45 protein-coding genes are annotated in these 48,608 nt (G+C 41.5%); 6 read left to right on the top strand and 39 right to left on the bottom strand.

Translation table 11 applies throughout. The features are described from left to right. Positions 1-219 precede the first annotated feature (219 nt). The 12 genes from radA to DXB43_RS13865 all read right to left on the bottom strand — a co-directional run bounded on the left by radA (position 220) and on the right by DXB43_RS13865 (position 11,241). Positions 220-1,593, bottom strand: a complete 1,374-nt coding sequence (radA, locus tag DXB43_RS13920) for a DNA repair protein RadA (protein WP_117947852.1) — start codon at positions 1,591-1,593, stop codon at positions 220-222. 120 nt (positions 1,594-1,713) lie between these two features. Continuing rightward, entirely contained in the window at positions 1,714-2,127 is a 414-nt protein-coding gene (locus DXB43_RS13915) for a hypothetical protein (RefSeq protein ID WP_022243974.1), read from the bottom strand. 89 nt (positions 2,128-2,216) lie between these two features. After that, positions 2,217-4,676, bottom strand: coding sequence for an ATP-dependent Clp protease ATP-binding subunit (locus tag DXB43_RS13910; RefSeq protein WP_117947851.1), 2,460 nt, complete (start codon positions 4,674-4,676; stop codon positions 2,217-2,219). Positions 4,677-4,707: 31 nt separating this feature from the next. After that, entirely contained in the window at positions 4,708-6,240 is a 1,533-nt protein-coding gene (locus tag DXB43_RS13905; protein ID WP_117947850.1) for a cadherin-like beta sandwich domain-containing protein, read from the bottom strand. Between the two features lie 153 nt (positions 6,241-6,393). Beyond that, a complete protein-coding gene (locus DXB43_RS13900) occupies positions 6,394-6,621 on the bottom strand; it encodes a hypothetical protein (protein WP_022243971.1) in 228 nt (75 codons plus the stop codon). 306 nt (positions 6,622-6,927) lie between these two features. Then, positions 6,928-7,653, bottom strand: coding sequence for a prolipoprotein diacylglyceryl transferase family protein (locus tag DXB43_RS13895; RefSeq protein ID WP_117947849.1), 726 nt, complete (start codon positions 7,651-7,653; stop codon positions 6,928-6,930). Positions 7,654-7,669: 16 nt separating this feature from the next. Then, on the bottom strand, positions 7,670-8,260 hold the full coding sequence (locus DXB43_RS13890) for a hypothetical protein (RefSeq protein WP_117947848.1): 591 nt from the start codon (positions 8,258-8,260) through the stop codon (positions 7,670-7,672). Between the two features lie 52 nt (positions 8,261-8,312). After that, positions 8,313-8,924 carry a 1-acyl-sn-glycerol-3-phosphate acyltransferase gene (locus tag DXB43_RS13885; protein WP_158567227.1) on the bottom strand — a complete coding sequence of 204 codons (612 nt, stop codon included), beginning with the start codon at positions 8,922-8,924 and terminating at the stop codon, positions 8,313-8,315. Positions 8,925-9,138: 214 nt separating this feature from the next. Next, positions 9,139-9,423: an acylphosphatase gene (locus DXB43_RS13880; RefSeq protein ID WP_117841232.1), complete on the bottom strand. Its 285-nt coding sequence runs from the start codon at positions 9,421-9,423 to the stop codon at positions 9,139-9,141. A 50-nt stretch (positions 9,424-9,473) separates the two neighbouring features. Continuing rightward, positions 9,474-10,499 (bottom strand): acyltransferase family protein, encoded by a 1,026-nt coding sequence (locus DXB43_RS13875; RefSeq protein WP_158567226.1) that lies wholly within the window; start codon positions 10,497-10,499, stop codon positions 9,474-9,476. Between the two features lie 82 nt (positions 10,500-10,581). Next, on the bottom strand, positions 10,582-11,004 hold the full coding sequence (locus DXB43_RS13870; RefSeq protein WP_022243965.1) for a type II toxin-antitoxin system HicB family antitoxin: 423 nt from the start codon (positions 11,002-11,004) through the stop codon (positions 10,582-10,584). A 66-nt stretch (positions 11,005-11,070) separates the two neighbouring features. Next, positions 11,071-11,241 (bottom strand): type II toxin-antitoxin system HicA family toxin, encoded by a 171-nt coding sequence (locus tag DXB43_RS13865; protein ID WP_022243964.1) that lies wholly within the window; start codon positions 11,239-11,241, stop codon positions 11,071-11,073. Positions 11,242-11,471: 230 nt separating this feature from the next. Here DXB43_RS13865 and DXB43_RS13860 point away from each other — a divergent pair, with 230 nt between their 5' ends. Further along, complete coding sequence (locus DXB43_RS13860; protein WP_022243963.1) at positions 11,472-11,651, top strand: hypothetical protein; 180 nt, start codon at positions 11,472-11,474, stop codon at positions 11,649-11,651. A 157-nt stretch (positions 11,652-11,808) separates the two neighbouring features. Here the strand turns inward: DXB43_RS13860 and DXB43_RS13855 are convergent, their stop codons facing one another. After that, the gene (locus tag DXB43_RS13855; protein WP_117947856.1) at positions 11,809-12,846 is read right to left on the bottom strand and encodes a radical SAM protein; all 1,038 of its coding nucleotides are present in this window, start codon (positions 12,844-12,846) and stop codon (positions 11,809-11,811) included. Positions 12,847-13,019: 173 nt separating this feature from the next. Here DXB43_RS13855 and DXB43_RS13850 point away from each other — a divergent pair, with 173 nt between their 5' ends. Beyond that, positions 13,020-14,261: a 6-phosphofructokinase gene (locus DXB43_RS13850; RefSeq protein WP_117947845.1), complete on the top strand. Its 1,242-nt coding sequence runs from the start codon at positions 13,020-13,022 to the stop codon at positions 14,259-14,261. Between the two features lie 71 nt (positions 14,262-14,332). Here the strand turns inward: DXB43_RS13850 and DXB43_RS13845 are convergent, their stop codons facing one another. The 10 genes from DXB43_RS13845 to DXB43_RS13800 all read right to left on the bottom strand — a co-directional run bounded on the left by DXB43_RS13845 (position 14,333) and on the right by DXB43_RS13800 (position 24,676). Continuing rightward, positions 14,333-15,250: an alpha/beta hydrolase gene (locus DXB43_RS13845; protein ID WP_117947844.1), complete on the bottom strand. Its 918-nt coding sequence runs from the start codon at positions 15,248-15,250 to the stop codon at positions 14,333-14,335. Positions 15,251-15,252: 2 nt separating this feature from the next. Beyond that, complete coding sequence (locus DXB43_RS13840; protein WP_117947855.1) at positions 15,253-15,918, bottom strand: DUF6320 domain-containing protein; 666 nt, start codon at positions 15,916-15,918, stop codon at positions 15,253-15,255. Beyond that, on the bottom strand, positions 15,911-17,371 hold the full coding sequence (locus DXB43_RS13835) for a hypothetical protein (protein WP_243006687.1): 1,461 nt from the start codon (positions 17,369-17,371) through the stop codon (positions 15,911-15,913). Before DXB43_RS13835 ends, DXB43_RS13840 begins: the two co-directional genes overlap by 8 nt. Before the next feature lie 45 nt (positions 17,372-17,416). Continuing rightward, on the bottom strand, positions 17,417-18,565 hold the full coding sequence (locus DXB43_RS13830; protein WP_243006686.1) for a sensor histidine kinase: 1,149 nt from the start codon (positions 18,563-18,565) through the stop codon (positions 17,417-17,419). Next, positions 18,555-19,358 (bottom strand): response regulator transcription factor, encoded by an 804-nt coding sequence (locus DXB43_RS15535; RefSeq protein ID WP_117947843.1) that lies wholly within the window; start codon positions 19,356-19,358, stop codon positions 18,555-18,557. Before DXB43_RS15535 ends, DXB43_RS13830 begins: the two co-directional genes overlap by 11 nt. An 82-nt stretch (positions 19,359-19,440) precedes the next feature. After that, complete coding sequence (locus DXB43_RS13820; RefSeq protein ID WP_117947842.1) at positions 19,441-20,907, bottom strand: TrkH family potassium uptake protein; 1,467 nt, start codon at positions 20,905-20,907, stop codon at positions 19,441-19,443. Positions 20,908-20,917: 10 nt separating this feature from the next. After that, positions 20,918-22,273: a Trk system potassium transporter TrkA gene (gene trkA / locus DXB43_RS13815; RefSeq protein WP_117697604.1), complete on the bottom strand. Its 1,356-nt coding sequence runs from the start codon at positions 22,271-22,273 to the stop codon at positions 20,918-20,920. A gap of 108 nt (positions 22,274-22,381) precedes the next feature. Then, entirely contained in the window at positions 22,382-23,146 is a 765-nt protein-coding gene (locus DXB43_RS13810; protein WP_022243953.1) for an amino acid ABC transporter ATP-binding protein, read from the bottom strand. Positions 23,147-23,159: 13 nt separating this feature from the next. Next, the gene (locus tag DXB43_RS13805; protein ID WP_022243952.1) at positions 23,160-23,810 is read right to left on the bottom strand and encodes an amino acid ABC transporter permease; all 651 of its coding nucleotides are present in this window, start codon (positions 23,808-23,810) and stop codon (positions 23,160-23,162) included. Between the two features lie 2 nt (positions 23,811-23,812). Then, positions 23,813-24,676 carry an amino acid ABC transporter substrate-binding protein gene (locus DXB43_RS13800; RefSeq protein WP_117947841.1) on the bottom strand — a complete coding sequence of 288 codons (864 nt, stop codon included), beginning with the start codon at positions 24,674-24,676 and terminating at the stop codon, positions 23,813-23,815. Between the two features lie 723 nt (positions 24,677-25,399). Here DXB43_RS13800 and DXB43_RS13790 point away from each other — a divergent pair. Both DXB43_RS13790 and DXB43_RS13785 read left to right on the top strand, forming a co-directional pair. Further along, entirely contained in the window at positions 25,400-25,576 is a 177-nt protein-coding gene (locus DXB43_RS13790; RefSeq protein ID WP_117947839.1) for a DUF4250 domain-containing protein, read from the top strand. A 131-nt stretch (positions 25,577-25,707) separates the two neighbouring features. Further along, positions 25,708-26,529, top strand: coding sequence for a hypothetical protein (locus DXB43_RS13785; RefSeq protein ID WP_117947838.1), 822 nt, complete (start codon positions 25,708-25,710; stop codon positions 26,527-26,529). 7 nt (positions 26,530-26,536) lie between these two features. Here the strand turns inward: DXB43_RS13785 and DXB43_RS13780 are convergent, their stop codons facing one another. The 3 genes from DXB43_RS13780 to DXB43_RS13770 are packed head-to-tail and all read right to left on the bottom strand — an operon-like array spanning position 26,537 to position 31,490. Continuing rightward, positions 26,537-28,288: an ABC transporter ATP-binding protein gene (locus DXB43_RS13780; RefSeq protein ID WP_117947837.1), complete on the bottom strand. Its 1,752-nt coding sequence runs from the start codon at positions 28,286-28,288 to the stop codon at positions 26,537-26,539. A gap of 1 nt (position 28,289) precedes the next feature. Continuing rightward, positions 28,290-30,017 (bottom strand): ABC transporter ATP-binding protein, encoded by a 1,728-nt coding sequence (locus DXB43_RS13775; protein WP_022243946.1) that lies wholly within the window; start codon positions 30,015-30,017, stop codon positions 28,290-28,292. A gap of 51 nt (positions 30,018-30,068) precedes the next feature. Further along, positions 30,069-31,490, bottom strand: coding sequence for an alanine/glycine:cation symporter family protein (locus tag DXB43_RS13770; protein ID WP_117947836.1), 1,422 nt, complete (start codon positions 31,488-31,490; stop codon positions 30,069-30,071). 159 nt (positions 31,491-31,649) lie between these two features. Here DXB43_RS13770 and DXB43_RS13765 point away from each other — a divergent pair, with 159 nt between their 5' ends. Further along, entirely contained in the window at positions 31,650-32,102 is a 453-nt protein-coding gene (locus DXB43_RS13765) for a ferritin-like domain-containing protein (RefSeq protein ID WP_022243944.1), read from the top strand. An 87-nt stretch (positions 32,103-32,189) separates the two neighbouring features. Here the strand turns inward: DXB43_RS13765 and DXB43_RS13760 are convergent, their stop codons facing one another. From DXB43_RS13760 to DXB43_RS13700, 13 genes are all read right to left on the bottom strand, one after another. Beyond that, a complete protein-coding gene (locus tag DXB43_RS13760) occupies positions 32,190-34,088 on the bottom strand; it encodes a diguanylate cyclase (protein WP_117947835.1) in 1,899 nt (632 codons plus the stop codon). Between the two features lie 275 nt (positions 34,089-34,363). Further along, positions 34,364-35,683, bottom strand: a complete 1,320-nt coding sequence (locus tag DXB43_RS13755) for an aspartate kinase (protein WP_117947834.1) — start codon at positions 35,681-35,683, stop codon at positions 34,364-34,366. Positions 35,684-35,796: 113 nt separating this feature from the next. Then, the gene (locus DXB43_RS13750; RefSeq protein ID WP_117947833.1) at positions 35,797-37,494 is read right to left on the bottom strand and encodes a carbon starvation CstA family protein; all 1,698 of its coding nucleotides are present in this window, start codon (positions 37,492-37,494) and stop codon (positions 35,797-35,799) included. 432 nt (positions 37,495-37,926) lie between these two features. Beyond that, positions 37,927-38,283, bottom strand: a complete 357-nt coding sequence (locus tag DXB43_RS13745; protein WP_117947832.1) for a P-II family nitrogen regulator — start codon at positions 38,281-38,283, stop codon at positions 37,927-37,929. A gap of 23 nt (positions 38,284-38,306) precedes the next feature. Continuing rightward, complete coding sequence (locus DXB43_RS13740; protein WP_117947831.1) at positions 38,307-39,548, bottom strand: ammonium transporter; 1,242 nt, start codon at positions 39,546-39,548, stop codon at positions 38,307-38,309. Between the two features lie 354 nt (positions 39,549-39,902). Then, on the bottom strand, positions 39,903-40,565 hold the full coding sequence (hypB, locus tag DXB43_RS13735; protein ID WP_117947830.1) for a hydrogenase nickel incorporation protein HypB: 663 nt from the start codon (positions 40,563-40,565) through the stop codon (positions 39,903-39,905). 21 nt (positions 40,566-40,586) lie between these two features. Continuing rightward, a complete protein-coding gene (locus DXB43_RS13730; protein WP_117840600.1) occupies positions 40,587-41,636 on the bottom strand; it encodes a DUF5692 family protein in 1,050 nt (349 codons plus the stop codon). Positions 41,637-41,682: 46 nt separating this feature from the next. After that, positions 41,683-42,027: a hydrogenase maturation nickel metallochaperone HypA gene (locus tag DXB43_RS13725; protein WP_117697576.1), complete on the bottom strand. Its 345-nt coding sequence runs from the start codon at positions 42,025-42,027 to the stop codon at positions 41,683-41,685. Positions 42,028-42,045: 18 nt separating this feature from the next. After that, positions 42,046-44,745 carry an FAD-dependent oxidoreductase gene (locus DXB43_RS13720; RefSeq protein ID WP_117947829.1) on the bottom strand — a complete coding sequence of 900 codons (2,700 nt, stop codon included), beginning with the start codon at positions 44,743-44,745 and terminating at the stop codon, positions 42,046-42,048. 259 nt (positions 44,746-45,004) lie between these two features. Next, positions 45,005-46,294 (bottom strand): serine--tRNA ligase, encoded by a 1,290-nt coding sequence (gene serS, locus DXB43_RS13715; RefSeq protein WP_022243934.1) that lies wholly within the window; start codon positions 46,292-46,294, stop codon positions 45,005-45,007. 405 nt (positions 46,295-46,699) lie between these two features. Next, on the bottom strand, positions 46,700-47,017 hold the full coding sequence (locus DXB43_RS13710) for a type II toxin-antitoxin system RelE/ParE family toxin (protein WP_117947828.1): 318 nt from the start codon (positions 47,015-47,017) through the stop codon (positions 46,700-46,702). Between the two features lie 5 nt (positions 47,018-47,022). Continuing rightward, positions 47,023-47,301, bottom strand: a complete 279-nt coding sequence (locus DXB43_RS13705; RefSeq protein WP_022243932.1) for a type II toxin-antitoxin system Phd/YefM family antitoxin — start codon at positions 47,299-47,301, stop codon at positions 47,023-47,025. Between the two features lie 282 nt (positions 47,302-47,583). Further along, positions 47,584-48,051, bottom strand: a complete 468-nt coding sequence (locus DXB43_RS13700) for a hypothetical protein (protein WP_117947827.1) — start codon at positions 48,049-48,051, stop codon at positions 47,584-47,586. A gap of 220 nt (positions 48,052-48,271) precedes the next feature. Here DXB43_RS13700 and DXB43_RS13695 point away from each other — a divergent pair, with 220 nt between their 5' ends. Continuing rightward, positions 48,272-48,508 carry a helix-turn-helix domain-containing protein gene (locus DXB43_RS13695; protein ID WP_117697564.1) on the top strand — a complete coding sequence of 79 codons (237 nt, stop codon included), beginning with the start codon at positions 48,272-48,274 and terminating at the stop codon, positions 48,506-48,508. Positions 48,509-48,608: the final 100 nt, after the last annotated feature.

Genomic DNA, 48,608 nt, shown 5'->3' with positions numbered 1-48,608 from the left:
TGCTGACCTGCAACTTTTACAGAATATCATGTCTGTCAGCTTTTGTCAACAACTTTTTTCATTTTTTTAATTCTTATCTCCCGCCGCAGCAGGTGTTTTCTGCGCGGTGGAGTTTTATAATAGCACGTCATTTTCGGGATGTCAACACGATTTTGCCATATTTATTAAAGTAGGTCATTTGTCGTTTTTTATCTAAATTGTTTGAATTGTGTGTCTAATTCATTTTTCTTTGGATAAAATATAGCGGATGGCATCCTGTACGTTGCTGACACCCACTACATTTATATTTGGATTCTTCTTCAATCCTGCTTTACAAACTTCAGGTAGAATGCAGGTGGTAAAGCCAAGCTTCTCAGCTTCCTGCACACGCTGTGCTGTCATACTGACTGCGCGTACTTCACCACTTAGTCCTACTTCCCCAAAACAGATGGTCTTCTCATCAATTGGAACATCTTTATAGCTGGATACAATCGCAAGCACAATACCCAAATCAATTGCGGGTTCATTCATACGGATACCCCCGGCAATATTTACATATGCATCGCAGGAACTTAAAGACAGTCCCAGTCTCTTTTCTAATACAGCCATCAGAAGATTGACCCTGTTATAATCCGTTCCTGCAGCTGTTCTTCTTGGCATTCCAAAATTGCTGTGGCACACCAGTGCCTGTATTTCCAAAAGAATCGGACGGGTTCCCTCCATAGAGCATGCCACTACAGAACCGGATGCTCCTTCCGGCTTTCCACTTAACATATATTCTGAAGGATTTTCCACTTCCCTTAACCCTTCGTTACACATTTCAAATACACCTATCTCATTCGTGGAACCAAAACGGTTCTTCACGCCACGCAATATACGATATGCCGCATAACGGTCACCTTCAAAATACAATACCGTATCTACCATATGTTCTAACACACGGGGGCCTGCCACAACACCCTCTTTGGTCACATGGCCGACAATAAAAATAGAAATACCAAGCCCCTTTGCAATCTGCATCAGAACTCCGGTTGCTTCCCGGACCTGGGAAACACTGCCGGGCGCCGATGTAATATTTTCATTATACATGGTCTGAATTGAGTCAATGACCACGATTTCCGGTTTTGTTCTGTTAATCACTTCTTTGATAGTATCCAGATTGGTCTCACAAAGCAGTGATAAAGTATCGCCAAATTCTCCGATACGCTCTGCACGAATTTTTATCTGCTGCAGGGATTCCTCTCCGGAAATATATAATACATCGGTCTTCTGCAGGGAAAGATTCCGGCACACCTGTAAAAGCAGCGTGGATTTTCCAATTCCAGGATCTCCACCGACTAAAACAAGGGAACCTTTTACGATTCCACCTCCCAAAACCCGGTCTAACTCTTTTAGTCCTGTAGTCAGCCGCTCTTCCCGTCCTGTTTTAATATCTGCAATTTTTACAACTTCTGCTTTCGCTGCTTCCTTCCGCACTTTTGCAGGTGCTGATTTATCTATCACTTCTTCTACAAAAGTATTCCACCCGCCGCATCCCGGGCACTGTCCCATCCATTTGGATGATTCATAGCCACAGTCCTGGCAGAAAAATACGGTTGCTTTTCCCTTTGCCATCTATTTTCCCCCTTATTCTTGCAATAACTGTCTTTCTTGCTACTCGCGTAAATTAGTAAAAAGAGAACCCAATCCGCTGGAATTGGATTCTCTTTCTTATCATCTTATTGATATATCCATTTATACTCTGGATACTTTTACTGCAACCGGAGTTTCCGGATCTAATTCAACGCTAAGTGTTAATTTACCACCTAAATTGGTCTTCATCTGACCAATTGATTTTCCTGCTACAAATACATCATACTCTGTCTCTTCCATTAAGCCAAGTGTAATCTCTGCATCTTCCGGTCCTTCTACTTCAAATTCCACACCGTTTTCGGATGCTGCCATATTTGTAACTGCAGTTCCTGGAACAGATTCATATACAAACATTCCATTTCTCTCTAATTTGGTAATCTCACGAAATGTCTTAACTTTGTACAAATCTCCCGCATGTTCAAAATTGTCCAGTTTGGATTTTGCTCCCAGTGTATAATCTCCAAAACTGATTGTTCCGTTTGCTTCTGAACGAATTAATTCTGCAACTACAGCCATTTTTTATCCTCCTATAAGCCACTATCCCACGATGGCTTTTTCGTAAATTTTATGAAAATATTATAGCTTATCTCGACACATTTTTCCAGCTATTTTGATGAATTCACAACGGTTTTTATTTCCTTTTTTACCATGCGGATTTCCACATCATCTCCCGGCTTGATTTTACCGGATAAAATCTCTTCTGCCAGCATATCTTCTATCTGTGTCTGTATCATACGCCGCAATGGTCTTGCTCCATATTTCGGATTGTATGCCTTCTCAGCAATGTATCCTTTTACGCTGCCGGTTATGGTCAGATGGATACCCATCTGTTTTTCACACCGGTCAATTAAAGATTTGCTTAAAATGGTGACAATCTTCTTCATGTCCTCTTTATTGAGAGCCCGGAATACAATGGTCTCGTCAATTCGGTTTAAGAACTCCGGCTTAAAGATTCTCTGGACTTCTTCCATTACACCATTTTTCATGTATTCATAATTCTTCTTTTCATCTTCGCCTGCAGCAAATCCAAGCTTCTTCGGTGCAATGATAGACTGCGCCCCTGCATTGGAAGTCATAATGATAATCGTATTCTTAAAATCTACCCGTCTTCCCTGGGCATCTGTAATCTGTCCATCATCCAGTACCTGAAGCAATACATTAAATACATCCGGGTGTGCCTTTTCAATTTCATCAAAAAGAATAACAGAATATGGTTTTCTTCTGACCTTTTCGCTGAGCTGACCGCCTTCTTCATAACCTACATAACCTGGCGGTGAACCAATCATTTTAGAAACACTGTGCTTCTCCATGTACTCTGACATATCAACACGAATCATGGCCTGCTCATCGCCAAAGACAGCCTCTGCCAGTGCCTTTGTTATCTCTGTTTTACCAACTCCGGTCGGTCCTAAGAAAAGGAAGGAACCAATCGGACGATGCGGATCTTTTAATCCTACCCGTCCTCTTCTGACTGCTCTTGCCACTGCACTGACTGCTTCTTCCTGTCCTACTACACGCTTATGCAGTGTCTTTTCCAGACGGTTGAGACGTGCAGCCTCGCCCTCTGCCAGTCTCTTCACCGGTATCTTTGTCCAGTCAGATACAATTTCTGCAATTTCATTTTCTCCGACAACCAGTTTCTTCTTGTCTGCATCCCGATGGTATTTTTCCACCTGCTTTTCGTATTTCTTCCGGACAGCTTCCTTCTCCTTGCGGATTGCCCCGGCATCTTCAAACCGCTGTTCCATCAATGCTGTCTCCATATCGTCCTCTAACTGAGCAGCCTTACGTTCCAGTTCACTAATCTTCTCCGGCATTTTAAATCCGCCAAGGCGAACCTTCGAGGAAGCCTCATCCATCAAATCAATGGCCTTATCCGGCAGATAACGGTCTGCAATATAACGGGCAGACAGCTTCACTGCCGCTTCTATTCCCGCATCTGTAATCTGTACATGATGATGCTTTTCATAGCGTTCTCTTAATCCCTTTAATATCTCTATCGCCTGCTCTTCCGTCGGCTCTTCCACCGTTACCGGCTGGAAACGACGTTCCAGGGCTGCATCTTTTTCAATATATTTACGGTATTCTTCTAATGTGGTTGCTCCGATTAATTGTATTTCTCCACGGGCAAGGGATGGCTTTAAAATATTGGATGCATCAATAGCACCTTCCGCTCCACCTGCTCCGATAATGGTATGAAGTTCATCTATGAAAAGAAGTACATTTCCTGCTTCTGTCACTTCACGAATGACTTTCTTAATCCGCTCTTCAAATTCTCCACGGTATTTAGAGCCTGCTACCATTCCGGATAAATCCAGTGTTACCACTCGTTTTCCCCGGACTGTATCCGGAACCAGTCCGGATGCAATACGCTGGGCAAGTCCTTCTGCAATAGCTGTCTTTCCAACTCCCGGCTCTCCAATCAGGCATGGATTATTTTTCGTCCTGCGGCTTAAAATCTGAATCACGCGGGCAATCTCTGCCTCTCTGCCAATCACCGGGTCTATCTCACCATAGGCTGCCATAGCAGTTAAATCCCTGGAATACTGATCTAAGGTTGGCGTTACTTCTACTGCTTTCTTTTTTCCGGATTTGCTTGCCGCAATCTCCTCTTTATAGCGGTTTACGTCTTCTCCCATGGCTACCAGAGTCTCGATATAAATCTTCTGGATATTCACACCCAGTGTATTCAACAGACGTACACCGGCACAGTCTGCCTCTTTCAATAATGCAATTAAAAGGTGTTCTGTTCCGATATTCTCATTGTCAAAACGCTCTGCCTCCTGGTCAGCGGTCTCAATGATATGCTGAATCCTTGGAGAATAACCTTTCCGGTCTAATACTGCCACATCCGAAGATGGAGCGATTAAATCTTCTATCAGTTCTACCAGACGGGTTTCTTCTACTCCCGCATCCATCAGAACACAGGCAGCTACTCCACTGCCTTCTTTTAGCAATCCCAGTAAAAGGTGCTCTGTTCCAATATAATTATGATGCATGCTTCTGGCTGCCTTTGTCGTCAGTTCTATTACTTTTTGCGCTTGTTTTGTATATGGTTTATGCATAAAATCCTCCTGTCACTACGCGCCAATTCTCTTATAAATCATTTAAATCCATTACTTCAATATCATCATCTGATGACTCTTTTTCAATAAAGTCATCATGGCTTGCAAAGATTCCATTATCTTCATCATCGTCATCAAAAATATCTTTGCTCCGCCGTTTCTTCTCTTTTTTTTCTCTCTTTTCCTTTTCACGTTTCTTTCTGCCGGACATAAATTCCGGTTCTTCTTCAAATTCTTCCATAAAGTCAGTTTCGCCTAACCGTTCTGCCACTTCTTCCGGTAACTGAGCGGCGGAATCCGCTTCTTCTTTTTCTTCTGACTCTGCTTTCTCCGGTAAATCCTTCACTGCACTGGTCTCTTTTTCTTTGACCGGTTCTTCTTCGACTTTACCGGTATCTTCTACGAATTTCTGTTTCTTCTTTGCCTTTCTGCGTTTTTCTTCTTCAAAGATATCTACTGCTTCTTCGATTTCATCATCGTCCTCTTCTTCATAACCTCTTCTTCCACGAAGCAACAGATTAATAATGATAAAAATAAGAATTACGATTACTACAATTAATCCGGCAATAATTTTTAAATCCCGGTCTTTTCTAGCGGTATATTTGTCATTTAAGTCATTTAATGCATTCTGAAGATAGGTGGTATCGGTATCCTCCTCCGTGCTGTCACTGTACTGGTATTCGCTGAAGGTTCCATCACTGGTATTGTAATTATACCAGCCTTCCTGTCCATCATTTGTCATTCCATATACGGTATAAATATTTTCTGTATCTGTTGCGTATGCATCTTCAAATGTACTGTCCCCAACCTGAATAGGCGTGGTTGCTTCGCCCGGTACAAAGGAAGTCACTGCCGAAGGTGTCATTAAAATCAGATACTTATCCCCATTATCGATACGAATATATGGGCACACACTGCCATCGGTGCCATTTACCACATAAAAGCCTGCATTTCCTGCTGCATCTGTCATATATAAAAGAGATAAATTACCATTGTTAAAGGCAGCACCACGGTATTCAGTTCCCTGATAAGGTACCTGTGCTTCTGTAAAATCTGCCGGAATCTGTTCTGCTGTGAAATCTTCTGACACGGTATAGGCAGATACAGTATCGTCCGGCGTGGCTGTATCTGTGCCATTATCTGCTCCGGTATTATTGTCCGCCGGAGTATTGCCTGTGTCTGTGCTTGTTGTAGTATCTGTTGCAGACTTGGTTATGGTCAGATGATAAGTTGCAAGATTTCCATTCTCTGCCTGCACTACTACGTCAATCTTTGTATCTCCATCTGTTTTTAAGGTAGTGGTTCCCACCCCGGACTGAATCGTTGCTGCCGGATTTACCGTTTTTGCACTTACCGTCACGCTGCTTACATCCTGTCCTACCTGTACCGTATAGTACATACGACTTCCTTCAAATGCAGGTGATAATGAACCCTCGGCTACTGTCAGTGTCTCCAGCGAATTATCCGCAGGACCTGCATATACCTGCATCGGCATTCCTGACATGGCAAAAATGCAAATCAATGCCATGAAAAGTATCTCTATCTTACGAATTGTTTTCTTCATTTTCCGTCTCCTTCAATTCCCTTTTTCTCCAAAACAACAGAAAATCTTCTTTTGATTTTCCTGTACAATATAATCAGTTTTATTATAGAAAACTATCGGGAATGCGTCAACCTCAATTCGAAAAACCATGTCGTACTTATCCCACGGATATGTCTAACGGTTTGCCCTGATTAACCATCCCCACACAACTCCGGCAAGAGAAAGTCCTGCTGTAATTGCTGCCCTGTGGTTCCAGTCTGTAATATCCTGTCCCAGCAAAGCTGCCAGCAGTAATAATGTTCCGCCGCTTACCATAAGGGCTGCAAGAGCTGCAAGCACTATCATTTCCATTCTTGACGGATGTTTCTTTCCTCTTCTTACATGTACTGTATTATCACGCATAATTGTGACCTCCCTGTGTCTTTTTTCTTATCTTTTCCTTCGCTTTTCTGCCACTTTTCTGGTATTTTTCAGTGGCTTTGCTCTCTGATAAGATTATGTTACAACAGGATGTGTCCCATATTTTGTACCTATATTATGTAAACTTATTTTTCGATTTTTTCTAAATACTTTGTTCCGAATCCAACCTTTTACAATAAATATAACGCTTGATAACCACCATAACCTGTCCTGCAGCTTCTTTGGATTCATAACAATGCAAAAGAGTTCTGCCGGCACAACACCCACAAAACTCTTTTCTCATATCCGTTATATTACTTTATTATTCGCTCTTTGTTTAATTTGCCGTACTGCCTCATAGAGCAATACGCTTACAGCTACCAGCAGACATCCCCACTGGTTCGCACTGAAAATCTTTCTGTCTTCATAATACCTCAGATAATCCAGTACGAATTTTAATATTGCATACAGCAACAGACTCTTTGGAATTATACCATTCCTTTTTCGTTCTGCCATCCTGTGAAGCAACAAAAACGCCAGCAGAAATAAGAGCGTCTCTGCCAGTTGGACCGGAAAAAGGTATTCCCCCGCTGCTCCATTATCAAGATAGCGGATACTGCCAGGTCCCTGATATCTCATGCCAACACAACAGCCTGCAAAAAAGCAGCCGAGCTTTGAAACCGCATACATCAGTCCCAATGCCAGCACATATGCAGTCCATAGCTCTATCTTATGTTCCTTACTGATTTTTGTAAAAATCCACACACCGAGCAGGATGCCCGCCATACCGCCAAGACTGGAAAAACCAAATGTTTCTACTTTACCCTGTTCTGCCAGCTGCACAATAAAGGTATAAAATGCTCCAAAATATAATGCCAGAACTGTATTCAAAAGCTCTGAATAAAAGATATGACTGCCTTTTACTCCTGATTTTTTCAAATACCATGTGACATAAAGATATGCCAGTACAAAGCTTAAGAGAAAACAGATAAAATACGGCGAAATTCTCCAGTGCAAAATCGTAATATCTATCATTTATTTTCCTGCCTCATCAGCCCGGACAGTTTCGGACACAGCTTATGAATGCCAGCCCACAGGCAATAATTGTTACTGCTATAAATACTACTACAAGAATGGCAAGTGCAATATAAAGCCACATCAGCACTTTACCAAATACACTCTGCGGATATTTTACACGGACCAAAATCATAAGTACCAGTGCTGCAATTCCACAGCCAGCCATAAGAAAAGTCAGAATTGAACCTAATACATAGCTGCTTGCGATATTATAATAAAATTCTTCTTTTCCTGCATCAAACAACAGTCCCAGAATAATATTCTTTAGAAAAATTACTACCATCGGTGCAAACATCAAAATCATGGAAATAATACATAATTTGTCTGCCTGTTTCTTATCTTCCGGAGAAAGCTCCGGCCGTGGCATTTTTCCCTGTCGTGGCGGCATATTCGGTGGCATCGGCGGTCTCTGCTGCATCTGCATGTTTGGTGGCATCGGTCTGCCCTGCTGCATCTGCATATTCGGCGGCATTGGTCCACCTTGCTGCGGCGGCATATTCGGTGGCATCGGCGGTCTCTGCTGTGGCGGCATGTTTGGTGGCATCTGGTTCCACTGATTATTCATAATTTATCCCTTTACCCTTTCTCAATACATGTTACATTTCCTGCAACTTTTATTAGAGTGCTTTCTTCTCTTTAATCGGCTGTTTCTCATCACAACTATAGGTCAGTTTCTCTCCATAGGTCTGCTCGTAAACAGCTTTCCACGCTTCATAATTCTTATCCCGCATCTCACAGGAATTCTGTGCACGCTTTTTATTCGGATCCGGATAAATCGGTTCACAGAAATGCACCGTATATTCCTGCACATAGAATCCGTCATCATCTAAAACATCACTGTCTTCCATGGTAATAAATACGGGAAGTACCGGCTTATTATTTCTGGCAGCGAAGGTAAATGCGCCCTTCTGCAGCGGTCTTGGTTTCCGGTAATTCCACCACATTCCCTGCTCCGGATAGACAAGTACAAACTGATTTTTCTCTAATACCCTGTCTACGGCAGCAATAAATTTCTCCATGGTCTTAAAATTAGAGCTTAACGGCAGTGTGTTGCAATGGCGCATTAACACTCCGTAAAATCCCGGAAATCCAGTATAATTGCCTTCCCGGATTACACGGTACATCTTTTTCTTTTTCAATTTAGCCTGTTCGAAGGCAAGCTGGATGGCAAAGCTGTCAAATGCATTGAATTCATCCTCTAATTCATTTTCATAGTAGTATACTCGCATATCCCACAGTTTACTATTTCTTGCTATTTTTTGCAACTTTTCTGAACAAAGAATGTGCCTTGGCACATTCTCGCGCCTGCGGCGGTCGCTTACGACATCTACCTTATACGCCGCAGTGCGCATCCTCGCAGAGCGTTTTTACTTTACAGGAAAGCAATTTCCTGTAAAGTAAAAACGCTCCTGACAAAGTATGCCAGAAGCTGCTTTTTACATTTTAATATTTTACATGGAAGCCCCGTTCCGTCTCATCCAGTGGAAGTTCTTTTCTGTCCATGCTGCGGATTTCGATGTAACGGTCCTGGCAGAGTCTTTGAATTATCATATCAATTTCTTCCGGCAGTCCCTGCAATTCTGCCTGTACCGAGCCGTCATATTCATTGCGCACCCAGCCAGTCACACCAAAATGCCCCGCCAGATGCGACATGCGATAGCGGAATCCCACACCCTGGACATATCCGTTAAACTGATAAAGAACACGAATTTTTCTATTTTCTGACATACGACCACCTCTCTTTATCATTCCAATGGTATCAATCTCTTCCATCCAGACTAACGTGCCCGTTGCCTTTTTAAGTTTCTGATCAACTGCGGCGTATGTAATGCCAGTATCCGGTTGACCTGATTGACAACATGTGAATTATTTAACACATATACGATTCCAGCACTTAATCCTAACAGGATAAAAAATGCTATCCAGCCCCAGTCACCTAGATAATCATAGATTCCGGCAAACATCAGAATATCCCGTAAAATCCGGTGCAGCATATATACCGGCATGGTATTCTGTCCGATTGCTGACAACCTTGTCTTTCCTCTCGGAATGCAAAACATAATTGCCCAGGAAATAAGAAATGCTGCAATCATCAGGGAAAGGCGGACCATCGGTCCTTTCCACACTTCTTCCAGTTCATAATAGGATATATTTTCATATACCATTCCCAGGGAATCTTTCAACCTTGCTCCATATGCCAGAATAAAGATACAGATTGCCTCCGCGCATGGAACCACCAGTCTCTGAAACTTTGGCTGCAATGCTTTTTCCAGTGTCTTCTGCTCCAGAAAATAGCCCAGATAGAAAAACGGTCCAAATACCAGAATTCGTGACAGACATAAAAAGTCCCCCACATTTTTAAAATAGCCAGCTGTTAATGCCAGCACTACAGTAAGCAAAAGAACCGGCACCGCTTTACATTTACGGACAAGTGGTATCGTCAGATACCATACAATCATTGCAAATAAATACCACGGTGCACCACTTTGGGAAAAGAAATCTATCTCCGTAAATTTTTCAAATCCCGCAATGGCATATACTATCTGAATTGCCACAACGAACACAACATATGCTTTCAGCAGATACAATATTTTCTTAAAATTATATTGTCCATTTTTATAAATTTTCTTGGCAAAATAGCCGGAGATAAATACAAAAAGCGGCATATGAAATACATAGATGAGCCGTTTCACTACCACCAGTGGATTATCTCCATGGATTGGAAGCAGGAAATGTCCAAGCACAACTAAGAATATCAATACCGCTTTTAAATTATCAAAAAAATAGTCTCTTTCTTTATTCATCTTTCTACATCCTCGCATTACCGAAAATGTATTATAGAACTTTTGCGGGAGATGTCAAGATTTTTTATCATTTAGATTACTTTTATCTTGAAACATTTAATTTTAACATAAGTGCTTCCTGTAACACTCTGGAAACATTTATATGTGCTTTTTCTGCTTCCTGATTTAACCAATTTGGCAATGTTACATTTCTTCTTACTGTTTTATTATCTACTCTCCTTCGATACTCTGTAAAATCAATATCAACAAATGATACATAGCCCTCTCCATCTTCTGCAAAAGTACCCTTAGAAGTATCAATTTCATTTATAGAACTTGCCTCTGGAAACTTTTTTTCTTTATCTTCATAGGTTATTCCTTTTAGACCGATTGCATCCCTTGCCATTTTCACTGCATCAGCCATTCCATACCCCTCAGTTAATATTTCCCAATCCGGCACCTCTATTAATACAGTATCTTTTTTATCATTCAGTGGTGTAAAAATTACTGGATATACCTGTCTCATACAAAACAACCTCCATTCTTAATCTCATCATATCATTTATAATTATCATATAAGAAATGGGAATTCTTATAATCCCCATTTCCTTATAATTGCCTTTGCTAATCTTTCATTAATTTCTTTGTGTCTTGGAATCTGTTCTTCGTCTGAACCTCTTGTATATATATCATGATTACTACCATGTCTTTCCAACGAAAAGCCTGCTGCTTCCAGTTTCTTTACTAATTCCCTATTCTTCAAATAGTATCCCCCTTTCAATTATATTATACACATTTTTTGTGTATTTGCAAATATTTTTATGTGTGTTTAATACGCATTTTCATCAATTGAACTTGAATTAATTCTTTTTATTCCATTTTTTACTATAAAGCAGTAAAAAAGGAAGGACAAACCATATATCAATAGTAAATTCCAAGTTGCTACGCTCTATTTAACTATGATATAATATTTTTATGGAAGAAGGTGTTAAAATGAATGAAGAATCTATGTTAACAGATAAACAATATACTGGAATGTTAATAGATGAATTTCAAAGACTTGAGCGTATCCTGAAAGCTGCAAAAAATGAAAATGCAGTAGAAACAGTCAAATTAATTAATGACGAAATGAAATATCTCAGATTAAAATTAGAACCTATCAAATTACCATAGAGCAAGTCAAAAAGTTTGCTTGAAATTGCAAATATTTTCATATATACTCCACTTAGAAAGGTAATCGGATATGCTCCGATTTGCCCTCAGTGAAAACTATTTTTGAAATAGCATCTACTTTGGACGAGTGGGATGCTATTTCTTTTTATTATTGCAATTATCTATCTTCATCTTTCCGTACAATCCCTTCTCCATCAAACTCCGGGATAAAGCTCTCCTCTGCCACATCTCCTTCCTGGATGAAGCCATTTTCAATGCCAAGTTCAATCGCATAATCCACCACCGCATCATATTCCGCTTCCGTTACCCGGCGGCTTAATTCCGGATACTCCCTGCACTGTGGCAGCGGCGTATACTGATTCATAATGCTGATAAAAATCTGACCGCCATAGGTCTTAAGAAGATAAGATATCACACGCTTGGAATCTTCCACACAGTCCGGCATAACAAGATGGCGCACAATGACGCCTTTTCTCATCAAAAGGAACTCCCCGGCTTCGCTGCGCTCCTGATATTCTGCTGCGTCAAATATCATATTATTCTGCTGTTCCGAAATTTTCTTTTTCTCATCTGCCGGAAATTCTACACTGCTGCCTTCTTTGCCTGCTGCCCGTTCGAAAACAAATTCCGGTTTGCCTACCTGCCGCACCATTTCTGCAATCGCTGCACTGGCACAAGTAAAATAGTCCGCTGCATGGGAATACCTGCTGCTGATTGCGCTGTCAACATATTTTAAATCAGGAAGATAAATATCCACATAGCCCTCTAACAGGCGAAGTGTTTCCACCTTTTCATAGGAACTGGTATTATAAACAACCGGAAGATAAAGTCCCTGCTGCTTTGCCAGCTTCAGTGCTTCAACCACCTGTGGTACAAAATGTCCTGCCGTTACCAGATTGATATTATTTGCACCCTTTTCCTGCAATTCCAGGAAAATTTCTGCCAGCCGCTCTATACTTATTTCAATTCCAGCTTTTCCTGTGGCAATATTGTGATTCTGGCAGAAGATACAGCCTAAATTACAGCCGCTGAAAAATACCGTTCCGGAGCCATTCTGCCCGGAAATGCACGGTTCTTCCCACATATGAAGTGCCGCTCTTGCAGCCTTTATAACTGCTGTCTGACCACAGACTCCCATTTCACCTTTTTTACGATTTACCCCACATTCTCTTGGGCAGAGCATACAATTTTCCATCTCTTTTTCCTTTCCTTTATTTTTTCTTGCGGTTCTTCCCACTCCCGCCGGATTAGTCTTGCCTTTTCCGATTCTATCATATATAGTTATTCTTGTAGGATATTTTCTTATCATAACTATAACTTTCTTATATATCCTAACACAAATCTTTGAAATCACAAAGGAGTCTGACTATGAATACATCGATTCAAAACTGCATGGTTGCCCAGTCCGGCGGACCAACCGTTGCAATAAATGCAAGCCTTGCCGGTGTCATTAAAGGTGCTGCCGGCTGCTATGGCACTGTTTACGGTTCCGTAAATGGAATCTTAGGTATTTTAAATGAACATTATCTTAACCTTTCCGAAATTATGGAAGCAGACGAAAATGCATTAGAGCGTCTGATTCACACACCGGCAATGTACCTTGGTTCCTGCCGTTTTAAGCTGCCGGATTTTATGGATGATGATTCTTCTTATAACTATATTTTCAAGCAGTTTGAAAAGCTGAATATCGGTGCATTCTTCTATATCGGCGGAAATGATTCCATGGATACCGTATTAAAGCTTTCCGAATATGCCGAGCGAATCGGAAGCAATGTCCGCATTATTGGTATTCCAAAGACCATCGATAATGACCTGATGGTAACAGACCACACTCCGGGATTTGGCTCCGCCGCCAAATATATTGCATCTTCTTTACTTGAAATTGCACATGATACATTTATCTATGCCGTAAAGAGTGTAACAATCGTAGAAATTATGGGACGCGATGCCGGCTGGCTGACCGCCGCTTCCGCCCTTGCCAGAAACGAATACAGCGATGCGCCGCATCTTATTTATCTTCCGGAATGCAATTTTGATAAAGAGGAGTTCTTAACGGATGTGCGTGCTCTCTTAGAGGAACACAACAATATTATCATTGCAGTATCTGAGGGAATTCATGATGCAGAGGGCAATTACATCTGTGCTGGAGAAAGCAAGGAAGATACCTTCGGTCACAGCCAGTTAAGCGGTGCCGGTAAAGCGCTGGAATATCTGATTAAAGACAATATCAACGTAAAAGTCCGTTCTGTAGAAGTAAATGTATTACAACGTTGCGCTGCCCACCTTTCTTCTGCCACCGATTTAAATGAAGCAGTTGCTTCCGGTGAACATGCTGTTGCTTTTGCAAAACAGGGCATTACCGCTTCCATGGTAACCATGAACCGTACTTCCAATACACCATATACCATCGAATACGGTTATGCAGAAATCAAAAATATTGCGAACGAAGCAAAATCCGTTCCAAGAGCATGGATTAACGAGCGTGGAAATGACGTTACCGAAGAAATGGTAGCATATCTTCTCCCACTGATTCAGGGCGAGACTTCCATTTCCTATGAAAATGGACTGCCAAATTATATGAACGTGTCACACCTGACTAACAAACGTTAGTTACCCGCATATACAAAATCCGCTGTCCCGGTTGAGACATTTTAATCAGTCTTTTCCGATACAGCGGATTTTTATTCCGAAATCATCTCAATGAATTTGCCGACTTCAGCCCATGCCCGCTTGGATTCCGGCATCATAAGCATTGCCATCTGGAATACATGAAACATTCCTTCGTAAATGCTTAAGCGGACTTTTACGCCCTGCTTCTTTGCTTTTTCTGCTACGGATGTGGAATCACTTAAAAGCATCTCATAAGAACCTACCTGAATCAGCATTGGCGGAAATCCTGTGAAGTCACCAAACAACGGTGAAATATAAGGATTCGTTTCGTCTGCGTCTCCTACATAATCCTTATTATAAATGAGACTGTCTCTTGTATTTCCAAATAAAGGGTCCCGCTCATAATTCGTATCATAGGATTCACCACTGGCAGTCAGATCTGTCCAGGGAGACATAGCAATCAGTCCGCAGGGAAGTGCTTTCCCATGATCCTTTAAGTACATGCAAAGTGCCAATGCCAGTCCACCTCCGGCAGAATCACCTGCCACAATAATCTGTTCCGGCTTAAATCCACAGCTTAGCAGCCATTCATAGGCTTCCACCGTATCTTCCAATGCTGCCGGGAAAGGATGCTCCGGTGCCACGCGGTAATCGATGGTCAGCACACTGATTCCTCTTCCCACCTCGCTGTAAAGTCCGGCAAAGGTGCGGTAGGCATTTCGCATTTTTCCAATATACCCGCCACCATGCAGCTGCAGAACTACTTTATCTTCCCTCGGATTCTGCATGGAGGTTAAAAGCTCCATTTCAAACTGTGGCATCTTAATTTTCTGCATCAGAAAACAGTCCGGGCATTTCCACGCCGGTTCCACCATTTTCTTACGAAGCTCTCCGGTCTTTAATTTTCTTCCTATTAAGTTATCACTTGCAAAACGGGCAATTAGGTCACGGATGACTCTGCCCTGTACACTCGTCTTACTTTCTTCCATAATCACCTTACATGAAATCTTCTCTTTAATTCTAGTCTGGCTCTGCGGTCACCGATAATCAGCGTTCCGAGGAATAAAAATACCGATATTCCAAATGCCAGTTCACTTAAACCCGGATGGGTCACGATGTGAAGTGCTATCAAAAGCAGCGGTATCAGGCTGCATACAATTCCAAACAACTGGAACATCAGATAACTCTGCCAGTTTCTGGAATTGATAATCATGAGCAGAACAATACCTGCATCTAACAGCATAATGCCTGCCGGAAGCACATAATTAACCGACCATCCATGGAATCCCACTATCCAGTCAATCAGAATCACATATAAAATTCCGGATAATGTGGTTGCTATGATTTTCGTCCGATATCCATTATTGCTTAAAATATCCAGCCGGAAAATCAGGAACAGATACCAAAGTCCTGCAATTGCAATCAGGCTCCAGAGTTTTCCCTGATACCAGATATAATTGAGATAGCCTGCTGCCACACTGCCTAATAACACCAGAAAGAATATAATATTTGTCACAAATTTTAATCTTCTGGTGGGAATCCATGCATCCGGATAGGTATTGCGTCCTTCTTCTCCCTCTTCTAATACGCTGTGGCACAGCGGACAGATCTGGCTGTCATCTAAGATTTCCACATTACAGTTCTTACATTTACTCATAATACACACCATTACTTTCTATTTCCACATTCAGACCATCCTCTGACAGTTTCCGGAAAAATCCACGCTGCAGGGATGTATCTTTTAAAACAGAACTAAAGGTAAATGCCAGCGTATCCTGATAGGAACAAATCGTTCCCTTGATATTCTGTCCCTTTGACATGGCAAGGAATGCATAAAACATCTTGATATATGGCTGGTAATCCTCTTCCACTTTCACATTTCCAATGTTGGTTACAGTGGATGTATTTGCCAGTGCTGCCGATGTATACACATAACGCATGGCAATATTTTTCAAAAACAGCGGTACTGCTCTTGCAACCAATAATTTTTCATTGGAAACATTATAGGAAAACAGTTCCTCTAAATGCTCTTTATTAATCTGTTGATGAAGACTCTCTGTAGTAATCTTCAATACTTCTTCAAACGTATAGGAATCCTTCACCGGCTCAAACTCTGCAGATACTACCGTAAAAAAGTTCTTGGTGGTAATGGAATTAAAATATGGTCTTAAATTCACCGGAACCGCTACACGAATCGGACGTTTGTCCGGCATACCATGCAGATATTCCCGATATACGCTGTAAGCAAATGCCGCAACCAGATACTCATTGATGCTGACACCATATTTATGACATACCCCTTTCAATGCCGGAATCTTTACAAATCCATGAATCACTCCAAATTCATCGGTCCGTAATTTTTCCCCTTTGATAAGATATGCTTTCTTTGTCTTATATCCCTTGGCATAGCTGTGCTTGTAATTTTTAAGGAAGCTGTCCTCACGGTTCATGGATGTGTCGCTGCTTAACTTATCTCCCAGCTTCTCCTTCAGTTCCGGATGCACCAATCTTAAATACTGATAGGTCAGCTCCTTTAAGAAATTGATTCCGCCCATGCCATCTGTCAGTACATGAAAAACCTCAAGGTTAATCCGGCATTTATAATAAGTTACCCGGAAAAGATAGCTGTGGTTCTTATTCTGTCTGATAAAACGGCATGGAAAATGTCTTTCTTCCTGTACTCTTGGAGCACTCTTGCCATTTTCTTCAAAATAATACCAGAAAATCCCCTGACGCAGTCTTAAGTTAAAGCCCGGAAATTTTGGAAGTACGATATCCAGTGCCTGCTGCAGATACTCCGGCTGCACCTCTTCCTTTAAGGTAACTGCAATCCGGTACACATTGCTCATTGATTCTCCTGCAATGACCGGAAAAAGATGTGCCGTATTATCCAGCCGGTCCCATTTGATATCGGTATGACGACGCTTATTATCTTCTGCTTTCCGCTGCTGCTTCTCCTGCTTTTCCAGTTCCTTTGAAGCGGCTTTTTCGTGCCGGCTCTGCTCTTTGACCGCCTGCTTTTCCTGCTTGCTTTCTGCTTTGGCAGCGGCTTTCTCCTTCTTTATCTTCTCTTTATTTTGTTGTCTTAGCTTTTTTTCTTCTTTACTCATAACGAATATTATAAAATAATACGCATAAAAATACAACCGGCGTTTCTAAGCTGTCGGCATTTTTCGTCTCGGCAGGCAGACCTTAAATGTTGTCCGGCCGTTTTCACTCATTACACGGATGGTTCCTCCATGCAGATCCACCAGTTCTTTTGCGATGGCAAGTCCCAGACCCGCTCCTCCGCTGTTGGTCTGTCTCGCTTCATCCCGCCGATAGAATTTGTCAAAAATACGCTGCTGTTCTTCCGGTGATATGGTCTGCCCCTGATTACTGAACAGGATAACGGTTCCCGGTGGCTCCTCCCATGCGGAAATGACAATGGTACTGTCCGGATTACTGTAGGCAATGGCATTTTTTAATATGTTATTAAAAATCCGCGCCAGCTTATCTGCATCCCCATATACTTTGCAGTTTTCATCAGCCCGTATTTCCACTTTCTTATGTTCCGGTGCAAGAAGCGGGTACACTTCATCCGACAGCTGCATCAGCATATAATAAAGATCTATCTCTGTCGTTGCCAGTTCAATATCCTGCCGGTTAAAACGGGTGATGTCAAAAAATTCATTCACCAGAACTTCCAGTCTCTGTGCTTTGTCCAGGGTGACATGGATAAATTTATCCTGCTGCTCTTTTGAAATATCCGGCATCTCCTCTAATAATTTCAGATACCCAATCACAGAGGTAAGCGGCGTCCGGATATCGTGGGCAAGATACAATACCAACTCATCCTTCTTCTTCTCTGCCATCTGAATATCATAAAGCTGCCGGTTTAAAGTTGCATTCACGCTGTTTAACTTTTCTTCCATGGCAGCCATTTCCTTCGACATGCGGATCTGTCTGCCATCATGATGCACCAATGCATTGATTCCATTATCAATTTCCTGAAAATATTTTGTAAATGAATTTAAAAAGAAATAAAACATCAGACAGAATACCAGTGCAATTGCCCCAAAGAAAATCAGTTCGAAGTGATTTCCGATATTATGCCAATAGAAATCTCTCGCATCTTCATAAGTCATGCTGGTAAAATCATAAAGAAACCTTACAATTCCATCCGCAAATCTGCCCTGCAGCACATACTGGTAGAGAAACCAGATGCCAAAGAAAGCTCCTGCCATCAGTAATACAATCCGGGAAAATATTTTTCGTCTTACCGGTGCAAAATCCAGTTTTTTCTTATTATTGTCATCCTTCAATCTTATATCCCACTCCCCATACTGTCTTAATGTATTTTGGACGTTCACCGGTATCCTTAAGTTTCTCCCGCAGATGCCGGATGTGAACGGTTATGGTATTGTTGCTTTTGCTATAATATTCGTCTTTCCAGATAATATGAAACAGCTCTTCCGCACTGAGTACCCTGCCTTTTGCTTCACACAACGCCTGCAAAATCGTAAATTCTGTCGGTGTAAGTGAAATCTCATCTCCATCGAGATAGCATTCATGTGCACATTTCTTTAACAAAATTCCACGGCATATAATAGTATCATCCGATTCCGTTCCTGCACGATTTGATGCATAAATTCCATTTGCCGCATCATATGAACCATTTGCAGATGTATTTTCTATTATATTACCGTCGAAAGACATATTCTCTGCCGGCTGGTCCGTCCTTGCTCCATAGTGCTCATAACGGCGTAACTGTGCCTTCACTCTTGCAACCAGTTCCAGCGGAAGAAACGGTTTTGTCACATAATCATCTGCTCCTATGGTAAGTCCGGTTACTTTATCCACTTCGGAATCTTTTGCAGTTAACATAATGACCGGATAATTCTCTTTTTTTCGAATCCGGCGGCACAGCTCCAGTCCACTAATCCCCGGCAGCATAATATCCAAAATTGCAAGGTCAATTTTCTCATGCTCTATTGCATCTATTGCTGTATCTCCATCGTAACACTTGATTACGTCAAACTTCTCACTTACCAGATATATCTCTACTAAGTCTGCAATCTCCTTCTCATCATCCACCACAAGAATACGGTTTTTCATAAAAATCCCTCCTGCCTGTCTGCTATTCCAAACACATTATAGCATACAGACAAAGGAGGGATTCCTTATTATTTATTAAGATTTACTGAACTTTACCAACATGGCGGTGAGGATGAATCCGCCATAAACCCGGTGCAAAAATCACTAACATCGGGTATAATTCCAATCGACCAACCAGCATGTCAAACATCAATACCAGCTTGGATAAAACACTGAACCCACCAAAGTTACCGGTCGGTCCTACCCTGTTAAGTCCCGGTCCGACATTATTAAAGGTTGCCATAACTGCTGTAAAGTTCGTTGTCATATCAAAATTATCAAGACTGATTAACAACACTGATACGATAAGAATAACAACATAGCCTGCCAGATAGCATAACACAGTCTTTACCACATTATCCGGTATTCGTCTTCCGTCCATATGTACCTTCTGCACACTTCTCGGATGGGTCACAGACATAATTTCATTGCGGACAGATTTTACCATAATAATGAGACGGGAAACCTTAAATCCACCGCCGGTACTTCCGGCACAGGCTCCGACAAACATTAAAAGCACCAGAATCATTCTTGAAAATTCCGGCCAGAGATTAAAATCTGCCGTGGCAAATCCTGTAGTACTGATAACAGATGCCACCTGAAAGATTGCCTGCTGGAATGCTTTTCCAAAAGAAGCAAAGCTGGCTCTGATATTAAATGCAATAAGCAGTGCCGAACCGAATACGATCAAAAGATAGTAACGCATTTCCTCACACATCAGTGCTTCCTTCGGCCGCTTAATCAAAAACATATAATATACAGTAAAATTAATGGAACAGATAATCATAAATACCGTAATGATAATCTGCACCGCTGTACTATAAGATGCTATACTACTGTTCAATAGTCCAAATCCACCGGTTCCCACGGTACCAAAGGTCAATGTCATGGAATCAAAGAGTGGCATTCCTGCTATTAACAGCGCAATAATCTCAATCACCGTAAAGACTACATAGATTCCATAGAGAATCATTGCAGTAGTCTTTACCTTTGGAACCAGTTTTCCAACAGCTGGTCCCGGGCTTTCTGCACGCATCAGATGCATGCTGGAGCTGTCGGAAAGGGGCATGACTGCCATAATAAATACCAGCACACCCATACCACCAATCCAGTGGGTAAAGCAACGCCAGAAAGCTGTTCCACGGGAAAGTGCCTCTACATCACTTAAGATACTTGAGCCTGTTGTCGTAAAGCCGGAAATTGTCTCAAATAACGCATCAATATAAGATGGAAATTCTCCGGTTAAATACATTGGCAATGCGCCAATCAGACTGAGGATTATCCAGCTTAATGCAACTGCTGCAAATCCTTCTTTTGAATAAAATACACTGCTCTTCGGTTTTCTTCTTCTGCCCCAAAACCCAATCAGCATACAGGCAAGTCCGGTAATCAGATATAAAAGGCCTTCCTTTTCCTGATAAATACCTGCTGTTGCTGCCGGAAGCAGAAGAAAGATTCCCTCGAAGCATATAACACTGCTTAATATGTATCGAATCATGGAATAATTCATGACAAGCCTCCTACCTTAATGCATCCCGGATATCATGTAACCCTGTCGTCGTGGTAACAAGAATTACCGTATCTCCCACTTCAATTACACTCTGTCCTTTTGGAATGGTCACTTTTCCTTTATGGGTGATACATCCAATCAGCATCTTAGGTTTCAAGCGAAGATCCTGCAGCGGAATTCCAACCACCGGAGAGCCCTCTTTAATTAAAAATTCCAGTGCTTCTACCCGGTTATCATTCAGCTTGTACAATGTCTCAATATTACTTCCCATGGAGTTTTTCATGGCACGTACATACTTGATAATACTCTCGGAAGTAATGAATTTCGGATAAATAATACTTCCTACATCTAACTGGTCAATAATATCATCATAAGAAATACGATGAACTTTAGTAATCAGTTTTGCAGAAGATAAACTCTTTGCAAACAATGCCAGCATGATATTCTCTTCATCAAAATTAGTGGTCGCTACAAAGGCTTCTGTCTCTAACAATCCCTCTTCAATTAAAAGGTCTTTATCTGTTGCATCGCCACAGATAATCATCGCCTTTGGAACCATTTCATTTAATTCTTCGCAGCGTTCTTCGTCACGTTCTACAATTTTGACACGGATACCCATTTCCAAAAGCTGCTTTGCAAGATAAACAGAAGTTCTTCCTCCACCGACAATCAGTGCATCTCTCGCAGAAGAAGTAGGTACTCCTAACTTTTTAAAGAATTCAATCGTCTTAGCCTGTGTTCCTACAATGGAAATCTCATCCCTGGCTTTCAACTCAAAATTACCATCCGGAATATATACTTCATCTCCACGCTCAACCACTGCTATCAGTACGTCACAATGCAGTCTGCTTCCCATATCCTTAAGCTGCATATTACAAAGAGGGTTGTCCTCCTCAATCCGGTAGTTGACTAATTCCACCCGGCTCTTGGCAAATGAATCCACTTTGAGCGCGGAAGGGAATTTCAGCAGTCTCGCCATTTCGCGCGCTGCTGCAAGCTGTGGATTGATAATCATGGACAACCCTAATTCCTCTTTAATAAAACCTATTTCTCTACTGTATACAGGATTGCTGACTCTTGCAATCGTATGGCAGCCTCCTGCTTTTTTTGCGATCAGACAGCATAAAAGATTCAGTTCATCTGAACCTGTCACTGCAATCATAAGGTCTGCATCTGCAATCCCTGCATCTGTCTGTGCATTAAAACTTGCACCATTTCCAATAATTCCCATTACATCACATACATTGGTCACTGCCTCTACAGCCTGCTGTCTGCAATCAATTACTGTAATATCATGTTTTTCTTTACTAAGCTGTTCTGCAAGTGTTGCACCTACATTACCACAGCCCACTATAATTATCTTCATAGCTTCTCCTATGCTTGTTCTCATACATATTTATTGGTCGTTGAAGCAAATACCTATGACGAATTATAGCAGACTTTATAAATAATGCAATCCCGGTTTTACCCAATCCTAATTCTGGGCAAATCTTGCCAGGAACTGCTTTGTTCTCTCTTCTTTCGGATGCTCGATTACTTCCTTCGGGTCACCCTGTTCAATAATATAACCGCCATCCATAAAAATGACACGGTCAGCCACATCTCTGGCAAATGCCATCTCATGAGTTACAATTACCATGGTCATATGCTCACTTGCCAGCTGACGGATTACTTTTAAGATTTCTCCGGTAAGCTCCGGATCTAATGCGGAGGTTGGCTCATCGAAGAATAAAATCTGTGGATGAAGTGCTAACGCTCTTGCAATGGCAACTCTCTGCTGCTGTCCACCAGAAAGCTGGCATGGATAGCAGTCTGCCTTATCGGATAACCCCATTTTTTCAAGAAGCTCCATTGCTTCTTTCTTTACTTCTTCTTTATTCCGCTTCTGCACATGTACCGGTGCATCCATCAGATTCTTTAACACGGAATAATGTGGAAACAGATTAAAGTTCTGAAATACCAGTCCGAAATATCCCTGAATCTTTTTTAATTCTGCGTTTCCCACATACTGGGATTTTCCATCCGCACCGGTTGACACTGCATGCTCACCGAGATAAACCAGTTCTCCTTCATCCATTGTCTCAAGAAGTGTGGCACAACGCAGCAGTGTTGATTTACCGGAACCGGAAGGACCTATAATTGCTACAACCTCACCCTGTTCCACGGAGAGTGAAATATCATGAAGTACATCTACAGCCCCAAAGCTTTTCTTTACATTCTTTATCTCTAACAGCTTCATTCTTTTCCTCTCCTTACTTATAATAACTCAGTTTCTTTTCAATTCGTTCCATGATAAATGCCACTACAAAGTTAAAGATGTAGTAGAAAAGTCCTGCTACAAACAATGGCATGATGCTGCTGACACGGGCTGCAATCTGTTTTGCAATGGTAAACATTTCTGCATAAGCCAGTACAAATGCCATGGAAGTATCTTTTACCAGTGTAATAACTTCATTGGTTACCGGCGGCACCACGCGTTTTACCATCTGCGGGAAAATGATTTTACAGAAGGTCTGTGCCTTAGAGTATCCTAATACTTTGGCTGCTTCATACTGTCCTACCGGGATTCCCTCGATTCCTGCACGGTAAATCTCTGCGAAATATGCCGCATAATTAATGGAGAAACCAATGATTGTTGCATAAAAGCTATACTCTTTGGAGATTCGGATTCCAAATAAGTAATATGGTCCGAAATACACCACCAGAAGCTGAAGCATCAGCGGAGTTCCACGCATAATGGATATGTATAATTTTACAAGCCACTGCACCGGCTTAATCCGTGACTTTCTTCCAAATGCCACTAAAAGTCCTAACGGCAGTGAAAATACCAATGTTAATACAAATATAGAAAGTGATGCCAGCATACCGGACCCCAGCTGCTGTGCTACAGCAATAAATGACATATCTATTCTCCTAAGCAAACCATTTCTGGTAAATTATAATCTGTGTAGTTATTTACGATAGTAGTAAATGTTCCATCTTTTACCATCTCATCCAAGGTCTTCTGAACCTGGTCTTTTAACTCTGTATTACCTTTTTTAAATCCGATTGCATACTGCTCGCTGGATACCTGTTCATCCAACATACGGAAAGCATCTCCTCTGGATGACATCTGGTATTTTGCTACTCCGATATCCAATACTACTGCATCTACAGCACCGGACTCCAAGTTCATAAATGCAGTATTGTAATCAGCTACCTGCTGAAGTTCAGCAAAAGATGCAGTCAGCTCTTTATTTTCATCGGTTGCATCATCTCCCTGTAATGCTGCAAGTCCTGAAGAATCAGCCTGAACGTCTACTACTTTTCCTGCCAGATCTGATAATTTATTAATATCCGAATCTTTTGCAACAACTACAACGATACTGTTGTCTACATATGGATCAGAGAATGTATAGTCATCTTCTCTTCCGTTCATGGTAAATCCGTTCCAGATACAGTCAATGGAACCTGACTCTAATTCCATATCTTTTGAATCCCAGTTAATTGGTTTCTTTACCAGTTCCCATCCGTTACGGTCGCATACTTCCTGTGCCAGTTCAAGGTCAAATCCGGTATAATCTCCATCCTCATCCATATAACCATATGGTGGAAATTCTGCGTCAAATCCTACAACAAACTGGGTACGGTCTGAACCATTGTCGCTCTTTACATTTTCAGTATTCTGGACAGATGCATTGTCTTTCTTATCTGCATCCTTACTTCCACAGCCAGCCAGTGACACAGTCATTGCAGCTGCCAGTAAAACAGTCAACATTTTCTTCTTCATAATAGAGTTCCTCCTCTTTTTGTAACTTCTTTTTATTAAGTTCTTTTTCCATCACTTTAGTATACTACCATGATAAATCAGTAATGTAAATCATTTTCTATATTAATTTCAGGTTGTCAGCCGATAAATTTTAGACTAAAATTGGGCATATACCTGAATAATCCATAGGTGCTTGCGAATGGGGAGAGATTTTAAGGATAAAGAAATTTTGTGGCATTCGATGTACGTTTGATTTTTGGGGATGTGAAATGCCAACTGTTCTTAGTAGTCCATTTTTCTTTATTATAAACTGTCTTTTCACTTGCTTTGACAGAATATCGGCACTGTCCGTCAAAAGCGGATGCCACATAATGTCTGTAAGGGGCACTAGGAATTTCGGCATAATTCTGATTTCATCTGGCAACCGGCACATATTCACATCCATGTTCAAATGTGCCTCGCTGGTACATCCCTGTACCAGCGTTGCCTGTTGCCAGACGAAATCCCAAGTGCCCCTAACAGCCCTTAAAAGGCATCCGTACTTTGACAGACAGTACCAATATTCTGTTAAACATGGAAAAGACTGTTTTTATCCGAAAAAGAAAAATGGGCTACTTAGAACTGTGGCATTTCATCATCTTAAAATCAAATGTGCAGCGAATGCCTTAAAACTTTTTTATCAGGAAATCCTCCCTCCCCTTTCACAAGCGCCTATGCAATCAATGATAAAGGAGACATTACACCATGAATATACCAAATGACCCAGTCATGTTATTAAGTTACATCAACACGCAACTTCGGGACTTCTACCCTACCTTAAATGAACTCTGTTCTGCATTAAATCTTTCGAAAGATGAGCTCTGCAGCAAGCTTTCTGCCATCAACTACGAATATGATGAGGAAGCAAACCAGTTTGTATAAATGTGGTCTGTTGTGGTGGTCGGAAAGCCATATCTGCTGCAGCTACTTGGAAAATGTTCTTTCCCTCTCAGCAACAAAAATAACCACATTTATACCAACCGTTCTGATACACATAATGAAAGGAGTATCCCATGTCACTTTACGAAGACCTCTTGCAAAAACAGTTTCTGCCCCACGCCTACGAAGACTGGACAGATTATCGCAATGCCATCAGCAATTATCTGATTGCCTCTACTGCTGCTGACAGCTCCCTCGCTATCTTTGGTGCCGGCTGTTGTAACGACTGGGATTTATCGCTACTTGCCGGACACTTTTCATCGATTACTTTAATTGATAATAATCTTCCTGCCATGAAACAGGCTCTTAAACGCTATCAGTTGGAATCTTATCCTGCAATTTGCCTTGACGAATGCAATCTTACCGGTTTATACGGCAGTGATTACGAAAAATTCTGTGATACACTCTTTGAGCAGAAAAAGCTCTTTGGTGCATCCATTGATACAGAGCTTCCGGTCAGTACGGCACTGGCATTTCTGCATCAGACTTATGAGAAAGCCAAAAAGCATGTCATACGCTATGGCAGCCATGCTTTTGATTATTCTGTGGCTTTTGGTCTTCACAGCCAGCTTAATAATATGGCTGCATGGATCTGGGATACCATTGCAGAAAGCTTTCGCTGGCAGGATGAACGGGTAACGAAATATATTGCCTCACAGACCGATAAGATTGTAAAACGGGTTAATGATACCATTTTGCTTTCTACCGGGAAAGACGCTTTCTTTGGAAATGAACGGACTTCTTCCCTTAATGATTCTCCCATAAGCGGCGCCATGGAATGCATTTTAGACATCAAAAAACGTTACCCCGGCTGCCAGGCAGCTCTCGTTCCATGGAATTTTAATCCAGAACTTGGGGTAACGTATGAAATGCTGTTACAACATGTAACACTATAAATCAATTCTATGACTGTACGAACTGGCTGTTATAAAGGGCTGCATAGAAGCCATTCTTCTGAAGCAGTTCTTCATGATTGCCCTGTTCGATAACATGTCCGTCTTTCATAACCAGAATAATGTCTGCCTCTTCAATGGTAGACAGACGATGGGCAACGATAAAACTGGTTCTTCCCTTCATCATCCGGCCAAAAGCTTCCTGAATCTTCATCTCAGTTCGTGTGTCAATCGATGAAGTTGCTTCATCCAAAATCAGCATTGGCGGCAGGCAAAGCATAACTCTGGCAATGCAAAGAAGCTGTTTCTGTCCCTGGGAAAGATTGCCACCGTCCTCTGCAATTACCGTATCATAGCCCTTGGGCAGACGTTTGATAAAATTATGGGCATGGGAAGCTTTTGCTGCCTCCATGATTTCTTCATCGGTAGCATCCGGTTTTCCCATACAGATGTTCTCACGAATGGTTCCCTCCTTTAACCAGGTTTCCTGCAATACCATACCATAGCTGCTGCGCAGGCTGCTTCTTGTCATATCTTTAACCGGCACGCCGCTGACACGGATGATTCCGCTGTTGACATCATAGAACCGCATCAGAAGATTAATCAATGTTGTCTTACCGCATCCGGTCGGTCCGACAATTGCCACACGCTCACCCGGATTGACATGGAGATTAAAATCCTCAATCAGCTTCTGCCCCGGCTCATAAGAGAAGTAAACATGCTCTAAATCCACATCTCCCTTTACTTCCTCTAATACCACTGCATCTTCTGCATCCGGTACCTGTGCCTCTTCATCAATCAGCTCAAATACTCTTGCTGCACAAGCCAGTGCATTCTGTAACTCAGTTACGACACCGGAAATCTCATTAAAAGGCTTCGTATACTGATTTGCATAACTTAAGAAACAGGATAACTGCCCAACACTGATTCCACCATGGATAGCTGAAACTGCGCCAAACACGCCAACACCTGCATAAACTAACGCATTGATAAAACGGGTACTCGGATTGGTAATGCTGGAAAAGAATAAGGCACGAAGGGAATATTTTTCCAGTCTTCCATTAATTTCATCGAAACTTTCCAACGCCTCATCTTCATGGGAAAATGCCTGGACAATTTTCTGGTTTCCAATCATTTCATCGATTAAAGCAGTCTGCTCTCCTCTTGTTTCCGACTGCAGCTTAAACATGGAGAATGTTTTCTTTGCAATGAATCCTGCTACCACAAAAGACAACGGTGTTAAAAATACTACCACTGCCGTAATCTTTACATTGACGCTCAACATAAAGCCTAATGTTCCGACAATTGTTACCACACCGGTAAACAACTGGGTAAAACCCATCAGAAGTCCGTCTGCGAACTGGTCTACATCCGCAATTACGCGGCTGACTATTTCACCGTAGGAATGAGCGTCTAAATATTTCAGTGGAAGAATCTCTATTTTGCGGATAGCATCCTTACGGATATCCCGGACAATATTATAAGTCATCTTATTGTTGCAGACATTCATAATCCACTGGGCAGCTGCCGTAATCAGAATGACTACCACCATTTTCTTAAGGATCGGTGTAATATAAGTAAAATCCACTTTTCCTTTGTCTACGATATAATCAATGGCATCTCCGGTAAGAATCGGAATGTATAAGGTTAAAATTACACTGAGCACCGCTAATGCAATGGACAAACCTAAGAATAACCAGTACTTTTTCATATACTTAAGGATTCTTCCAAGGCTTTCCTTCTGTCTTGATTCCTTTTTCATATCAGTGTCCTCCTTCCGTCCTCTTAAACTGCGAATAATAGATTTCCTGATATACGCTGCAATCCTTTAACAATTCTTCATGGGTGCCGGTTCCTGCAACAGTTCCATCATCTAATACGATAATCTTATCGGCATACATAATGGATGCGGCACGCTGTGATACGATAAATACGGTCGGACGGTTTGGCATATTATGAATTGCCTGACGCAGTTTAGCATCGGTAGCATAATCCAGTGCAGATGAGCTGTCGTCCATGATAAGGATTTCCGGCTGTTTTACCAGTGCTCTGGCAATTGTAAGACGCTGCTTTTGTCCACCGGAGAAATTCTTTCCACCCTGTTCTACTTCCGCATCCAGCTTACCGTCTTTCTTATCTACAACTTCTGCTGCCTGTGCAACGGAAAGTGCCTGCTGCATCTCTTCTTCCGTCGCATCCTCTTTGCCCCAGGCAAGATTGCTTCGGACGGTTCCCGCAAACAGCACTGCTTTCTGCGGCACAATACCAATCTTATCTCTTAAATCCGTAATCTTATATTCCCGAACATCCATGCCATCTACCATAACCTGTCCCTCCGTGACATCATAGAAACGAGGAATCAGATTGACCACAGAGGACTTCCCGGAACCGGTTCCACCGATAATACCAATGGTATCTCCTGGCTTTGCTTTAAAATCAATGCCGGTTAAGGTATCTGCTCCGGCACCTTTATAACGCATGGAAACATTGCGGAATTCTACGGTATATCCGGTATCTTCCTTTTTGCTTCCATTTCCATCCACCATGGAAGTCTCCATCTCAAAAATACTCTGCACGCGGTTTCCACAGGCAATTGCCTTGGTTACCGTAATAATCAGGTTTGCAAGCTTTACTAATTCCACCAGAATCTGGGACATATAGTTTACCAGTGCTACTACTTCACCCTGTGAAATCTTTCCGATATTTACCTGAATTGCACCTGTCCAGATAAGAATAACCAGTGCCACGTTGATGATAATATAGGTAAGCGGATTCATCAATGCTGAAATTTTTCCTACGAAGAGCTGTACATCCGTCAGCCTCTCATTACTCTCATCAAAATCTGCAATTTCTTCCTGCTCTTTATTAAAGGCACGGATAACACGGCTTCCGGTCAGATTCTCCCTTGTTACTCCAAGGACTTTATCTAAAGATGCCTGCACCCGGCGGAACAACGGAATTGTAATTATCATAATTCCAAATACCACAACGGATAAAACAGGAATCGTTACCACAAAGATAAGCGCTGCCTTTACGTCAATGGTAAATGCCATAATCATGGCACCAAATACAATAAAAGGAGAACGCAAAAACAGACGGAGTACCATATTGACACCGGACTGTGCCTGATTGATATCACTGGTCATTCTGGTAATCATGGTATCCGTTCCTGCGGTATCCATCTCTGTATAGGACAATTTCTGAATATGGTCAAATAATGCATGACGTACCTTAGTTGCAAAACCTACTGCCGCTTTTGCTGCAAAATACTGTGCAGTAATGGAACAGGTCAGTCCCACTAATGCCAGCAAAATCAAGATTCCACACATTTTCAAGATGAATCCGCCATCTTTATTGCCAATACCGGTATCAATGATTGCTGCCATAACCAAAGGCACAAACAATTCAAAGGATGCCTCTAATAATTTAAATAATGGACTTAAAATGCTCTCTTTTTTGTAATCCTTTAAAAAACGCAATAACTTTCTCACTGTACCTGCTCCTAATTAGTGATCATCTAATATTCCCTTTTTCCTATCTTTCTATGGCTGAATCTTATCTTTTTTTAATCCATCCATATAAACTTTGGTTTCAGCCACAACCACACCGCTCAATGCAGTAACTGCAATCAGGTTCGGCAGAGCCATCAGTCCGTTGAAAATATCTGCAATGGTCCATACAGCAGATACTGTCATAAACGGTCCGATAAATACCGCTAAGATGTATAACCAGCGGTATGCTTTTACAACAGCCTTCTTATGTCCGGTCAGATACTCCAGACAGCGCTCACTGTAATAATCCCATCCTAAGATTGTGGTAAATGCAAAGAATACCAGACATACCATCAGGATAAAGGATGCTACCTGATTTGGGAACGGAAGTCCGAGCTGGAATGCCTTGGTTGTAACAGCAACACCTTCCAAGCCCATGTCCCATGCACCGGTAAGTACGATTGCAAGACCTGTCATGGTACAGATAATCAGTGTATCAATTACAGTTCCAAGCATGGAAACCAGTCCCTGTTTTACCGGATAATCGGTCTGGGCTGCTGCAGCCGCGATTGGTGCACTACCAAGTCCTGCTTCATTTGAGAAAATACCACGGGCAATACCTTTCTGCATTGCTACAATAATACTTCCCATTGCACCACCGGCTACCGCCTTAAATCCAAAGGCACTCTTTATAATGGTTGCAAATGCTGCTGGAACCTCTGTAATATGCATCACAATAATAATTAATACAACAACCACATAAGTCAGTGCCATAAATGGTACAATGACCTGTGATACTGTAGAAATTCTCTTAATTCCACCGATGATAACAAGTGCCACACAGATGGTAAGAATAATACCTGCAATAATTACAGTCCAGGAATAAGTTCTTCCAAAGAGGTCAACTGTCCATGTGGTATCCGGGTCAAAGAAGCCCTTTACTGCACTGGTAATACCATTAATCTGTGTAAAAGTTCCAATTCCGAATAAACCTACGCCCACACCAAAGAAGGCAAATAATTTTCCAAGCCATTTCCACTTTGATCCCATTCCATTTTCAATATAATAGAATGGTCCGCCGATGATATGACCATCTTCTGCCACCACACGGTACTTGATTGCCAGTAGACACTCACTATATTTTGTGGCAGTTCCAACCAGTGCTGCTATCCACATCCAGAATAACGCACCCGGTCCACCTTCTACCAATGCAGTTGCTACTCCGACAATATTTCCGGTTCCTATGGTTGCTGATAATGCAGTGCAAAGTGCTGCAAAACTGGATACTTCGCCGGATTCGCCACTCTTTTCATTTTCAAACAAATATTTTACTGCTAATGGTAATTTTCTAATCTGAAGTCCCTTCAGGCGGATGGTAAGAAAAATTCCCACCAGAAGGATCAATACAATAAGTGGTACACCCCAGACAAAATTATCAATTTTACCAAGAATGTTGTTAATCTGGTCTAACATTTTTGTTCGCTCCTATTCTCTTTTGATTCCAATTTAAATGGTTAAATACACTTTAGCATAGCACAGTTATCAAGTGCAATCAATAATTCTATCTTTTTTTTGCATAATTTGTATAAAAATACTCCTTTAGGGTTATATTACGGATGAGGTGATGACAAAATGATTTTAACCGAACAAGAGACTATGCTGTTAAATGATTTAAAACAGCAGGAAGAACTTTGCCGCGACAAATATGCCTTTTACAGCAGCGAAGCAAAAGACCCTGAATTAAAACAGTTATTTGAGGTCATTCAGAAAGAAGAAGCAGAACACTATGACACCATCAGCAGTCTGCTTTCCGGTGATACGCCTGATGTTGGTATAGCTGCCCCGAAGAACTATCAGCCAAAAGCTGCTTACCATGCATCCAGTGAAAATGCCGACAAGAAGCATGATGCATTATTGTGCAGTGATTCCATTTCCAGTGAAAAGTATGTATCTTCCGCATACAACAACGATTTATTCAGCTTTGCTTCTCCAAAAGTCCGTCAGATTTTAAACCATATCCAGACGGAAGAACAGCAGCATGCAGAAATGATTTACCGTTATAAAACTGCAAATCAGATGGCTTAACCTGCAGATGCATTGCAACTGTCAAAAAGGCATCGGAACAGGAAATTTTTCTGCTCCAATGCCTTTCATGCTTTTTCTACTTATTATTTATTTTCGCTGCTCACGGTTCTTACATTTCATCTCATACATTCGCTCATCTGCCCAGTTAATATACTGTTCCATGGATGCCTCGGTATCCGGCTCCTTCTGGTAATAACCGATACTCATAGACAGACGGTACGGTAGCTTCTCATCCCTCTGCCACTGCTTTAACAAGGCTGTTATCTGAGCTTTCTTTTCTTCAGCCTGTTCCCAGATTAAAGCATCAGAAACCACTAAGAATTCGTCCCCTCCATAACGGATAATCAGTTCCTTTTCACAGAACGCCTCCTGCAACGCCTCTGCTGCAAGGCAGATTGCCTGGTCACCCGCTTCATGACCAAACTCATCATTGATTTTCTTTAACCCGTCCATATCAGCAAAGATAAATAACAATCGACGTCTGCTGGTATTTGCCTGTTTTACCATATCTACCACAAATCGGTTGATTCCCATCCGGTTATAAACTCCTGTCAGGCTGTCGCGGACTGCCATATTATCAATGTTACGGGCAGCATTCCGAAGTTCTGATACATTCTTTAACTTTTCCAATGCATTACTGATATTACGAATCCAGACATAATAATTCGGAATATGTTTTGTATCCAATGTACCGGTCAGTATCATATATCCCAGGCAATTATCCCTGAAATGAACCGGCATATAGAGATATTCCCCTGAACCTCTGCCATTCCACATTGCCGGGAACATCTGCTCACTGGTAAAAGAATAAAATTCCGGCATGCCGTCCTCATTATTTAATTTGGTTATGTATATCTTGTTTTCATAATCCCGGGTAATTGTGCGGTTGCGTAAAATGCTGTTACCACGGCCGGTCATCTCATAATAAATACTCTTATTCAGGCACAGATATACATCCTCTGTCGTAAACTTCCCAATATTCTGGCGGATACAGAAGATTAATTCTTCCAATGATTCGCACTCCATCATCTCATCTTCCATATTGCGTATCTGATAAGTATATTTTTCATTTTCTTTTTTTTCAAGGTATAACGTTTCTATCGCAGATACCACGCGCTTTTTATCCTCTAAAACACAGCCACAGCTTTCATGCACTGCAACACGGGAAGATAAAATCAGCTCCTGTTTCTTCCCTGTCTCAATTTCCTGCAAAAGTAACTGCATAGCGGTATATCCCAGTGTCTCCTTTGGTCTGGCTACCGTAGTAATTCCCGGAATATAGCGCTGGGTATCATAAGAGCCATCAAATCCTGTTACTGCTATGTCCTGTGGCACCTGATATCCCAACTGTTTCAAACGGTTGCAGGCGCCTAATGCCATCTCATCATTGACACAGCAAAGTGCCCGTGGTATCTTTCCAGCCTCTTCCATGGCATCCACTACCTGTACGCCACTGTCAAAGGAAAAATCCCCATGCCATACCGTATAATCTTCTGTTGAATAGTTCTTTTCTTCCACAAAATCTTCAAATGCCTTCTGGCGGATATTACTCTCTTCATTTGTTGCATTTGCAGCTACAAAATGAATTGGATGATAGCCATGACTGTCAACATGCTCTATCATCTCCCGCATTGCCTTATAATTATCTATTCCAATCAGGCTTAAGCCTTCTACCTTTTCCTCAAAGCTTACTGCAGGAATGCCAGCGTGATGTATTCTTCGAATAATTTCCTCTTTTGTTGTTTTCTCCCAAATTGTATTGGTCGCAAAAATTACGCCATCAAAACGCGAAAGATTAGCCAGCGAATATATTTTATTTTCTCCAAGCACATGCTTGTCCGAAATCTCACTCCCTGCCTGACAGGTAAAAATAGAGATTGCATAGTTTGCTTCCTTTGCCTTACGAATAATACCATTGATTAATCTGGTCTGATATTCACTATTCCATCCAGCTAAAAAGACTGCAATATTACCCAGTTCTTCCATTATGTTCCCTCCAGCATATTTCTTTTATTTTACCACAAATATTCCGACTTTCCACCTGCTTTTTATGAAACTCTTTAAATTTATTTACCAGACATTTATCACACATTCTCGTGCCTGCGACGGTCGCTTGCGGCATCTACCTTATACGCCGCAGTGTGCATCCTCACGGAGCGTTTTTTACTTTACAGGAAAGCAATTTCCTGTAAAGCAAAAAAGACCTGCAAAATAACAGGTCTCTTTTTCTACATCTTCTTTATATATTTTCTTCAGTTTTCTTATAACTGCGTTGTTACGAAAATATCGTAAATTGCCTTGATGGCATTTTCAAAATCAGAATTACTTACTCCAATGATAATATTTAACTCAGATGACCCCTGGTCAATCATCTTAACATTGACATTTGCATGTGCCAGTGCTGAGAAGATTCTTCCGGATGTTCCTCTGGTGGAACGCATACCGCGTCCTACAACTGCAATCAGGGCGATGTTAGACTCTAATTCTACGCTGTCCGGCTTTGCAAGGCGGTGAATTGCAGATACAACCGCCTGTTCCTTGCCTTCAAATTCCGGCTGATGTACAAATACGGTCATGGTATCAATACCAGATGGCATATGTTCAAAGTTAATACCGTTTTCTTCAAATGCAGAAAGCACTTTACGTCCAAAACCAACTTCTGAATTCATCATATCTTTATCAATATTTACAGATACGAAGCCTTTCTTTCCGGCAATACCGGTAATGGTATATTTGGACTGGTGACAGGTTGTTTCCACAATCCATGTTCCCTCATCTTCCGGTGCATTGGTATTACGGATGTTGATTGGAATACCGGCTTTACGGACCGGGAATACTGCATCTTCATGTAATACGCTTGCTCCCATGTAGGAAAGCTCTCTTAACTCACGGTATGTAATTACTTTAATTGGTTCCGGATTGTCAATAATTCTTGGGTCTGCAATCAGGAAACCGGAAACATCAGTCCAGTTCTCATATGCTGTAGCATGAACAGCCTTTGCAACAATAGATCCTGTAATGTCAGAGCCGCCTCTGGAGAAGGTCTTAACACTTCCGTCCGGCATGGAACCATAAAATCCAGGAACTACAGCACGTTCAACCTTGGAAAGACGTTTGCTCAACACTTTATCTGTCTTGTCTGCATCAAAGTTACCATCTTTATCAAAGAAAATTACTTCTGCTGCATCCACAAATTCATAGCCTAAATAGTTCGCCATTACAATACCATTTAAATATTCGCCTCTGGAAGCTGCGTAATCAGAACCTGCCTTAGCTGCAAAGTTCTTCTCAATTACTTCAAACTCATCTTTCAGAGAAAGCTTTAAGTTCAATCCGTTAATAATGGAATCATAACGTTCTGCAATCTTTTTTAATTCCTTATCGAAATCCTCATCATTTTCCGCCAGAGCATAACATGCATATAACATATCTGTTACCTTGGTATCTTTGGAATTTCGTTTTCCCGGTGCACTTGGTACCACATAGCGGCGTTCCGGGTCTGATGTGATAATCCTGCCTACTTTTGCAAACTGCGTTGCACTTGCAAGTGAACTTCCACCAAATTTAACTACCTTAATCATCGTCATTTGCTCCTTTACTATCTCATAACTCAAGATTGTATCTTATTTTTCCCCATTTGAAAAGAAGTAAATGTAATTTCCATTTAAAAATTTCAATTTAATTTCTATTCAATTTATGCTTCTTCCTGTTTTTTGGTCTTTAATAGTTTGGTAAAGCAGCTTGCTGCTACCATAACACCTAATACCATCAGAAGAACTGCAACAATGAGCTGCAAACCATCTACTAAGAATACTGCAGTTCCATTCATTACATTGCTTACCAGTGCAATGAATTTCTGAACCAGTGCAGTAAAGGTTACTGCCAGCATGCTTACCATTGGTACATACAGCGTCCAGCCGGTACGTCCGGTAGTCTTTAAGAATACAGCCAGTGCAATCAGAACAAGTGCTGCAAGCAACTGGTTTGCGGAACCAAACAGCGGCCATACATTGTTGTATCCGCCCAGTGTTAATAAGTATCCAAAGAATAAGGTTACGATTGTTGCAAAATATTTATTGGTTAATACTTTGCGGACACCACCCATTTTTGCAGGGTCTGTTGTATCCTCATAGAATAATTCCTGGAAGGACATTCTTCCGATACGTGCTACAGAATCCAGTGAAGTAAGTGCTAATGCAGATACACACATGGTCATAAATACAGTTGCCACATCATTTGGTACACCTAACATTTCAAGGAAACCGGCAACACCGGATGAGAAGATTGCAAATGGTGTTCCATCTGGTTTTGTACCATTTACAGCTACTGCACCAACAACGACCAATACGATAATTCCAAGTAATGACTCTACTACCATTGCACCATAACCAACCATAGGCATATCTTTTTCATTGCGGATGGTCTTAGATGATGTCTCAGAAGATACCAGACTGTGGAATCCGGAAACAGCACCGCAGGCAATGGTTACAAATAAGGTCGGGAACAGATAGGATTTGCTTCCGTCTGCTCCGGTTAAAACGAATCCGTTAAATGCATTTAACTGCATTGCAGGATGTGCAACTACTACACCAACAACTGCGCCGATAATCATACCAAGAAGCATAAAGGTTGTCATATAATCTCTTGGCTGCATCAAAAGCCACATTGGAAGTACCGATGCCAAGAATAAGTAAATCATGATAATGTAGATCCACATGGTCTTATTGGTATAGATTGGAAGTTTCATACCTACTGCAAACATTACTACGATTAATGCAATTGCAACGATACCTTTTACGATTTCGTTCATCTTTGGTGCTTTCTTTAAGATAATACCAAGGATAACTGCAACACCAATAAATAACATGGAAACGGTTGCTGCTGCACCATTAGCATATACAGCATTACCATCACCTGCCGGATATGCATTGAAGGTTCCGGCAACCATATCTGTAAATGCTGCGATTACCAAAAGGGTAAATAACCAGCAGAATAACATGAAAAGTTTTCTTCCCATCTTACCGATGTACTTTTCAATAATCATACCCATGGATTTTCCCTCATTCTTAACTGATGCGTACAGAGCACCGAAGTCCTGTACTGCTCCGAAGAACAATCCACCAACTACTATCCATAAGAATACAGGTACCCATCCGAACACACTGGCAAGGATTGGTCCCGTTACAGGGCCTGCACCAGCGATAGATGAGAACTGATGTGAGAATACGGTAAATCTGGATGAAGGAACAAAGTCCTCTCCGTCTTCATATTTTACTGCAGGGGTTTCAGCTTTCGGGTCGATTCCCCATTTCTTAGCCAGCCAGCGTCCATAAAGTAAATAACCGGCAGCCAACAATACGATGGCTATTAATACAATAACTAAACCATTCATTTTCAAATTCCTCCTCATATGAATTATTTAATTATTGTTTTTACTCCCTTTTAAATTTAATGTCAAGGTCTAAATTTAATCAATTTTATATTACTTTTTTAATCTATCGATCCATTAGTGGCCGCTTTTTCTCAATATCAGAGTCAAATAAATTACACCATTCGTTGAGATGGATGTCACATAAAAACAGCAAGAGGAACTGTGAATTTCGGGTTATATCCTGTTTTTTCCGGCAACCGGCGCATATTCGCATCCATGCTCAAATGCGCCTTGCCGGCACTTCCATGTGCCGGCATTGCCAGATACCAAACGAAATTCCATGTCCCTCTAGCTGTTTTTAAAAGACATCACTTCACAACGGACGGTGCAATTTATTTTCTTCTGTAATTAAAAAATAGCTACTCTCCGGTGTAATCGTCTAATTCATCACAATTAATTATTGCTTTGTAATGCGTCATAGCCGGTCTCTCCGGTACGGATTTTCTGGGCGGAGCGAATCTCATAGCTGAAGATTTTGCCATCGCCGACCTCCCCGGTAAAGGCTGCCTTCTGTATGGCTTCGATGGTTTTTTGTTCCCATTCTTCGGAAGATACTACGATTTCAAATTTGATTTTCGGAAGCATCTGCACTGCCACTTCCATGCCCCGGACGATTTCCTTATATCCTCTCTGCACACCACAGCCCATAACCTGCGATACCGTAATACCGTTGACTCCGATGGCATTTAATGCTGCTTTTACATCTTCGAATTTTTCTTCCCGCACAATTGCATCTATTTTAATCATCATATCTGATTATCTCCTTTTCTTTCCTACTGGTCTAATCCGTTGAAGCTTGGGTAAGCATTTTCTCCATGTTGTGTTACATCCAGTCCAAGCTGTTCTTCTTTTAAGCTCACACGAAGCGGAGTAAAGATTCTTACCACTGCTACACAAAGCAGGGTACCAGCCACTGCAATTACAATGGTAATTAAAATTCCTTCCAGCTGTGCCAGGAAAAGACGGTAATCTCCAAACACCAGACCATCCCATTTTGCAGTACTGTTAATGGATTTCTGTGCAAAAATTCCGGTGGCAATTCCACCCCAGATACCGCCGATTCCATGGCATCCAAATGCATCCAGCGCATCATCAATTTTCAGTTTTTTCTTAATAAGTGCAACTCCGAAGTAACAAATCGGGCTGACCAAAGCTCCGATAATAAATGCTGACCAGATTGGAACAAATCCTGCACCCGGTGTAATTGCCACAAGTCCTACTACAAGCCCGGTGGATGCGCCTACCAGGGTTGGCTTTCCTTCTTTTACAACATCAATAAACATCCAGGATAATAAGGCTGCTGCTGCTGAAATTGCAGATGTCATAAATGCATGGGCTGCCAGTCCATCGGCTGCCAGTGCACTTCCCGCATTAAATCCAAACCAGCCAAACCATAAAAGGGATGCTCCCAATACAACAAACGGAATATTATGAATACGATAAGTTACCTGCTCATAGCCACGTCTTCTTCCAAGTATGATTGCCAGAACCAATGCACTGACTCCGGAACTGATATGTACCACATCTCCTCCGGCGAAATCAACAGAGCCAATCGCTGCTAAAAGTCCACCTTCTCCCCAGACCATATGTGCCAGTGGATAATATACAACAAAGGACCATAGTGTTACAAAGAGAAACAGTGCCTTAAACTTCATTCTTCCTACTAAGGAACCGGTAATCAGTGCCGGTGTAATCATGGCAAACATCATCTGGAACGCACAGAATAAAAGATGTGGAATGGTATCTGCATAAGGTCCTGCCTCCCAGCCTACACCATTCAAGGCTATCCAGCGGAAATCTCCGATGATACCTCCATGGTTGCCACCAAATGCAAGGGAATAACCAAACAGTGTCCAAAGCACTACCGACAATCCCATGATTGCCACACATACCATCATCGTGTTACATACATTCTTTCTTCGTACAAGACCTCCATAGAAAAATGCAAGTCCCGGTGTCATAAAAAACACAAGTGCTGTTGCAATCAGCATAAAGGCTGTATCTCCAGTATTCATATCTAATCCTCCTTCTTTTCACTTGAGAAACTCTTTATGCGAGTAGCGCACGGAGCAAAGCATGTGCCTTGGCACATTCTCGTGCCTGCGGCGGTCGCTTACGATATCTGCCTTATACGCCGCAGTGTGCATCCTCGCGGAGCGTTTTTTACTTTGCAGGAAAGCAATTTCCTGTAAAGTAAAAAAAGATGCCAAAAACACGTTTCCGTGTTTTTGACATCTTCGTCTACAACTAGGACTATAGCACTTTTTTATCCCTATTGCAAGGGTATTTTTAAATCAATTAATTATTTTTTGTTCTTTTGCTAGTTTTTTTGTGATGTTTCCGGCTGTTTTCTCACCTAAAAGGATGCTTTATTTCATCCATTTATCTGCTTCTTCTTTCAGCCAGGAGTACCATGCTTCCATTCCCTCTCCGGTCTTTGCTGAGATTGGGAATATCTTAAGATTCGGATTCCGTTTCCATGCATACTCCCTTACCTTATCCATATCAAAGTCAAAATATGGCAGCACATCAATTTTATTGATAATAAGTGCATCGCATACGGTAAAGATTAATGGATATTTCAATGGCTTGTCGTGTCCTTCCGGTACAGACAAAATCATTGCATTCTTCACTGCTCCGGTATCAAATTCTGCCGGGCAGACAAGGTTCCCCACATTTTCAAGGATAGCAATATCTACATTCTCAGTGCCAAGCTCCTTCAAGCCCTGTCTGGTCATGTCTGCATCCAGATGGCACATACCGCCGGTATGAAGCTGTACAACCTTTGCTGCTGTCTTATCAGCAATCGTCCATGCATCTACATCGGAATCAATATCCGCTTCCATGACTCCTACCCGGTAGTCCTTTAATAGTTCATTGACCGTTGGCACCAGGGTAGAAGTCTTACCACTTCCCGGTGAAGACATCAGATTTAAGAGAAATGTTTTCTCTCCCTTTAACTGTTCTCTTAAGCTGGCAGCATCCTTATCATTATTTTCAAATATACTTCTTTTTACTTCAATTACTTTCATTTCCAGTTCCTCAATTATACCCTATTTTACATCTGCTCTTGCCAGTGCATCTTTATAATACTTGAAGTCTGTAAATACTTCGTTGGTATACGGATTCTTCTTATTCTTTACAGATTTGTAAATGATGTATCCTAAAGCAATGGCATTTACAATCAGTGCCAGTGCGCTGACGATTGTCATTGCGGTCGGATCTGCATTGTTCGAAGTTCCTGCTACAATGCCATTTACCGTTCCGTCTGCATACTGTCTGGAAATGGTTGCCCATGGATAATAGGTTGTTCCATCGGCAGCAGTCTCCTGAAACAGTGGAAAAATCTGTGCAAACATACACCAGATTGCCAGTGTATTTGCACGGTTCATAATCCAGCCACCCTTGTTCCAGATTAATGCTGCAATAGTAGGTGCCAAAAGCAGTGCTACACCACAGAACCAGGAGTGGGTTGGCAGACAATTGTAGGTATAAGCAAAGTTCCAGATATCATATACTACAATGTAAACCCAGATCATATCCGGCCAGATCATATCTTTCTTGTCTTTGGAGGAATATACTTTCCACCAGCCTGTCATGCAAAGGATATTTAAGATTCCTGCGATTCCGTTCATTACGTTGTGCCAGCCACCATAAAGCCATACATCTTCGGAAGATAACCACCAGGAATACCAGCCGTTGATTGCGGATTCGAAATCGCTGGCTACTGCAATCAAAATATTAATTGCTACAATTACAAACGGGAATGCGCGGAACCACTGTTTCTTTCCAATACCCCATTCATACTTAATCATCATAAAGCCGATACATCCGGCAAGTGCTGCATACAGTTTTGCATAATGGAACCAGCCATTCATATAAAGATGTGTCTGGTTATTTACTGCCCATTCTACGCCCTGTCCTGCGCATACTGCAATTACAACAAAGTAAACGGTAAGTGCCAGCGGAATAATTCCAAACATCATAAGTCCACCAAACTTGGTTCTTCTTGCAAACTCATTTAATAAAATAAGTCCGGCTAAGACTGCCAGCATGGCAATCCACTGATAAATTCCATTTCCTCCATAAACATGAAACAACATTTTAACCCCTTCTTTCTTTGATAGATTATTTATTGGAAAGCCTGCCTCAGCAGGCTTCCATTTCTTTGATACTGCATTCATTTCCCGTCAGCAGATAGGTGTCATCACTCTTACAGTACGGACATTGTCTGCCGAATTTTACAGTCGGATAAGTCTTTTTGCAATTCTCGCACATGGTTACCGCCGGAAGCGTCTCGATACGCAATTCCGATTCCGATAACAGGTCCGATTTCTTCCGGTAATAGTCCCAGCAGTCTAAAAGGTATTCCGGGACAATTCCGCTGACTTCTCCAATTTCCAAAGTAACAGAACCTATCTTCGTCACTTCATTTTCTTCTGCTACTTCCTTTAATGTTTTGGAAATATGAATGATAATTCCCAGTTCATGCATACACTCACATCCTGCTTTTTATTTCTTCCTGCCTTTGAATTTAATCTTAATCTCACGCTTTAACATATATGGGAAGATTGCCTTTAACTTGTCTTCTGATTTTACCATGCGGCTTGCATCCGGCAGGTCACGGCTTAAGTGGATGGCGTCAAATTCGCACTTCGTTGTACAGATTCCACAGCCGATACACTTATTCGGGTCTACTACGGTAGCACCACAGCCTAAGCAGCGGTTTGCTTCCTTCTGTACCTGCTCCTCGGTAAAGGTGCTTCGTAAATCACGGAAAGTATGCTTTGCATCTCCAGCCTTATGTCCCGGCACCTGACGTTTTGCATTGTCAAAGGTCTCAACTTTAATATTGTCTTTATCCAGCTCAATGAACTGTCTTCTGTTACGTCCCAAAGTAAGGCTCTGTCCTTCATGAACAAAACGGTGAATAGATACACAGCCTTCTTTTCCTGCTGCAATGGCATCAATGGCAAATCTTGGTCCGGTATAGTTATCTCCACCGGTAAAGATATCCGGCTCTGCGGTCTGATATGTTACCGGGTCTGCCTTTAAGGTTCCGTTCGGATTAAATTCCACTTTGGTTCCTTCTAATAAAGCCCCCCACTTAATAGACTGTCCAATGGATAATAATACCTGGTCACAAGGAACCGTTAATAATTCTTCTTCGTCATATTTTGGTGAAAACCGTTTATTCTCATCCAGTACAGAGATACATTTTTTGAATACTACTGCGGTTACTTTGCCATTCTCGGTAAGGATTTCCTTTGGTCCCCAGGAATTATTTACCACAATGCCCTCTTCTTCTGCCTCCGCCACCTCATCATCGGCTGCCGGCATAATATCTCTTGATTCCAGACAGAACATGGATACATCGGAAGATCCGGTACGAAGTGCGGTTCTTGCAACGTCTACTGCTACATTTCCTCCACCGATTACTACGGTCTTGCCAGATAATTTCACGCCTTCTTCATTTAAATTGACACGACGCAAGAAGTCTACTCCGGTTTCTACGCCTACTGCGTCTTCTCCCGGTACTCCGGTCATACGTCCACCCTGTGCACCAATTGCTATGTAAAATGCTTTATACCCCTGTTCACGCAGCTGTGCTATAGTGATGTCCTCGCCAACTTCTACGCCGCACCTGAATTCTACCCCCATCTCGCGCAGCACATCGATTTCTGCATTGATCACATCTTTTTCCAGACGGAAAGACGGAATACCATTCATCAGCATACCACCCGGTCTTTTTTCTTTTTCAAATACAGTGACCGGATAACCCATTTTCTTTAAATAGAATGCAGCTGACATTCCTGCCGGTCCTGCTCCGATTACTGCTACCTTCTCCTCAAAAGGCTTTCCGGAATAATTTAACATCGGCGGAATATAACGCTTCTCTGCATGAAGTTCCTGTTCCGCAATAAATTTCTTGATTTCATCAATAGCAACTGCCTGGTCAATAGTTCCTCTGGTGCAGGCGTCCTCGCACCGGCGGTTACAGATTGCACCACAGACTGCCGGGAACGGATTCTCCGTCTTAATCAGCTTTAATGCATCCAGATATCTTCCCTGGGATGCCATCTTAATATAGCCCTGTACCGGAAGATGTGCCGGACATGCTGTCTTACATGGTGCAGTACCGGTATCATAGCAGTTAATCTGGTTATCATCCTTATAATTCGGATTCCATTTCTCCGGTCCCCACTTCGTAGTATCCGGAAGTTCCTGCTGTGGATAAGTGATATGTCCGCCATCTCTGGTACATAGTTTCTGTCCAAGCTTTGCTGCTCCGGCCGGACAGTACTCTACGCATCTTCCGCAGGCTACACATTTCTCCGGCTCTACACTGGCACGGTATGCGGAGCGTGACATATTCGGTGTGTTGAAAAGCTGGGATGTACGCAGTGCATTACATACACCAACTGCACAATTACAGATTGCAAAGATTTTATCTTCACCATCGATGTTTGTTATCTGATGGACATAGCCATTATCCTCTGCACGCTGCAGAATCTCCATTACTTCATCATAATCAATGTAACGGCCCTTTCCGGTCTCTACACAGTAATCTGCCATGTCGCCGACACCGATACACAAATCATCCTCTAAGTCTCCGGTTCCCTCCCCACGGATTCGCTGCTGACGTCTGCAGGAACATGCACCAACGGAATATTTATCATATTTATTGAGCCAGTGGGAAATATGCTCCACGCTTGCCGACTGCTGGTTTGCCGGGATTGCTTTTTCTACCGGAATAACATGCATTCCGATTCCTGCTCCACCCAGCGGAACCATAGGTGTAACTTTCTCCAGCGGAAGTTTTGACATCTGTTCAAAGAAATCTGCAATCTCCGGATGTGTTTCCACCTGCTCTTTATTCATTACCATGAATTCTGCACAGCCCGGAACAAACATTGGCAGTATGTACTGCTTATGATGGTCTTCATTTTCCCGGTTGTATTCAATCAGTCCGATGACACTCATCTGCTCTAACAGTTCTTCGGTCCGTTCTACGCTCTTCTTACATTTCTTTGCTACTTCTGCTGCGGTAGCCGGTACTCTGACTTTCATTGCCAGTGCAACTTCTGCCATCTCATCCGTTACCACTCCGGCAAGTCCCCAGTATTCCGGGTCATTTTCCGTAACTTTCACTCCGATTCGGTCTGTAATTTTCTGACCGAGTTTCAGAATCAATTCTCTTGGTTCTGCCATGTGCCCCTCCTTTGTATGATACCTGTATTGCTCCCCTCACAGGTTGTTTTTTGTCGTGATTCATCACAGTATTTGTATATATTATACAATATCCGGTTATTTTTATCAATAATTATCACACTTTTCACAATAGTTCTTCATAAAAAAGAAACTGTGTCTTGTGAATTTTATACACAAAACACAGTTTCCTGTTTCTTTTGATTTTCTCACTGTTTGAAACTCATTTTCTAAAATCAGTTTCCAAAATTCTTATTTTCTATTAATCCAGTGGAATCAGTTTTTCTTTTCCACCCATATATGGCTGCAATGCCTTTGGAATATTTACGCTTCCGTCCGCATTGAGGTTGTTCTCTAAGAACGCAATCAGCATACGAGGTGGTGCAACTACAGTATTATTTAAGGTATGTGCGAAATATTTATTTCCATCCTTGCCTTTGACACGGATTTTCAGTCTTCTTGCCTGTGCATCGCCTAAGTTAGAGCAGCTTCCTACTTCGAAGTATTTCTTCTGACGTGGAGACCATGCTTCTACGTCACAGGATTTCACTTTCAAGTCTGCTAAGTCTCCGGAACAGCACTCAAGGGTACGTACCGGAATATCTAAGCTGCGGAACAAATCTACGGTATTCTTCCAGAGCTTATCATACCACTCTTTGGACTCTTCCGGCTTACATACAACAATCATTTCCTGCTTCTCAAACTGGTGGATACGATATACACCACGTTCTTCAATACCATGTGCTCCTTTTTCTTTACGGAAACATGGAGAGTAGCTGGTCAGGGTATATGGAAGTTTTTCTTCATCATTGATGGTATCAATGAATTTACCAATCATGGAATGCTCAGAAGTACCAATCAGATACAAATCCTCACCTTCGATTTTATACATCATGGCATCCATTTCATCAAAACTCATAACACCGGTTACAACATTGCTCCGAATCATAAATGGTGGTACACAGTATGTGAATCCACGGTCAATCATGAAATCTCTTGCATAAGAAATAACTGCAGAATGTACTCTTGCAATGTCTCCCATCAGATAGTAGAAGCCATTTCCCGCAACTTTTCCTGCTGCGTCCAAATCAATACCATGGAAACGATCCATGATATCGGTATGATATGGGATTTCAAAATCCGGAACAACCGGCTCACCAAATTTTTCAATTTCTACGTTACAGGAATCATCTTTTCCAATCGGAACGGATGGGTCTATGATGTTTGGAATTGTCATCATAATCCTGGTAATCTTTTCCTGTAAATCTTTTTCCTGCTCTTCTAACTCTGCAAGGCGGGCTGCATCTTTGCTTACCTGCTCTTTTAATGCCATAGCTTCGTCTTTCTTGCCCTGTCCCATCAATGCACCAATCTGCTTGGAAATACTGTTACGGTTTGCACGTAATGCATCTGCTTCCTGCTGTGCACTTCTTGCCTGCTCATCTAACTCAATTACCTCGTCTACCAGTGGCAATTTGTGATCCTGGAATTTCTTCTTAATGTTCTCTTTTACGATGTCCGGATTTTCCCGTAAGAATTTTAAATCAATCATCTTTGTTCTCCTTCTTTGATATCATGTGCTTTTTTTGAAAATTTTATAGGATTGATTCGTAAGCATGCGATTTTTCTCGCTACTCGCATAAAAAATGCCTTCCATCCCATGCATTTTCATACATGGGACGAAAGGCCTATCTACCGTTCCGCGTTGCCACCCATTTTGCCGCATCTCTTTTTACGTCTTCTCTTCTTTGCCTGCGACCACTTCATTGCGTATCATAAGGGGTACGAACCCGTGGCTTTCACCACCAGCCTCCGAAAGTGGACCAATTGCTTCCTAATACCGGCTCACACCAGCCGCCGGCTCTCTGAATTATTCCGTCAATCTTAGCTTTCGTCAAACGCTGTTTTTACTCTGTTTCCTATTATAGCGCGGAGAGTGGATTTACGCAAGGGGATTCTACAATCCTCTGATTATATTTAAGTAATCCTGGCGTTGGTCAACAACAGCATAGATTATAACTCTTTTATTTTCTTCATTTATCTTATAGAAAACCAGATTTTTTTCCAATATCAACACCCGATACCCTTGTCTTTTCAATACCAGATAATGCGTTTCTCCCCCCTTTAATGGATGAACTGCCAAATCAAGAATATTCTGTTCCAGTTCTTCTAATTTTTCCAGTGCAACCTTATTACCAAAATTTTCGGCTATATACAATACGATTTTTCTAATCTGCGCATCTGCCGTTTCTGTACGAACAACTTCATATTTCAATAATTCTATTCCTCCCCAAGCATTTGTCTTAAATCATCAAATGTTTCACGAACCGGTGCTACTCTACCATTCTTTACATCATCTTCCGCTTCTGTAAGAATTTCCAAAAGTTCTATTCTTGACTTCATTCTTTTATATTCCTCATACGAAAGAGAGACTGTATCACCACGACCGTTTACTGTGATTATAACCGCTTCATTTTCTTCTCTGCATTGTTTTGAAATTTCACTATAATGATTTCTTAAATCTGCAGATGGTCGTATTGTTTCCTGTAATGCATGCATAAAAAACACCTCCGCCTATATTATAGTCACATCATATCATGATTTGACTATGTTATCAAGTTTTCCATTCGTAAAACCCATCGTAAACCATCGTAAAACCATAAAACCCATAACAAAATTCGGAAGGGATTTTTGTTACTTTTTACTATATCCATGTTCATTTCTGGAATAAGAATGTGCCTTGGCACATTCACGGTCTAAGCGATTTTTCTTTTAAGAAAATTTTTGCAGTTCTTTATATCCAAAATACTGTGTTACTGAAAATCATGATGAATTAAAATGCTAGTCAATAACTGTAACATCTCCATCCCATATATATTTATTTTCACCAGATTCATTCTTAACTCTATAATAAATGGAATCTTCTTCCGAATTTTCATAAACTTCGTAAACATTAAATTCTGTTCCATAATCATATAGCATAATTTCACCATACGCAAAATCTGTAGGTTTTTCCGAAATATATGCTCCATTTTCACTTGTAACCTTCACCCGAAACAGCACCGGCTCCTCTGTTTCTGTCTCCGTCACTGACTCGGTCTCTGTCACGATCTCATTTTCTACCTTTGCCTCCGTTGCTGTCTCGCTCTCTGTCTCAGTTGTGACAACTGCTTCGGTCACTTCTGTGGCAGCTGGATTTGCCTGCTCTTTCGTGCTGCCACAGGCTGTAACTGATATTGCCATAAGTATCGTTAATACTCCTGTCATAACTTTTTCCGCTATTGCTGTTGAAATCTTTCTGTTTTTCATAAATGTCCGCCTTTCCTGTTTATCTTCCTTTTATCATTTGAACTGCTTTCTATTTTAGTACATATATTTACTAAAATCAATAGTAAACATCTTTATTATGATAAATTAAAAAAGTCCTCTGCAAGACATATTATTTTTAGGATATATTCTGGATTTTTTTGAGAATTATATAAATTTATTTTTGAAAAATTCCGGATTTATTTTCAGATTTGGAGATTATATGGATTATATACAGCGAATGCGTAATTTACGCGAAGACCATGACAAAACCCAGCAGGAAATTGCCGACGTTCTCGGAACTTCCCAGACCATGTACGCCCGCTATGAGCGTGGTGCTAATGAGCTTCCTATCCGCCATCTTCTGAAGCTCTGCCATTACTATAGTGTTTCTTCCGATTATTTTCTTGGTCTTTCTGATATAAAAACAGCTCATTTACGCCATAAAAATGCAACATAAAAGAGAGGAAATTTCATCTTCTGAATTTTCCTCTCTTTTTTACAGGGTTATAGGACAAAACGTGTTGATGGCTAATCCCATTCTGTAAAAGATTTATCCA

The organism is Roseburia sp. OM04-10BH (assembly GCF_003462605.1).
Classification (GTDB): domain Bacteria; phylum Bacillota; class Clostridia; order Lachnospirales; family Lachnospiraceae; genus Roseburia_C; species Roseburia_C amylophila.
This window is presented reverse-complemented; position numbering and strand designations above follow the sequence as displayed.

Coding starts and splice junctions, on each gene's coding strand:
- radA (WP_117947852.1), bottom strand. CDS start 1,593: ATGGCAAAGGGAAAAGCAACCGTATTTTTCTGCCAGGACTGTGGCTAT.
- DXB43_RS13915 (WP_022243974.1), bottom strand. CDS start 2,127: ATGGCTGTAGTTGCAGAATTAATTCGTTCAGAAGCAAACGGAACAATC.
- DXB43_RS13910 (WP_117947851.1), bottom strand. CDS start 4,676: ATGCATAAACCATATACAAAACAAGCGCAAAAAGTAATAGAACTGACG.
- DXB43_RS13905 (WP_117947850.1), bottom strand. CDS start 6,240: ATGAAGAAAACAATTCGTAAGATAGAGATACTTTTCATGGCATTGATT.
- DXB43_RS13900 (WP_022243971.1), bottom strand. CDS start 6,621: ATGCGTGATAATACAGTACATGTAAGAAGAGGAAAGAAACATCCGTCA.
- DXB43_RS13895 (WP_117947849.1), bottom strand. CDS start 7,653: ATGATAGATATTACGATTTTGCACTGGAGAATTTCGCCGTATTTTATC.
- DXB43_RS13890 (WP_117947848.1), bottom strand. CDS start 8,260: ATGAATAATCAGTGGAACCAGATGCCACCAAACATGCCGCCACAGCAG.
- DXB43_RS13885 (WP_158567227.1), bottom strand. CDS start 8,924: ATGCGAGTATACTACTATGAAAATGAATTAGAGGATGAATTCAATGCA.
- DXB43_RS13880 (WP_117841232.1), bottom strand. CDS start 9,423: ATGTCAGAAAATAGAAAAATTCGTGTTCTTTATCAGTTTAACGGATAT.
- DXB43_RS13875 (WP_158567226.1), bottom strand. CDS start 10,499: ATGAATAAAGAAAGAGACTATTTTTTTGATAATTTAAAAGCGGTATTG.
- DXB43_RS13870 (WP_022243965.1), bottom strand. CDS start 11,004: ATGAGACAGGTATATCCAGTAATTTTTACACCACTGAATGATAAAAAA.
- DXB43_RS13860 (WP_022243963.1), top strand. CDS start 11,472: ATGAATGAAGAATCTATGTTAACAGATAAACAATATACTGGAATGTTA.
- DXB43_RS13855 (WP_117947856.1), bottom strand. CDS start 12,846: ATGGAAAATTGTATGCTCTGCCCAAGAGAATGTGGGGTAAATCGTAAA.
- DXB43_RS13850 (WP_117947845.1), top strand. CDS start 13,020: ATGAATACATCGATTCAAAACTGCATGGTTGCCCAGTCCGGCGGACCA.
- DXB43_RS13845 (WP_117947844.1), bottom strand. CDS start 15,250: ATGGAAGAAAGTAAGACGAGTGTACAGGGCAGAGTCATCCGTGACCTA.
- DXB43_RS13840 (WP_117947855.1), bottom strand. CDS start 15,918: ATGAGTAAATGTAAGAACTGTAATGTGGAAATCTTAGATGACAGCCAG.
- DXB43_RS13835 (WP_243006687.1), bottom strand. CDS start 17,371: ATGAGTAAAGAAGAAAAAAAGCTAAGACAACAAAATAAAGAGAAGATA.
- DXB43_RS15535 (WP_117947843.1), bottom strand. CDS start 19,358: ATGAAAAACCGTATTCTTGTGGTGGATGATGAGAAGGAGATTGCAGAC.
- DXB43_RS13820 (WP_117947842.1), bottom strand. CDS start 20,907: ATGAATTATTCCATGATTCGATACATATTAAGCAGTGTTATATGCTTC.
- trkA (WP_117697604.1), bottom strand. CDS start 22,273: ATGAAGATAATTATAGTGGGCTGTGGTAATGTAGGTGCAACACTTGCA.
- DXB43_RS13810 (WP_022243953.1), bottom strand. CDS start 23,146: ATGAAGCTGTTAGAGATAAAGAATGTAAAGAAAAGCTTTGGGGCTGTA.
- DXB43_RS13805 (WP_022243952.1), bottom strand. CDS start 23,810: ATGTCATTTATTGCTGTAGCACAGCAGCTGGGGTCCGGTATGCTGGCA.
- DXB43_RS13800 (WP_117947841.1), bottom strand. CDS start 24,676: ATGAAGAAGAAAATGTTGACTGTTTTACTGGCAGCTGCAATGACTGTG.
- DXB43_RS13790 (WP_117947839.1), top strand. CDS start 25,400: ATGAATATACCAAATGACCCAGTCATGTTATTAAGTTACATCAACACG.
- DXB43_RS13785 (WP_117947838.1), top strand. CDS start 25,708: ATGTCACTTTACGAAGACCTCTTGCAAAAACAGTTTCTGCCCCACGCC.
- DXB43_RS13780 (WP_117947837.1), bottom strand. CDS start 28,288: ATGAAAAAGGAATCAAGACAGAAGGAAAGCCTTGGAAGAATCCTTAAG.
- DXB43_RS13770 (WP_117947836.1), bottom strand. CDS start 31,490: ATGTTAGACCAGATTAACAACATTCTTGGTAAAATTGATAATTTTGTC.
- DXB43_RS13765 (WP_022243944.1), top strand. CDS start 31,650: ATGATTTTAACCGAACAAGAGACTATGCTGTTAAATGATTTAAAACAG.
- DXB43_RS13760 (WP_117947835.1), bottom strand. CDS start 34,088: ATGGAAGAACTGGGTAATATTGCAGTCTTTTTAGCTGGATGGAATAGT.
- DXB43_RS13755 (WP_117947834.1), bottom strand. CDS start 35,683: ATGATTAAGGTAGTTAAATTTGGTGGAAGTTCACTTGCAAGTGCAACG.
- DXB43_RS13750 (WP_117947833.1), bottom strand. CDS start 37,494: ATGAATGGTTTAGTTATTGTATTAATAGCCATCGTATTGTTGGCTGCC.
- DXB43_RS13745 (WP_117947832.1), bottom strand. CDS start 38,283: ATGATGATTAAAATAGATGCAATTGTGCGGGAAGAAAAATTCGAAGAT.
- DXB43_RS13740 (WP_117947831.1), bottom strand. CDS start 39,548: ATGAATACTGGAGATACAGCCTTTATGCTGATTGCAACAGCACTTGTG.
- hypB (WP_117947830.1), bottom strand. CDS start 40,565: ATGAAAGTAATTGAAGTAAAAAGAAGTATATTTGAAAATAATGATAAG.
- DXB43_RS13730 (WP_117840600.1), bottom strand. CDS start 41,636: ATGTTGTTTCATGTTTATGGAGGAAATGGAATTTATCAGTGGATTGCC.
- DXB43_RS13725 (WP_117697576.1), bottom strand. CDS start 42,027: ATGCATGAACTGGGAATTATCATTCATATTTCCAAAACATTAAAGGAA.
- DXB43_RS13720 (WP_117947829.1), bottom strand. CDS start 44,745: ATGGCAGAACCAAGAGAATTGATTCTGAAACTCGGTCAGAAAATTACA.
- serS (WP_022243934.1), bottom strand. CDS start 46,294: ATGATTGATTTAAAATTCTTACGGGAAAATCCGGACATCGTAAAAGAG.
- DXB43_RS13705 (WP_022243932.1), bottom strand. CDS start 47,301: ATGCATGCATTACAGGAAACAATACGACCATCTGCAGATTTAAGAAAT.
- DXB43_RS13700 (WP_117947827.1), bottom strand. CDS start 48,051: ATGAAAAACAGAAAGATTTCAACAGCAATAGCGGAAAAAGTTATGACA.
- DXB43_RS13695 (WP_117697564.1), top strand. CDS start 48,272: ATGGATTATATACAGCGAATGCGTAATTTACGCGAAGACCATGACAAA.